Genomic DNA, 57671 nt, shown 5'->3' with positions numbered 1-57671 from the left:
GGCCTTAAATATTAATTAATCAACTAACTTAATTGGCCCGCTTATGGGCGGGTAACAAAACCTACCGCTTCATAAACTTTCTTCAATGTCACGGCTGCGCGAGCTGAGGCTTTTTCTGCACCTTGCTTCATCACTTGATCCATATAAGCACGATCAGCGCGAATACGGTGGTATTCAGCTTGAATCGGCTCAAGCATTGTCACCAAAGCTTCACCCACATCTTTCTTAAATGGGCCGTACATTTCTACGCCTTGGTACTTCGCTTCAATCTCTGCGAAACTCATACCTGTTGCAGCCGAGTACAGACTCATCAAGTTTGAGATACCCGCTTTGTTTTCCCAATCGCTGGCAATACGTGGTGGCGTTTCAGCATCGGTTTGCGCTTTGTTGATCTTCTTGATGATCGACTTAGGCTCTTCAAGCAGAGTAATAACGTTCTTACGGTTATCATCTGATTTTGACATTTTCTTGGTCGCATCTTGTAGGCTCATTACACGTGCATTCACTTGTGGAATGTACGGTTCTGGCACTTGGAAGATTGGTGCTTCAGGGCAGTAAATATTGTTAAAACGCGTCGCAATATCACGAGCCAACTCAAGATGTTGCTTTTGGTCGTTGCCCACTGGTACTTGATGCGCACCATACAAAAGAATGTCTGCAGCCATTAAGACTGGGTAACCAAATAGGCCAGCATTGACGTCGTTCGCGTAGCGCGCTGACTTATCTTTAAACTGAGTCATACGGCTCAGTTCGCCCATTTGGGTATAGCAGTTAAGAAGCCAACCAAGTTGAGCGTGCTCTGGTACATGTGACTGAACAAATAGCGTGCTCTTCTGTGGGTCAACACCAACAGCAAGACAGATTGCTAATGCGTCTAACGTTGCTTCATGCAGAGCTTTCGGATCTTGACGAACCGTAATCGCATGCAGGTCAACCACGCAGTATTGGCAATCGTAATCATCTTGCATCTGTTGCCATTGACGTAGAGCACCCAAGTAGTTACCGATACTTAGTTCACCTGATGGTTGAACGCCACTCAATACGATGGGCTTGCTCATGGATGGATTCCTTTGAATTCTTGATAGATAAAATAGAAAACCGCCCAGCCTTAAGCTGGACGGTTTTCTCAGTGTACTCATTGATAAGTATTTTGAAAGATCTTTTGTTGCGCTTAAGCAGAAACAGCGATCACTTCGAGTAATTCTGCGATGTTATCCGCGACAAAATCTGGCTCTGAGACTGAAATAGCTTCACCGTGGTTATAGCCGTAAGTCAGGCCAAACGAATGACAACCGGCGTTTTTCGCCGCTAAGATGTCGTTTTTCGAATCACCAACCATCAGCATTTCATTCGCCGTGCAACCATGTTTTTCCATCAGCCAGTTAAGCGCGACTGGGTTTGGTTTACGCTCTGGGAAAGCATCACCACCCAACACATCACTGAAGTATTTGGCGATGTCATGTTTGGCCAAGACATCGGGCACAAACTTAGACGGTTTATTGGTGACCAATGCTAAGGTAAAGCCTGCTTGTTGCAGTTGGGCCAAAGTCTCTTTTACCGCAGGGTAAAGATGGCTAAGCTTGTGGCCACTCTTATCATAAAAATCATCAAACAATACTCGGCCTTCAGCTAAAAGCTCTGGGCTAAGTTCTGGGTTAATGGTGAGGCTTTGACTCAAAGCTCGGCCAATTAAGATATCGGCACCATTACCTACATAGTCTCGTACTTGCTCTTCACTCACCGACGCAAAACCAAGCGCTTGTACCGCTTGATCGGCGGCAACGGCAAGATCTGGCACACTGTCTAATAAGGTGCCATCAAGATCAAAGGCGATCAGTTTTAACTCTTTCAATGCTCTATCCTACTGCTGGCTCAATTACTTTGCTTTGGCTAATTCTGCGCGCATTTCATCGATCACTTGCTTGTAATCTGGCTGGCTGAAAATTGCAGAACCAGCAACAAACATATCTGCGCCCGCTTCTGCGATCTCACGAATGTTGTCAACTTTCACGCCGCCATCGATCTCTAGACGAATATCGCGACCAGATTCATCGATCATTTTGCGCACAGCGCGCAGTTTGTCGAGAGTATTTGGAATGAAGGATTGGCCACCAAAGCCTGGATTTACTGACATCAATAAGATCATATCAACCTTATCCATGATGTATTCAAGGTGTGCTAGTGGCGTTGCAGGGTTTAGCACCACGCCAGCTTTACAGCCGTGCTCTTTGATCAATTGTAGGGTGCGATCAACGTGATCAGACGCTTCAATATGGAAAGTGATCATGCTCGCGCCTGCTTTAGCAAAGTCAGGTACGATGCTATCAACCGGTTTCACCATTAGGTGTACATCGATTGGTGCAGTAATGCCGTAGTCACGTAGCGCTTTACACACTGGAGCACCAAAAGTCAGGTTTGGCACATAGTGGTTGTCCATAACATCGAAGTGCACAACATCAGCGCCGGCTGCGAGAACTTTATCTACGTCTTCACCAAGACGAGCAAAATCTGCAGACAGAATCGACGGAGCGATAAGGAAATCTTTCATACCTGACCTCTATAATAATTAGCATCATTGCGTAAATTTGGCGCAATTCTACCGAAGCGATCAGGCAGATGATAGAGGTATTAAAAGAAATGTGTGGTCGGGCTTATTCGCCGCTGCTTTCCGTATCCAGTTCGATATGGTTCTCAGCACGAAACAGAGCCAATAACTCATCGACTTTATTACGCCCTGCACCATTACGACTAATAGTACGTTTTACTTTGACTACATTCAGCTCAGCACCATGATACAAGCGACGAGTTAAAGTGGTGTCATGGTTTGAGATCAGAACTGGAATCCCGCGCTGTTTTGCCGCCATTTCAGCCACGTTGGCCAAGGCCGCTTGATCATCTAACGAGAAGCCATTGCCGGCGTACGAAGTGAAGTTAGCCGTGGTTGAAAGTGGTGCATACGGAGGATCACAGTAAACGACGCTGCCTTTGCGCGCACGTTTAAAGGTCTCTTGGTAGCCTTCACAAACAAAAGTGGCTTTCTTGGCTTTTTCGGCGAAAAACTCCAGCTCTTTCTCTGGGAAATAAGGTTTTTTATACGAACCAAACGGCACGTTGAAGCCGCCTTTTTTGTTGTAACGGCATAAGCCATTAAAACCAAAACGGTTCATATATAAGAAGGCAAGTGAGCGATACATCACGTCATCAGTTTGGTTAAACTGCGCGCGGACATCTAAGTAAAATTCTTTGCGGTTATTATCAGCAATAAACCAACGTTTGGCTTCGTTGATATAATCTTCTGGATTTTCTTTAAGAAGATTGTAGAGATTAATCAAGTCTGGGTTGATGTCCGCCAGCAAATATTGGTCATAATCGGTGTTCAAGAATACTGAACCCGCACCAACAAACGGTTCTACCAACTTGCGTGCTTCAGGCAGATGACGCTGAATATCTTCAACTAATCCGTATTTTCCACCAGCCCATTTAAGGAAGGCACGCTGCTTTTTCATTGACTGCTCTATTTATCAACCACAAATTAAGGGTGCGGAATGTAACATATTTCACGCCATACCCAAAGCGATTGGCGTACTCAATTCGGCTGAGTGAGCAGAAAGCGACTCAGCCTCTCTCGAACTAGTTGCTACGAGCAATTTCACGCTGAACTTGATTGAGCGATTTCGCCCAAGGACTCAGTTTTTGTAGCGCTTCAGGGAGTTGCACCACAGCATCACGCGCTAACTGGATCGTCGGAAAGTTGTCGTACGTGATGATATACCACTCAACGCCACTGCGCAGTGCTGGGTAGACATAGACTTTGTCGTCGAGATCGTAACGATTTAAAAAGTTCTGTGCTTCGGCTAAGTTATTCACCGCCGCTAACTGCAAAGTATAGCTACGAGGTGAAAAACTATTGAGCTCTTCTTTGGCAAAAGAAAAGGAAATTGTCGCCGGTTGCGTCGCTTCACTGACGATTGGAACTTCAGCGCGTGAATCATCAACCACTTGTTCAATATCGGTCGTATCCGCTTGCTCTGGTTCGTTTTCCAATAAAGCATCCACGACTTCTGAAGTGATCACCACTCGTTGAGAGTTATCTTCAATCACCCCCACACTTTCTGGCGTATCGACAACTTCAGGTGGCAACGCAGCTGAATCATCTTCTGCACCAGCAAACGCAGGATCGGCATTAAGATCTTGATTGGCTTGTTGTGACTGATTATCAACACTGTCAGTGGCTTCGCTCACTGCCGGTTGAGGTTGCTGTAGCGTCGGAATGGCCGTTTGCTCAATTTGTCCGGTAATTTTTTCAGCGGTTTCCCCTGGAGTTGGCTGACTCATCATCCACCAATAACCACCAGAAATCAGCAACAACAAAACCAGCACAACTAAAGCAATATTGAACGGTGAACCTACAATCGAGCGAACAATAATCCGTTTTTCCACTTTCTGTTCCCCTAACGCCATAATCAATCCCGGACGACGCGCTACAGTGCGATACGCGTTGCGCACCCGTCTTTCCATGTCATCTTCAACAAATCGAATCACCAGTTGCTCAAAGAAACGCCCGGCCTCTTGTGTGGTAAGCGGATCAATGTCCAAATCAACCGGTTGAAATTCTTGGCCTCGGCTTAAGCGAGTTAACACCGCATCTAACCGATTTGGCTCAGAAAATAGAATAACATTGAGGTTCCAACGACTTTGGCGCTGAGCTTGCAATGCCAATAGCCACAATTCAGAAACCAAGGTTTCACTCAACAAATGTGCATCATCAACCACAATGACAACATCACACGGTTCATGCGCCATACAGCGAGTAAAACTTTCCGCCAAGTTATCAGCAGGGTTGAATAACGGTTCAGACAAAAGCTGAGTCAATATCGTCGTACGATGCTGCTCATCATTTTGATTCGGGTGACACATCAACAAGGCTTGGTTTTTTTCGTCAGCCCAAGCTTCTAGGTAACGTTGGGCTAACCAAGTTTTACCTGCGCCACTTACGCCAGAAACACTGACAAAATTAGAGTTAAAATGAGTCAGTAGCTGTAAACGCTCTAATAACTCAATTTGACTATCTAGCTCCAGAACTCTGGATTGATGTGTAAAACTCATACCCTACCTAAACCGTTAGATCGATACTACTTTGCAATATTCTTGGCTCGAAGAGCGCTTCATGATGTCAAATTAGAGATCACGACCAAAATCGATAGCTTGCTTAATAATGGCTTCAGGTACCCCTTTGACCACATCAGCAGTGCCGATACTGGTTGGTAGCACTAATCGAAGCTCACCTGCGAGGACTTTTTTATCACGCATCATATGTTTGATAAAGTCATCAAACGACATGCTTTCCGGTGTATGTACTGGCAATTTCGCTTGCTTTAGTAACGTGATGATTCGCTCTAACTGCGCTTGGCTGATCAGCCCTTGCAATTGCGCTGTTTTCGCCGCCATCACCGTGCCTGATGATACCGCTTCACCATGCAGCCAATTACCATACCCCAGTTCTGCTTCGATCGCATGACCAAAAGTATGACCTAGATTCAGCAACGCACGAATTCCAGATTCTTTCTCATCTTGCGCGACAACTTCAGCTTTGATTTGACAACAACGGGCAATCGCATAACTCAGCGCTTGCTCATCTAAGGCGTACAGTTTATCGAGGTTTTCTTCCAACCAAGTGAAAAACGCATCATCGTAAATAATGCCGTATTTGATCACTTCCGCCATACCCGCGGCAAATTCACGTGCGGGCAAGGTAGCTAAACAATCCGTATCAATCACCACAGCTTTTGGCTGGTAAAAGGCACCGATCATATTCTTGCCTAATGGGTGGTTGACTGCGGTTTTACCACCGACAGAAGAATCTACCTGTGAAAGTAAGGTGGTTGGAATTTGAATGAAATCCACGCCTCGCTGGTAACAAGAAGCCGCAAAGCCGACTAAGTCACCAATCACTCCACCACCTAATGCAACGATCACCACATCTCGGCTGTAATTCCCTTCCAGCAGATAGCTCATTACGGTGTTGAATGTATCGAGAGTTTTGTATTGCTCACCATCCGGCAATTCAAGCAAAGAAGCTTGGCAACCTTGTTGTTCGAGCAAAGAGAGGATTTTATTGGCGTATAGCGGCGCTACCGTGACATTACTGATCACGACGACTTTGGGTTTTACCGAGCTATTCGCGTTTGAAAGAAAAGAAAGGTGGGCCGGATCATTAAACAATCCGGCACCAATTGAGATTGGATAGCTACGTTCATCTAAGCTGACCGTAATCCGTTCCATGGGATGCTCCAATTTGAGTTAAGTGGTTCTTAACTCTCTTCTAGCATTTTTACGATCTGATTGGCTACCACTTTTGCACTTTGATCATCCGTACGTACAGTGTAATCCGCAATTTCATCGTATAGTGGGTTACGTTCACCAGCTAACGCTTCTAGCACCTCACGAGGGCTGTCCGTTTGTAGCAGAGGACGTTTCTTGTCACGGTTTGTACGTGCAAGTTGTTTTTCAATAGTTGTTTCTAGGTAAACAACGATACCGCGAGCAGAAAGACGGTTACGGTTTTCTTTACTCATGATTGAACCACCACCTGTTGCAAGTACGATGCCTTGCTCTTCGGTTAGGTCATTAATCACTTTCTCTTCACGATCGCGGAAGCCAGCTTCGCCTTCTACGTCGAATACCCATGCGATATCGGCACCAGTGCGTTCTTCAATAACAGTATCTGAATCAACAAACTCCATATGAAGTTGTTGAGCAAGGTGTCTACCAATTGTACTTTTGCCGGCGCCCATTGGGCCAACAAGGAAAATATTGCGTTTCTCAGCCATGTTTAGCAGTAATTTACAACGTTAATTCAATGACATCGCCACAAGAAGGGCCAGGAAGTTCCTGACATTGAAGATGCTTGTGGCACCGATTCCTCACCGATAATTCGTGATAAGACCCGAAATTATCAGGGTAAGGAGGATCTATTGCAAATTTATTTTTCCAATTACTGCATAACAACTTTAGGAGTGACGAAAATTAGTAGCTCACTTTTGCCCATTCGCTGGTAGCTACGACGAAATAAAGAGCCCAAATATGGGATATCACCAAGCAATGGAACCTTGTCTACCGTATCGGTCACACTGTGTTGATAAATCCCCCCTAATACAACCGTCTCCCCATTCTCAACTAATACTTGTGTTCCAATACGTTGAGTATTAATTGACACCGCTTCACCTGTGCCTATTTTGACCACTTCCCCTGGCCTATCTTGGGTAACACTTAAATCCAAAATAAGATGATTATCCGGTGTGATTTGTGGCGTCACCTTCAAACTCAGCACCGCTTTTCTAAAAGAAACACTGCTGGCGCCACTTGAGGTCGATTCGAGATAAGGAATTTCCGTGCCTTGTTCAATGTAGGCAGGCTTTTTGTTGGTGGTGATCAAACGTGGACTCGAAATGACTTCCGCTTTTGATTCTCGCTGAAGTGCCGACAGTTCTAAATCTAACAACGTTGAAGAGCCGAGCTTAGCGACTTGAAAAGCAATACCGGAGGCATGGCCTGCTGAAGCGGCTAAATTAACATTCAAAAAGTCGTCAATATCATCGCCTGGTGACAATACGCCATCAGCAACTCGCTGATTGAAGTTGCCCTCATGACTGGCGCCGATAGTGCCGTCGCTGGAATTTAAACTCCATCGCACTCCAAGCTCATCCAAATTCCCTTCGTTGACCGTGACAATTCGTGCTTCGATCTGCACTTGTTTTACTGGAATATCCAATGAAGCCACCATCGTCCGTACCATATCGACATTCTTGGCAAGATCACGAATCAACAAGGCATTCGTCCGCTCATCAACGGTAATTGAACCTCGTGATGACAACATGCTTATCGCCCCCGAACCGCCAATCATCGCCGCGATCTCCCCAGCATTGGCAAAATGGATTTTAATGATTTCAGAATGAAGCTCTGTTAATTGCTCAGCTATGCGCGCATTCTCTAACCGCTGCTTCTCTCGTTGCTCAAACTCCGCTTTCGGCGCCACTAGCACCACATTACCTTCTACCCGCTTATCCAGCCCCTTGACCTGCAAGATAATATCCAACACTTGTGGCCAAGGTACTCCCTCTAACCGCAAGGTGAGATTGCCACTGACGGCATCAGAAACCACCAAGTTAAAATCGTTATAGTCAGCGATTAACTGCAGAACATGCCGCACTGAGATGTCTTGGAAGTTAATCGAAATCTCATTGTCTGTGGATTGATTTAGCACGCTCAGCGCATTCTGTTCTTGGCTGTCGACGCCACTCACTAATAACTCTAAAATATTACCCTTGAGATCATGCTGATAACGAAAGCGACCTTTAATGTTAATGAGTAATCGAACACGGTCACCGAGTCGAAAAACTTCAATCGTCTGCACATTGGTAGCAAAGTCTTGAACATCAAATACCGACAACAACGACTCATCAACCTCAGTTGCAAATAACTCCATTACCAAGCCTTGCTCAGTGCTTTGGATATCCACTGCCAGTTGTTCGTGGCTCAGTTCTAATACCACCTTACCGCTCTGATTTTCGTCCATACGAAAATCTACCGCCAACAATTGATTGCTCACCGTCCCAGCAAGGCTTTGCGTACTCAATATCATGCAGAGCATGACCATCCACTTCAGCAAATTCCGCAAGGTGCTCTGTCTTCCTTTGATCATTCTATGCTCCCAATCTCTGCCGCAGCTGCGCTCAACGTAATTTTGATATCTCGCCGCTTCCAACAGCCCAATCCATCGGGCAACGTTTCTTCAATTTGAACGTATTCAGGTGTAACTTGCGTTACTCGCCCTTGATTCAAGCCGACAAAGTGGCCTTCCTCTACGCTCACAACCTGACCACTGGGAACTTGCAATAAAGCCGTATGCCGATTAGCACGGCTCATTACCCCTTTAACATTGAGATGATTTAATGGATAACGCTCAAGCGTTCCTTGCCCATTTCGCTGTTGTGGCTGCCAACAATCTTTTGTAACTAAAGATCCGGCATCGTTCACTGCAGCTGGCAAGGAAAAAGGACTGCGCAGGGATTGCGCGCGATAAATCTCAACCATAGGCAACCCCTCATTTTGCAGGATTATGTTTTTATCAGCGCTTTGCGCCTGAAGTTGAATAATGGGCAGTTCATATTCCAATGGTGTTTGCTCAGCTCGACACCCAAGCAGTACGCTACTAATTAGCAGAGATCGTAAGGGCAAATTAATCGTCATACGTCTCCTTTGATGGCAACTGATAGGTAAAGGCTCGTGCTTGAAAATGCAGGATTTGACTGGCGGGATTGATGCGTTGCCAACGCACATCGACCAAGTTAATCATTGGCGACAATGAGGCTATCGCCTGAGTAAAAGCACCGATATCATGAAAACGCCCGCTAAGCTCAATATTGAGCGGTAAACGATGAACGTGGTTTTGCGTCTCTTGTTGCCCCCAATCAATACGACTGAATGTTAGATTGTGCTTCAAGCCTTGCTCATTAACGGACGCGAGCAACATTGCCAATTCAGGTGCCGGTGACAGAGGAAGAGAAAGCTGCTGGTAGCGCCGCGACAAGCTATCTCGCTGAAACAGCACTTGTGATGAGTTCGCTAACTGACTGGTTTTAATTTGAATACTTTGTTTGATGCCCAGCTCTTGCTGCTTAAGTTGCTCTAACTGCCCCAACTCCGGCTTGAGATACCACCAATAACCGATTATTTGTAACAGCAACAATATCAGAGCCAACACGCGCAATTGAGCAAGCCAAGGCCACTGAGCTAACTCTTCAAGATTCCACTCGCGATATTCAATCATTGTGCCCTCCCGCGGTTGTCAGGACAGCATTGGGGTGAAAATAAAACGACAGATTAAAACGATGAAAAGTTTGACCAAACCTCGGCTTATCATGCTCGATAGAGTGCATCTCGACCTGACTCAATTCGCTCGCATGCTCTAATTTATCCAGCATGGTAGCCAATCGAGAAGTCGTAACGCCAATCCCTTGCAGGGCGACATGGCCGCGATTCATCGTCACCACATCAAGGTAGACACCTTGCGGAATCCAAATTGGCAGACGATTCATCAACTGCGTGGCTTTACTACGCTCAAGTTGTAACTGCTCAATCTCGGCTAATCGAGTCCGTAGCGATTGATTTTGCTCTTCAATACGTTGCCGCAGGCTCAATTGCGCATCCAATTGCTCGCTATGTGTATGCAGATAATCCACACGCGCTTGCTGCTCAAGTTGCTGGTTTTCAATCAAGAGACCCAATGAAGATTGAATCATGCCGGTGAAGATGGCACAGGCGACTAACAAAGCAATCAATCGCCAACGATGATAACGACGCTGCGCTTCACGCCATGGCAGAAGATTAATGCGATTAAGCATGCTCTTTCTCCAGCCAATCGCAGCCCAGTAGCGCTAACCCCAATGCAGCAGAAAAACGATCGCTTTCCAGAAGGGTCTCCTTCCCATCAGCCTGTTTATTTGATGAACGCCCCATTTCGATTAACTTAAATGGCTCCAGAGGCTGACACTTTACTTGCATGCGACGAGACAGCTCTAACGACAAAATAGGCAAGCTTGCACCACCTCCGGTCAGCCAAATACCCGCTAAATGGTCCAACCCCATGGATTCAAGCAGTGGTAAGTGACGCGCAATTCGCTCCGCCAAATCAGCGCTAAAAACCTTCATGGCGGCATTGTTGGCGTTCCCATTAGTAAGCTTACCTTGCGGCTTCTCTGTGGTGTTCACCAAGCCGATGGGGAGAACTTTGCTAAACGGCAACGCATTGGCAAAATCCATCACCATCAAACAGCGCTGATGTCCAACATCAAGCAACAACCAATTAGCGCGCTTTGTTTGTTGGGATGCCACTTGCCATAAACGCACTAAACTGTGGGAATGCAACTCAAACAACAGTGGACGAAACCCCGCCCCGCGACAGATCTGCATCCGGTTTTCAACCAGCTCTCTTTTTGTTGCGTACACTTGTATCAACCGCGAGGAATCAGATTGGTTTTCGTGAGCCAATTGGCAATAGTCGAGGGAGAGCTCGTCAAGTTCAAAAGGAGACTGATGAGAAAAGGCCTCGATGATGGCATAATCTCTTTCTTGAGGGGATAAACCGTTATCAATATGCAGTTGCTTAGCGATGACAGAATTGTCCGGCAGCGATAATGCAACTTTATGACTAAAAAGCGGTAAAGACTTCCTTAGTTGTTTTAGTTTATTTACAATTTCCTGATAACTTAACAGGTGGTTATCGGTGAAAATACTCTCCTCAACGATCAACTCTCTATATGCGGAGAGTGTGAGAGTACCTTTTACTGGCTTGAGAACGACGGCTTTTATGCTGTAGTGACCGATATCAATGCCAGTGATAAATGAAAAACTCATTTCGCTGTGCTCCAAGTGTCGGTTCAATTTGCGTAAACAGCATATGCACCGACACTTGGAGCACAAAATAAACGCAAGCTAAATAGTTAGCTAAGGTTACTAGGCAAAGGGCCTAGTTAGCCCAATCAATCAGGGAATATCCGGTGAAGTTCATAAAGCGATTGCTCATTTTCACATTGGTTTGCATGATTCTTGGAGTAGGAACAATTTTCGGTTTCTACCTTTACGTAAAGCCAGAGCTACCAGATGTAGCGACTTTACGAGATGTGAAACTGCAAACACCAATGCAAGTGTACAGTCAAGACGGCAAGCTGATTTCTCAGTTTGGTGAAAAACGTCGTATCCCTGTCAAATACGATGAGATCCCACCACATTTAGTTGAAGCGCTCATTGCAACCGAAGATAGCCGTTTTTACGACCATCCCGGCATTGACCCAATTGGTATTACTCGTGCGGCAATCGTCGTTGCGATATCAGGCTCAGCAAAACAAGGGGCGAGTACTATTACTCAGCAGCTTGCGCGTAACTTCTTCTTATCTAATGAGAAGAAAATCATGCGTAAGATTAAAGAAATCTTTATCGCGATTCACATTGAACAGCTCCTGAGCAAACAAGAAATCATGGAACTGTACGTAAACAAGATTTTCTTGGGCCACCGCTCATACGGTTTCGGTGCCGCTGCACGTGTTTATTTTGGTAAAGATCTGAAAGATCTTACCCTAAGTGAAATTGCCACGCTTGCAGGTATGCCAAAAGCGCCATCAACCATGAACCCAATTTATTCCGTTGAACGTGCCACCAACCGCCGAAATGTGGTTCTGATGCGTATGCTGGAAGAAAAATACATCACTCAGCAAGAGTATGACCAAGCACGCTCAGAAACGATCCTATCGCGCTATCATGGTGCTGAAATTGAGCTAAGCGCGCCTTACGTGGCCGAACTTGCCCGCGCTTGGATGGTTGAACGTTATGGTGAAGAGGCTTACACCTCGGGCATGAATGTCTACACCACTGTTAACTCAAAACTACAAAACGCCGCAAACCGCGCTGCGATCAACAACCTATTCTCTTACGATGAGCGTCACGGTTACCGTGGTGCCGAAAAAGTATTGTGGAAGGAAAATGCGGCCCCAATGTCATTGGCCGAGATTGAAAAAACACTGAAAAACGTACCAACCTACGGCGAGCTCATCCCTGCTGTAGTGACCAAAGTTGATGGCAAAACCGCTAACGTTATTATCAAACGTGAAGGCGAAGCCACTCTAACTTGGGATGGACTAAAGTGGGCACGTCAATTCCGCAATGATGAACGCCAAGGATCTGCGCCAAGTAAAGCCAGCGATATTCTGGCTGCGGGTGAACAGATTTGGGTACGTGAAATTTCAACCCAACAAGAAAAAGGCGATGTGATTTACCATTGGCAATTGAGCCAAGTACCTAACGCCAACACCGCTTTCATTGCCATGAACCCAGAAGATGGCGCAGTGCTGTCGCTAGTCGGTGGTTTTAACTTTGTGCATAACAAATTTAACCGCGCCACCATGTCAGTGCGCCAGGTTGGTTCAAGTATCAAACCATTCATCTATTCAGCGGCTATCGATAAAGGTCTAACCCTAGCAACGCTGATCAACGATGCACCAATCAACCAATGGGATAAGAGCCAAGGTACAGCATGGCGTCCAAAAAACTCGCCACCAACCTATGTTGGCCCAACTCGTCTGCGTGTTGGTTTAGCGCAATCGAAAAACGTTATGGCGGTACGTGTTCTACGTGAAGTTGGCTTAGATGAAACTCGCCAATACCTTACTCGCTTTGGCTTCGATATTAATGAAGTGCCACGTTCAGAAACCATCGCACTTGGCGCTGGCAGCTTGACGCCAATGAAAATGGCGCAAGGCTATTCCGTATTTGCCAATGGGGGTTACTACGTTGAACCCTTCTATATTGACCATATTGAAGGTCCATATGGCGACATGGAGTACCGCGCGACGCCAAAACAAATTTGTCAGCAAGATTGCCCATCGCTGGATAGCACAACGAATGATTTCAACGAGCAAGACATTGCGATTGAAACTGACGTAGATACAGCGAGCGATAGCGACCAATCACAAACACCGCAATACGCACCACAGGTGATCTCTGAGCAATCAGCCTTCCTTGTGCGTGAAATGATGTACAGCAACATTTGGGGTGGTGGTAACTGGCGTGAAGGTACTGGCTGGAACGGTACCGGTTGGCGAGGCCAAAAACTAGAACGTCGTGATATTGGTGGTAAAACCGGTACGACGAACGATTCAAAAGATGCATGGTATAACGGCTACGGTCCTGGTGTGGTAGCAGTGGCTTGGGTTGGCTTTGATGATCACAGCCGCAAACTAGGCCGTACCACTCGTAACAGTAACCTAGGTAAAGATCAGATCACTGGCGCAGAGGCTGGTGCTAAAACGGCGCAGCCAGCATGGATCGACTTTATGCGTACCGCTTTGTCACTCGCACCTGAAACAGAAAAAGCGATTCCAGAAGGGATTGTACGTATTCGTATTGACCGTGATTCAGGGTTGCTGACCAACAAGTTTGACGGCAGTTCAATGTTTGAATACTTCCGTGAAGGCCACCAGCCTACTGAGTATGTATCAGAAGAACTGACCGATACGATCTACACCAGTGAAGAAAGCGAAACCTTGTTTTAACCAAGGCTCCTTCTGTCAAAGGTAATAAAAAAGAGGCTAACGAAAATTCGTTAGCCTCTTTTTTTTATTCTTATTAGCCTATCGGCGACAACCAAGCACTCAGCACAGTTTGGCTTTAATCGTTTCAGCCAGCTGTTCAAAGCGGGCTCTAAACGGCGAACCAGCACGATAAGCAACGACAATACTACGTGTTGGTTCTGGATTCACTGCGCGCACATAACAGACACCATCTTTTTGTCTCTCTTTCGGAATGGCGAGTTGCGGCAATAAGGTAATCCCCCCACCTGCAGCCACCATATTGCGCAGCGTTTCTAGACTGGTTGCTTTAAAGCGCTCGTCATCTTTCGCGCCGGCGGCAAAACAGAAACCCAACGCTTGATCACGCAAGCAGTGCCCATCGCCAAGCGCTAACACTGTCCGTCCATTGAGCTCCAACATATCGACTTCATCAAGCTGTGCCCATTCATGGTCACATGGCACTGCCACACTTAATGGTTCATTATAGATTTCTATCTCTTTGAACTGGGCGGTTTCGGCCACCGAAGCCAACACCAAGCAATCAAGCTTGCCATCTTCCAGTTGATGAACCAGTTGCTGAGTTTGCGCTTCATATAGATAGAGTTCGAGTTCTGGGAACTGTTCTTTTAGAGTCGGAACAATGCGTGGCAGGATGTATGGCCCAACCGTCGGAATAAAACCAATATGCATCGGCCCTGTCATCGCGCCACTTTGATCGCTGGCCATATCACGAAATAATTTTATTTCACTGAGAATCTTTTTCGCTTGTTCAACCAATTGTAATCCCGCATCTGTGAACAATACACGGCGGCTGCTACGCTCAAGTAGGGTTGTACCTAACTCATCTTCTAACTTACGAATTTGGCCGCTTAACGTCGGCTGGCTTACATAACAAGCCTCTGCCGCCTTGCGAAAATGCTTGTGTTCAGCCAATGCAACAAGGTACTCAAAATCACGAATATTCATAGCCCAAATCCCAAATAAATATTTTCAATAGGAATTAACTATCAAAACCATAGCATCAAACGATTAGAGCTATCAAAATTTTTTTATAATAATGGGCTCAACAAAACGAAACAGAGCGGCAAAAAAGATTAAGCTCTGAACCGAATTATCCAATTATTAAGGAAACAATTATGTTTGCATCTAAAGAAGGTCAAGCGGTACCACAAGTTACTTTCCCAACTCGCCAAGGTGACGCATGGGTTAACGTAACCACTGACGAACTATTCAAAAACAAAACGGTAATCGTATTTAGCTTACCAGGTGCATTTACACCAACGTGTTCTTCAAGCCACTTACCTCGTTACAACGAGCTTTACTCTGTATTCAAAGACAACGGCGTAGATGACATTCTATGTGTATCAGTAAACGACACGTTTGTAATGAACGCATGGAAAGCAGACCAAGAAGCTGAAAACATCACTTTCATCCCAGATGGTAATGGCGATTTCACTGACGGCATGGGTATGCTAGTTGATAAAAATGACCTAGGTTTTGGTAAACGTTCATGGCGCTACAGCATGCTGGTTAAAAACGGCGTGGTAGAAAAAATGTTCATCGAAGAAGACGTACCAGGTGACCCGTTCAAGGTTTCTGATGCAGACACCATGCTGAACTACCTTGCTCCTGAGCACAAAGAACAAGAGTCAATCACAGTATTTACTAAACCTGGCTGTCCTTTCTGTATGAAAGCGAAACAGAACCTGATTGATAAAGGTCTGAACTATGAAGAAGTGGTACTGGGTAAAGATGCAACAACAGTAAGTCTACGTGCTATCTCTGGTCGCACAACGGTTCCTCAAGTCTTCATCGGTGGTAAACACATCGGTGGTAGCGAAGAGCTAGAAACATACCTAGGCTAATCTCTTAGTCTGATAGGCCAATCATCACCCGCGATGATTGGCCTATCATTATCCCAGACCTCAATGGTCTGGGATTTACTCCCAAAAAACCTGAATTCCAATCTAGATAAGTAGCAATCCTTATCGAAGGGTCTCTATTTATCTAGATTTTATGAAATAAATTTCTTTCTTATCGGTTCAACTATCGGTGAGGAACAAAAAGCGAGAATCCATTATGAAACAATTAATTGTTGATGTAGCCGTGATTGGTGGTGGTACTGCAGGCCTTGGCGCTTACCGCGCAGCAAAAGCGCATACTGACAGCGTAGTGATGATTGAAGGTGGTCCTTACGGTACAACTTGTGCACGCGTAGGCTGTATGCCATCAAAACTGCTGATTGCCGCAGCGGAAAGTGTACACCAAATTGAAAAAGCACCAGGTTTTGGTGTTCATCCTCAGGGTGAGATCGTCATCAATGGTCGTGAAGTAATGGATCGAGTAAAACGCGAGCGTGACCGCTTTGTTGGTTTTGTACTTGAAGGGGTAGATGAAATCCCTGCAGAAGATAAAGTCGCAGGCTTTGCTAAATTTATTGATAACAACACCTTGATCGTGGATGACCATACCACCATCAAAGCAGAGCGCATTGTGATCGCGACCGGCTCTCGCCCTGCCTATCCTGCCGTTTGGAATGAACTTGGCGATCGCCTAGTGATTAACGACGACGTATTTGATTGGGATGATCTGCCAGAATCAGTGGCGGTATTTGGCCCTGGCGTGATCGGTCTTGAACTGGGCCAAGCGCTGCACCGCTTAGGCGTAAAAGTGAAAGTATTTGGCCTTGGTGGCCAAGTCGGTCCTCTGACTGACCCAGAGGTAATGGCTTACGCAACTAAAGCGTTCCAAGAAGAATTCTATCTTGATCCTGACGTGAAAGTAGAAAGCATGAAGCGCATTGCTGCAACCAACGAAGGTGAAGTAGACAAGGTTGAAATTCAATTTATCAATCATGCTGGCGAGTTAGAAACCTTCATCGTTGACTATGTGTTGGCCGCAACCGGACGTCGTCCGAATGTGGATAAACTAGACATTGAAAATACCTCGCTTGAGTTAGATGCTCGTGGCGTACCGACCGCTGATTACTACACGCTGCAAACGTCAGTAAAGAGCATTTTTATTGCCGGTGACGCAAGCAACCAGATTCCGTTGCTGCATGAAGCTGCTGACCAAGCACGTATCGCTGGTGATAATGCCGGCCGCTTCCCTGATATGCGTGCAGGTCTGCGTCGCTCGGTGATTTCAGCGGTATTCTCTGACCCGCAAATTGCGATGGTTGGTGAAACACGTAAACAAATTGAAACTCGCTTAGGCACTTGTGGTTGTTTCGCTATTGGTGAAGTGTCATTTGAAAACCAAGGCCGCTCACGCGTTATGCTGCGTAACAAAGGTTTGCTGCATGTCTATGGTGAACAAGGTACTGGCCGCTTCCTTGGTGCTGAGATGATGGGACCAAATGCCGAGCACTTAGCGCACCTATTAGCTTGGGCGCACCAGAACAAAATGACGGTATCAGAAATGCTCGACATGCCTTTCTACCACCCAGTGATTGAAGAAGGGGTTCGTACTGCACTACGTGACCTCAACGCGAAACTAAACCTGGGTCCAGAAATGATCAAACACTGCCTAGATTGTGGACCTGGTTGTTAATCACCCCCGTTCACAACAGAATATCGGGAATAGAAAAAGCCTCGCAATTGCGAGGCTTTTTTTGATCTAACATCAATATTCGAAGATCAATGCATGGCATGCAAACTTGCTAGGACAATTGCCGTTGCCCCAATCACAAACCAACTTGAACCCATCACTAAGGCAGCTTTTAGCTCTGTACTCACTTTACTTCTCCTTACCTTGTCTCACCGAATAGCGAGCAAAGTTTGTTTTGATTATTTTTACAGCAGTAAAGGTACACTAATGACGTGCTACGAATTTCTCACCAAGATTACTTTTCATTTTTGATCATCACTGCATTGCATAAGCTGTGATTAGTCAAAAATGACAAGTTAGGATTACAATAGCGCACTCCCCTTTTGATTTCGTAGGCGCTCAACCTCTATGGCTTGCTCATACTGCCAACAAAACTGGTTTTGGAAAAAAATTGGCCGCTGCATGCGCTGTGTTTACCAATTAACAGGGCTGTCGATCATCGCTAGCGTAATCTGGTGGCTAGCATTTAGAGATACGCCCAAAAGCATCGAATCTATCGCGTTGCTTACCGCCATCGTTGCCTTTAGTGGTTTATTGATTCTGCATTTGTGGATGCGTTGGGTGGTCATTCCTTTGCAATCGAACAAAAGAAAATAGTCCCCCCAAAACTAATTGGAATCACAGCTAGGCAATCAAGTGAGAAAAGCCTCTGAGCATAGATCGACTATGTGATGAAGTTTTCGAATGCAGGTTAACAATGCAGATTAACAACGCTGTGGCTTCAATTAGGCAGGGGAGAAAGAAAAAAGCCCCGAAATCAATACTAGACTTCGGGGCTCTCTTAGATTCATCTAAGAAAAAGCAGTGGTATTCATATAGACCGAGCCTTTTCTAGATGGTTCAATTTTTTATCGATCTTTTTTGATCTTTTTTCCAATCAAAACAAAATCAATACTTTACATGATAAAACCTGTCGATTATTTCAAGCGTGCCTGCGCTTGCTCTACGGCAAAAGCTACTTGCTCTGGAGCGACACCGCCGAGCGCATTACGCTTCGCTAAACAAGACTCAATCGTCAGGATGGCGTAGACATCTTCTTCGATCACTGGAGAGAACGCTTTTAGCTCTGCCAAAGATAACTCTTCCAATGCGCTGCCTTTTTCAATCGCTCCCACTACAGCGACACCGACAATATGGTGCGCTTCACGGAAAGGAATGCCTTTGGCAACCAGGTAATCCGCCAATTCTGTTGCATTGGCATAACCTTGCTGTGCCGCCTCCAAGGTGCGCTCAGCATTTACTTTAATACCGTCAAAACACAGTGCTGCCATAACGGTGCAGTCAAACCAAGTATCGAGCGCATCAAACAGCCCTTCTTTGTCTTCTTGCATGTCTTTGTTGTAAGCCAGTGGCAACGCTTTAACGGTCATCATCATGCCTGCGAGAGAGCCATAGACACGACCCGTCTTACCGCGAATAAGCTCGAGTGCATCTGGATTTTTCTTTTGCGGCATTAACGATGAACCGGATGTCACGGTATCGGCTAATTCAATAAAGTTCGCTTCGCCAGAGTTATAGAAAATCATATCTTCGGCAAGGCGAGAAAGATGCAGCATCGAGATCGAAGCCACTGACATCAGTTCTAATACATGGTCACGATCAGAAACCGAATCTAACGAGTTACGGGTCGCACGGCTAAAACCAAGGTTATGTGCAATTTGCTCACGATCCATTGGGTAAGCCGTACCGGCAAGTGCGCCTGAACCCAGTGGACAAGTATTTAAACGTGCAGCGGCATCTTGAAGACGCGAATGGTCACGCTCAAACATTTCTACATACGCCAAACACCAATGTGCAAACGTCACCGGCTGAGCACGCTGCAGGTGTGTATAACCAGGCAGTACGGTACTTTGGTGTGCCTGCGCAACCTTAACCATTTGCTGTTGCAGCTGCTCTAGAGCACTGAGCAGTACTTCTGCTTGCTCACGGCACCAGAGTTTCAGATCAGTGGCGACCTGATCGTTACGCGAACGACCGGTATGCAATTTTTTCCCTAAGTCGCCCACTTTAGCAATCAGCTGCTGCTCCACCCATGAGTGAATATCTTCTGCATCTGAGGCTAAAATTTGTTTCGGGTTGTCTTCGACGCTCGCCTTAAGCTCAGTTAGAGCTTGTTCTAATTGCTGTTGTTCTTGCTGAGAAAGGACATTCACGGTTACCAGCGCTTTTGACCATGCGATAGAACCGACAATGTCTTGCACGGCTAAGCGGTAATCAAAACGAAGTGAATCGTTGAAATCTTTAAAACGGGTATCTGCTGCTTGGGTAAATCTACCGCCCCATAATGCCATTGCATCTCTCCTGATAGTCAAAGGATCTAACCAAAGCAATGGCTAGATCCAAATTAGGCAACTCGGACTCCGCCGAGCTTATGACAATCTGACGGTAAAGAGTTTACTCGTCAGATTGGTGATTACTCACTCTTATTTTTTGTTCGCCGCGTTTAGCGCTCTGATTCTGCTTGATAGCGAGTAGAGACGAATAAAGCCGCCAGCATGGCTTTGGTCGTAAACTTCATCGGCACCGAAGGTTGCAAACTCTTCATTGTAAAGACTGTTGTCTGAACGCTTCTGAGTCACAATCGCTTGGCCTTTATAAAGCTTCACCACCACTTCACCGTTTACGTCCTGCGCAAGCTCTTCTGCTGCGGCTAGAATCGATTTGCATAGCGGTGTAAACCAACGACCATCGTATACAAGATGCGATGCTTTTACACCCAATTCTTCACGGAATTCGAATGAGGTTTTGTCCAACACAAGTTGCTCTACCGCACGCAATGCTTCCATGATAATGGTGCCACCCGGAGTTTCGTAACAACCACGAGACTTCATACCTACTAGACGGTTTTCCACGATATCAATACGACCAACACCGTGTTTCGCGCCTTTATCGTTAAGGTAAACTAGCGCGTTGTATGGGGTCATGGCTTCGCCATCAACCGCAATCACTTCACCTTTTTCTACTTTCAAGCTGACGTATTCAGCTTCGTTCGGCGCTTGCTCAGGATCGGTTGTCCAAGCCCAGCAATCCTCATTAGTCGCGTTCCATGTGTCTTCTAATACACCGCCTTCGGTTGAAAGGTGCCATGCGTTAGCATCACGTGAATAAATCTTCGTGATTGAAGCAGAACAAGGGATGTTACGCGCTTCAAGGTAATCAAGACACTCTTCACGACTGACAAGATCCCACTCACGCCAAGGCGCAATCACAGCCAAATCTGGGGCAAGCGCAGCAAAGGCACCTTCAAAACGGATTTGGTCGTTACCTTTACCTGTACAACCGTGACACAAAGCGTCTGCGCCAACTTTACGTGCAATTTCAACCTGTGCTTTAGCGATAATTGGACGCGCCATTGACGTGCCTAACAGGTATTTACCTTCGTAGCAGGCACCTGTTTTTAGCGTTGGGTAGATGTAGTCAGCCACCATCTCTTCTTTGAGGTCAACCACGTAACACTCTGATGCACCTGACGCGATCGCTTTAGCTTCAATCCCTTCAAGCTCATAAAAGCCTTGGCCAACATCGGCGACAAAGGCCACCACTTCACAGTCATAATTTTCTTTTAGCCATGGGATGATCACCGAGGTATCTAGACCACCAGAATAGGCAACTACTACTTTATTTACGTTTACTTTGCTCATGTTCAACTCTCCAAGCCTAAGCAGCATCCTGTGCTTAAGCATTAATCCTTGTTATTTATGACTGCGGCAAAAATTGTGTGCCGATACTTGTGCCAGCAAAAAGCTCGGCTAATTTTTCTGGGTAACGCCAAGTGGCGACTTCAATTGGTCGTCCAAGATCATTCGCCGCTTCAAGCGCCGCTTTCACTTTGACGATCATGCCATCGGTAATTACTTGACCTTCAATCAGTTTATTGGCGGTTTGCTCATCCAAACTTGATAGCAAATGCCCTTTTCCATCTAATACACCACTGACATCTGACAACAACACCAATTCAGCATCAAGAGCACCAGCAACCGCCACGGCAGCTTGATCGGCATTGACGTTCATCATCTGGCCATCTTGAGTCAGACCAATCGAGCTAATAATTGGCAAGGCACCAGCAGCGAGAATTGCTTGCAATATCGTCGAATCACCTGGGCTTGCTTTACCAACCGCTCCTAGCTCTGGGTCCAATTCAACCACTTGGCACAGACCGCCGTCAGCGAGACATAACCCCACAGCTTGCAAACCATCTTTGATCGCTTGGCCTTGCAGTTGTTTATTGGCAGTGCCCGCAAGAGCCCCCGCAATCAATGGAATTTGATCGTAAGGCGTAACACGTAAGCCCTGTTTTTTAACCGTTTTTAGCTGCAGTTTCGCCATCAACTCATCGACCAAATAACCACCACCGTGAACAATCACGATTGGGCGCTGAGCTTGAGCTTGGTATTTGGCAATCGCACCAAACAGTTGGCTAAGTGTATCTGTGCAAGACAGCGCCGCACCGCCAAGTTTGACGACTAGTGGAGTTTGTTTGTTATCTGTCATAACCATTCCTTGCACTGTTAAATCAGCGCGGTTAACTCAGGGTATCCATAATGGATGTTCAAACATTGCATCGCTTGGCTAGATGCGCCTTTGAGTAAGTTATCAATCGCTGCGCAAGTGATAATGTGTTCGCCTTGTACTTTCCAGCCGATATCACAAAAAGGAGTAAACTGAACGTTTTGTAGCTTAGGCACACCCTCAACCAAACGTACTGCCGGTTTTTCTTGATAAGCGGCTTGATAGACTTGTGCAACTTGCTCGTCACTAACACCCGCTTTGAGCTTCATGGTAATGGTGGCAAAAATACCACGCTTAAAATTGCCCAGATGCGGCGTGAAGATCACATCACAGCCAAGGTGAGAGGCAATTTCTGGCTGATGACGATGAGAGAATACGCCATAAGCTTGTAAGCTCACTTCGCAGAAACTGTTATTAAGCGTCGCTTTACGCCCAGCCCCTGTCGCCCCACTGGTGGCATTAATTACTGGCCATTGATGGGTATCGATAAGACCGGCATCGAGTAGCGGTTTGATCGCCAATTGTGAAGCGGTTGGGTAACAGCCGGGAACGGCAATCAGTTGGCTTTGCTTGATCTCATCGACCGCCCACTCAGCAAGGCCATATGCGGCGCCATCAAGTAATTGCTCATATTGATGCTCGAAGCCGTAGAACTCTGGATAGAAGCCTTGTTTTTTGACGCGAAATGCACCGGATAAGTCAAACACCTGACAATCATGCTGGAGCAGCTCAGCGGCAAGGTCATGGCTCACTTCATGAGTAGTCGCTAGAAAGATCACATCGGATTGCTTGGCAACTTCAGCAACGTCGGTTAGTGGCTGAACTTTGTCATCCACCAAGCCGGCTAACTTGCCATGTAATGAAGAGATTGGTTTTCCTGCATCAGCACTATTGGCGGAAACATACAAACCTGCTAGCGTAAGCTCTGGGTGTTTATACACCATCAGTGCCAGTTCAGCTCCGGTATAACCTGTTGCACCTATGATGGTCGTTTTCAGCATTTCAAGACATCCACTTCTTTAATATTGGCCACCAAAGGTGACTAAAAAACTATTTCAAACGCTCGTTAATGATTTTTTATTCATTAAAAATGATTTAATATGTTTTTACCTTCTTAGTGCGATTCTGTCAACAGGGAAACGAAGATAAAATGCAATTACCGAGTTTTAAAGAGGTCTACAGCGGCCTAATTTCGACCTCCTCTATCAGCTCTTCGGACCCGAGTTGGGATGAAGGCAACCAACAAGTTATCGAAAAATTGGCGACATGGCTGAAAGATGTCGGCTTTGAGGTCGAGATGGTGGAAGCGGCAGCGGGGAAATTCAACCTCATCGCCAAAAAAGGAGAAGGTGAAGGCGGTCTACTGCTGGCGGGCCACAGTGATACCGTACCGTTTGATGAAGGGCGCTGGAATTTTGAACCCCATGCGCTGACCGAAGCCAATAACCGTTTTTATGGTTTAGGCACCGCGGACATGAAAGGTTTCTTCGCCTTTATTATCGAAGCAGTCAAAAAAATCGATTGGTGTAAGCAAACCAAACCGGTCTATATTTTGGCTACTTGCGATGAAGAAACCTCGATGCTAGGCGCGAAACACTTCACCGATAACGCTCCCTTTAAACCGGATTATTGCATTATTGGCGAGCCGACCAGCTTAGTGCCAATTCGTGGCCATAAAGGGCATGTCGCCAATGCGGTGCGCGTGACCGGCAAATCAGGCCACTCTTCTGATCCTGCGCTTGGGGTGAACGCGATTGAAATTATGCATGAAGTGCTGTTTGCTCTGATGCAATTGCGTGACAAGCTCATCAAAGAATATCACCACCCCGGGTTTGCCATCCCAAGTCCAACACTCAACCTTGGCCATATCCATGGCGGCGACAGTGCTAATCGCATCTGTGGTTGTTGCGAACTGCATTACGACGTACGTCCACTGCCTGGCATCAGCTTAGATGGGTTAGACAATATGTTGCGCGGCGCGCTAAAAGAAGTGCAAGCCAAATGGCCAGATCGTATTGCCGTGACACCTTTGCATGATGCGGTGCCGGGATTTGAATGCGAGCATAGCCATCCTTTCGTGGCTGGTATGGAGCAGCTTTGCCAAACCCCATCGGAAACCGTTAACTACTGCACCGAAGCGCCTTTTTTAAGTCAGCTCTGCCCAACACTGGTGTTAGGGCCGGGATCAATTGAACAAGCACACCAGCCCGATGAATTTCTGGCCTTTGAATTTATTGATCCAACCGTCAATATTCTTTCCAAAGCGATTCATCAATATTGCTTCGATTAGAATAACTTTTACTTAATATCAAAGGCGGGGGGCCTCCCCGCTTGTATCAGGATCAAAGAGCAAAAAAAAGCGACCAAAGCCGTATATTGCTGCTCATAACAAGTCTGTAAGCTACTTGGTAGGCTAATTCCGTAGGAGTATTTGTCGAGGGATGGCTATTTGTAATAAATTTTCAGTAATTTAGACCAAATTGTGCTCACTCCTTTTGTCTAATCCTATTACACAATTTTCGCAAACTTATGCTGTGGCAATTGACTCGGAACGATATTTTTAGCTAGATTGTCTACCTAACAGGGAACAATGGATGTAATTTTTTTACAAGGCAGGACGATAATGAACGAGAAATACTCTGCACTTCGAAGCAATGTGAGCATGTTAGGCCACTTGCTCGGCAATACGATCAAGGATGCACATGGAGAGGCTATTCTTGAGAAAGTAGAGACGATTCGTAAACTTTCCAAATCCGCTCGTGCAGGCAACCAAGCAGATCGTGATGGCTTGATTGAAGAAATTAAAAGCCTGCCTAATGAGCAACTAACACCCGTTGCTCGCGCATTTAACCAGTTCTTAAACCTCACCAATATGGCGGAACAGTACCACACGATTTCACGCCATTGTGACGAACACGTCTGTGAGCCTGATGCACTCAATGCTCTGTTCTCAAAACTGAGCCAAAATGACATCAGCAAATTAGACACTGCCCAAGCGGTACGTGATCTCAATATCGAACTGGTACTGACTGCGCACCCAACCGAAATTACCCGCCGCACCATGATCAACAAGTTGGTCAAAATCAATGAGTGCTTATCCAAGCTTGAGCTGGGTGATCTATCGGTAAAAGAACGTCATAAAACAGAACGTCGCCTTGAACAGTTAATAGCGCAAAGCTGGCACTCTGATGTCATTCGCCAACAACGCCCAACCCCACTTGATGAAGCCAAATGGGGCTATGCGGTGGTTGAAAATTCACTGTGGGAAGCGGTACCTGATTTTCTACGTGAAATGGATGAACGTCTAAAATCACACCTTGGTGAAGGCCTACCAATTGATGCACGCCCTGTTCACTTCTCATCTTGGATGGGTGGTGACCGCGACGGCAACCCATTTGTGACTCACACCATTACGCGTGAAGTGATGTTGCTATCTCGCTGGAAAGCGGCCGACCTTTACCTCAACGACATTAACGAGTTGGTTAGCGAATTATCCATGACTCGCAGCAACGACGATGTACGTGCGCTAGCGGGTGATGATGAGCATGAGCCATACCGCGCAGTGCTAAAAGGTTTACGTCAGCTACTCAACGATACTAAAGATATCTTAGACGCAAAAATTAACGGTCAAAAGCTTGCGGTAAAAGCTCCACTACAAAGTGCTGAGCAGTTATGGCAACCATTATTGGCATGTTATAAATCCCTCCACGAATGTGGTATGGGCGTGATTGCCGATGGCTCACTACTTGATACCCTACGTCGCGTTAAAGCGTTTGGGGTTCACCTAGTTCGCCTTGATATTCGCCAAGAAAGCACTCGCCATTCAGATGTTCTATCTGAACTGACCCGCTACCTAGGCATTGGTGATTACGATCACTGGAGCGAGCAAGATAAAGTCGCTTTCTTAACTCAAGAATTAAGCTCTAAGCGCCCATTACTTCCACGTGATTGGCAGCCGTCAGAAGCGGTTAAAGAAGTACTCGATACTTGTAAGATCATCGCAGCTCAACCACGCGATGCTTTCGGTGCTTACGTCATTTCAATGGCGCGCACAGCTTCAGATGTATTAGCCGTACACTTATTGCTACAAGAATCTGGCTGCCCTTACCGTATGGACGTATGTCCTTTGTTTGAAACGCTAGAAGATTTGAACAACGCCGAAGCGGTGATTAAGCAACTAATGGGTATCGATCTTTACCGTGGCTTTATTCAAAACCACCAAATGGTGATGATTGGTTACTCTGACTCAGCCAAAGATGCCGGCGTTATGGCTGCTGGTTGGGCGCAATACCATGCGATGGAGTCTTTGGTCAAAGTCACCGAAGAAGAAGGTGTTGAACTGACCCTGTTCCATGGCCGTGGCGGTACGATTGGTCGTGGCGGCGCGCCAGCGCATGCGGCGCTACTTTCTCAGCCACCAAAAAGCTTGAAAGGTGGCTTACGCGTAACAGAACAAGGTGAAATGATCCGCTTTAAGCTGGGTCTACCAGAAGTGGCGGTAAACAGCTTCAACATGTACGCCAGTGCAATACTTGAAGCAAATCTTCTGCCACCACCAGAGCCAAAACAAGAATGGCGCGATCTGATGAACGTGCTATCTGAAGTAAGCTGTGAAGCATACCGCAATGTGGTTCGTGGCGAAGCTGACTTTGTACCGTACTTCCGCCAAGCAACACCTGAATTGGAACTCGGCAAGCTACCACTGGGATCGCGCCCAGCAAAACGTAATCCAAATGGTGGAGTTGAGAGCTTACGTGCCATTCCATGGATCTTCTCATGGAGCCAAAACCGTCTGGTATTGCCTGCATGGTTAGGCGCAGGTGAAGCGATTCAATATTCAATTGATAAAGGCCACCAAGCGCTATTAGAAGAGATGTGCCGCGAATGGCCATTTTTCTCAACACGTTTGGGCATGCTAGAGATGGTTTACTCGAAATGTAATATCGGCATTTCACGCTATTACGATGAGCGCTTAGCGGATGAATCTTTACTGCCGCTCGGCGATCGCCTGCGAGCTCAACTACAGCAAGATATCAAAACGGTGCTGAATGTTGAAAACAACGAAAACTTGATGCAAAGCGACCCATGGGGCCAAGAATCCATCCGCTTACGCAACATTTACGTTGAGCCACTCAACATGCTTCAAGCCGAGCTACTCTATCGTACTCGTCAAACCGAGCAACCATTACCAGAGCTTGAAGAGGCCTTAATGGTCACCATTGCTGGTATTGCTGCTGGCATGCGTAATACGGGTTAAAATCAATAAGGCCGCTCAATGAGCGGCCTTTCTATATTCACCACAAAAATCACACATCTATCGACGCACATCACAACCAAAATCAAACCAGTGAAACTAAATATCAAAAAAGAGACAAAAAACACCACAATTCCAGAATAATATTCGGATTCGTTATTTTATTGAGCGTTTTGTCAGTTTTTTAGATGTTCTCGCTCATCTATTCCACTTTATGCTTATTATTTAGATATAATATCGCTCCTTTGCGATGCACTAAAATATTACATATCGCAACGTCGATAAGCGATTATCGAACTAGGTGAAAAACGGCTTTTAAGGTGACATGGCCAACATATTTGTTGGCGCTGCTCTCATCAACATAATACACGTGCCTCAAGAAGCACATCAAGATGTTGGCAGTTGATTTAAAGTTTATTGACCATTTCATGTCATTACCACACGTAATCCTCACAGTTCTTAGTACACGCGATGCTACTGGATACGACATCACTAAAGAATTTTCTGCGACGATCGGCTACTTCTGGAAAGCGAGCCACCAGCAGGTTTACCGCGAACTGAACAAAATGGCTCAAAACCAGCTTGTGACGTGCGTATTAGAACCACAAGAGGGCAAGCCAGACCGTAAGGTTTACTCCATCACTGACGCAGGCCGTATTGCTCTTGGTGAATGGTTTGACCAACCAACTGCACACCCAACGGTACGCGATGAGTTCTCAGCAAAACTGATGGCTTGTTCTGTACAACCTTCTGCACCATTCAAAGCGCAACTTGCTGAATTGGTTGAAGAGTCACGCAAACTAGTTACGCACTATCAAGAAATCGAAAACGCGTACTACTCAAACATTGCGGCTCTTGATAAATCACAACGCCTTGAGCGACTCACCTTGCGCCGCAACCTATTGTTGCGCCAAGCATGGATCGTATGGGCTGATGAAACGCTAGCTGAACTCGAAGCTATCGCTTAATCAAAAAAGCTTACTTACTGCTCATTCGTTGTGCGAATTGAGCAAAAAAAATGGGTTGGCACTGGCCAACCCATTTTTCGTTTAAGACTTTTTACCGAATAGCCACGAATGGCAATATCGATTAGATGCCATCACCATCAACAAAGTTTTGTGACTTACCATTAAACTGCTGATCCATATCCAATGAAGGCATATCCGATTTTGGTCGGCCGACAATCTTGGCCGGAACGCCAGCTGCCGTGGTATGCGGCGGAACAGGCTGTAATACCACTGAACAAGAAGCAATTTTTGCCCCAACGCCCACTTCAATATTACCCAGTACTTTCGCCCCTGCACCAATCATCACCCCTTCGCGAATCTTAGGATGGCGATCACCGCTCTCTTTACCCGTACCACCCAAGGTTACGTCTTGCAAAATGGAAACATCGTTCTCTACGACAGCGGTTTCACCAATCACAATACCCGTTGCGTGATCGAGCATGATACCGCGACCGATTGTTGCCGCAGGGTGAATATCCACTTGGCAAGCGACTGAGATTTGATTTTGCAAATAAGTCGCTAACGCGATACGTCCTTGCTTCCATAGCCAGTTAGCCACTCGATAACCTTGCAGTGCGTGGTAGCCTTTAAGGTATAGCAATGGAATGGAATACATTGCAACAGCAGGGTCACGATTGACCGTGGCACAAATATCACAAGCAGCCGCTTCAATAATACTTGGGTCCGAAGCAAAAGCTTCTTCAACCACTTCACGTACCGCCATCGCTGGCATTGAAGCGGTATTGAGCTTATTAGCTAAAATGTAGCTCAGTGCCGCACAGAGGCTATCGTGCTTAATAATGGTGGCATGGTAGAAACTGGCCAGCATCGGTTCTTGTTCAGATTGCTGCCTTGCTTCTTGAACAATGGTCTGCCACACCTGTTTTTTTTCGCAATGCTTCATGTTGTAACCTTCTTGGCAGCATCGTACTGCCGCCGAATTATGCTTCTGCTTTTTTATCACGCGCTAACAAATCCTTTGCCGCTTCTCGTGCATCTTTATCTTGATACAGTACTTGATAGATTTGGTCAACTATTGGCATTTCCACACCCATACGTTGCGCCAACATCCAGACTTCTTTGGTATTGCGATAACCTTCAACCACTTGGCCAATCTCTGCTTGAGCGGTATCGACATCTTTACCTTCACCAAGAGCTAAACCAAAGCGGCGGTTACGTGATTGGTTATCAGTACAAGTTAATACCAGATCACCCAAACCTGCCATACCCATAAAGGTTTCTTTTTGCGCGCCTAGCGCAGCACCCAAACGGCACATTTCCGCCAGACCACGGGTAATCAATGCCGTACGAGCATTAGCGCCAAAGCCAATTCCATCCGACATGCCCGCGCCAATCGCAATCACGTTCTTCACCGCACCACCCAATTGCATACCAGTAAAGTCGCTATTGGCATAGACACGGAATGTTTTGCTGCAGTGAATTTTCTCTTGTAGATCCGCGACAAATTGCGCATCAGGAGACGCCACTGAAATTGCGGTAGGGAGACCCATCGCCAGTTCTTTAGCAAAAGTCGGCCCTGATAGCACCGCCAATGAATAGCCTTCGCCTAGTGCATCATGCGCAACATCTTTAAGTAGACGACCGGTTTCAGGCTCAAGCCCTTTGGTTGCCCAACAGATACGTGAATCACTGCGCAAGAAAGGCTTTACGCTTTTCAGTACGATACCAAACACATGACTTGGCACCACAACCAACAAATCACGCGTGGCAGAAACGGCTTTTTCTAAATCTGACTCAACGATCAGTGACTCAGGGAAATCAACCCCTGGTAAAAATTCGTGGTTAGCACGCTCAGCTTGCAACTTTGCCATGTGCTCAGGCTCATGCCCCCAAATCACCACATTGGCGCCATTACGAGCCAGAGAAATCGCCAGAGAGGTGCCGTAAGAGCCTGCGCCCAATACGGTCATTGCGATCTCTTTGCCGTAGGCATTATTGATGTTTGAATTTGTCATTGTTCCGCCTGTTGACTGATAAACAAGTTGCTATACCTAAAGAGTTTAACGCGTGTTAAACCACTTTGGTATCAACCACTCTGCTATAAACGAAAAATGCACAATGCATTCGCTTTACGATGCCTTGTGCATTTCAAATAGTATTAACGAATAAGACGTTAATTAAGCCTCTGCTTGGCCTTCACCTTGCTGAGCTTGCTGTTGTAGGTAATTCATAAACAATGCATCAAAGTTAACTGGAGCAAGGTTTAGTTGTGGGAATGTACCTTTAACGACTAGGCTTGAAATCGTTTCACGTGCGTATGGGAATAGCACGTTTGGACAGAATGCACCTAGGCAATGTGCCAATTGGCCCGCTTCCATGTTTTCAGCAGAGAAAATACCGCCTTGCTGAACTTCACATAGGAAAGCTGTGTCTTCTGCGTTTTTCACGGTAACCGTTAAACGTAGAACCACTTCGTAAACACCAGCACCTAGTTCACGGCTTTGCGTGTCTAGATCTAACTTCACTTCTGGGTTCCATTCTTTTTGGAACATATCTGGTGAGTTAGGCGCTTCAAAAGAAACGTCTTTTAGGAAGATACGTTGAATTGCGAAGTTCTGTGCTTCTTGTGTTGGTGCTGCTTCAGCCATTATTGAATCCTTTATGCCTTAAATATCAAAGTTTGCTTGAGACTAACTGAGAGATGCGACTAACACTAACCTTGCCATCAAATTCGTGGCAATCTTCACATCTCTCATTGCCAAACGCTGCTTAATTCACCAGCGTTGCTCGCCGTGATTACTTCTTGCCGCGTACTAGCGGTAGGTTAGCTTCACTCCAAGCAATCAAACCACTCTTCAGCACGTATACTTTTTCAAAGCCCGCTTTTGCTAGAAGATTTGCACTCTCTTGTGCAGTTTGACCGGTTTTACATACCACGATAATTGGGTCTGATTTGCTGTTTTCAAGGCTACCGAAGTTACCTGCTTTGATATCCGAAGGTAAAATGTGAAGTGCTTCGGTAATATGACCTTTTTTGAATTCGTCTTTCGCGCGAATATCAATCACCACACCGTTCTCACGGTTGATAAGTTGAGTGGTCTCAGCAACGCTGATCTCTTTGTAAGCCGCTGTTGATGTTTTTACGATATTCATGATTAGGGCAACAAGTAGGCCAACCCAAACCACAGACATGATCATATTTTCTTGGAAAAACGCGATGTACTCTTGCATATCCTGTGCTCTTGTATAGATAGTAGGGCCGACTATCAGCCCTAGTTTTAAATCAGATTGGGAGTATAACGGGCTTGTTAGTTCTAGGCGAGTCCAGAACCGAAAGAATCAGCGATCCTGACCACGCTTTATCGGATTACTTGCCACAATTCCAACTCAGTAGTCTATGCAATCGGAAATGGAAACGCCGTGACTTGATCAATATGATCTTGGCCAAGCGCCAACATAATTAAACGATCAATCCCTAGCGCTACACCGGCACACTCTGGCAACCCCGCTTCTAATGCCGCGATTAAGTGATAATCAATTGGTTGTGCGGTTAAGCCCATCTCAATACGCTTGGCATTATCTTGCTCAAAACGTGCTAACTGCTCGGCAGGGTTATCAAGCTCGTGGAAGCCATTCGCCAGCTCAATCCCTTTGAAATAGACCTCGAAGCGATCCGCCACGCGATCATCGTTTAGGTTGATCTTGGCAAGAGCCGCTTGTGAGGCTGGAAAATCATAGACAAAAGCAGGCACTTCTTGGCCAATCTTCACTTCCACCCCAACACTGAACAACAACTGCAGCAAGGTATCACGATCTTGTTCCGGCTCGGCAATATCGCTTAAGCCTAGTGTTGCCGCCGCTTGTTTCAGCTCTGCCATTGAGCCTTCCAATGGACAGACACCCAATACGCTCACAAAGGCCTGTTGGTAAGTCATGCGCTGTGCCGCACCGCATTTGATGGTGAGTTGCAATAAGTCATCCATCTCATCCATTAGCTTGTGATGATCAAAACCAACGCGATACCATTCCAACATGGTAAATTCAGGGTTGTGATAACGACCATTCTCTTCGTTACGAAAGGCTTTATTAATTTGATAAATGCAACCACTGCCCGCAGCTAAAAGACGCTTCATATGAAATTCAGGGCTAGTCATCAAATAAAGATGGCTGCCATCGGCATAGCCTGGGCCAACAAATTGGGTTTGAAAGGTTTGTAGATGTACGTCGGTCACCGTGGCGTGACTCATTGCTGGTGTATCCACTTCCAATACATTGCGCTGTGCAAAAAACTGACGAATTTGCCCGAGTAATTCAGCGCGCTGTTTGAGTAATTCGATGGATGCGGTCGGTTGCCAATTCATTTTTTGCTTTCTCTATTTTTGCTCTTGTTTCGAAGAAGCGAACATATCACTTTTCATCTTAGACGCAAGTGCTGCCCGCAGGTGCCCTTATGTAGCACTAAAATTAGCCTCTACGAAACACCCTCGCTAACGTGCTACAAATAATTTCCAACAGGTCCGTAACACTATTTACATCAAGCTTTGCGAGCAAATACGCCATGCCGTGACAGCTCTCACATATCCTGCATTTTCTATGCTCTCTTTTGCATTAGCGAAACAAAATCCGGAATACATCAATTTTTACACTTTGCCCCTCTCTTACACTGAGTTGTACCACTTTTGAGTTACGTGTAGCACGTCATCTTCAGGTCAGATAACACTATCTGTAGTCAATATCTGCACGCGCTCTCTTACTATAACAAGCGGGATTGACCGCACTTACACACTGGAGGATAACTGTGCAAACTATCATCACAGATATCGCAGTCATCGGCGCTGGCGGCGCTGGTCTTCGTACTGCTATTGCAGCGGCTGAAGCAAACCCTGACTTAGAAGTTGCTTTGATTTCTAAAGTTTACCCAATGCGCTCCCACACGGTTGCTGCCGAGGGTGGCTCAGCAGCAGTTATCAAGGAAGAAGATAGCTTAGACAATCACTTCAACGATACCGTTGGTGGTGGTGACTGGCTATGTGAACAGGATGTCGTTGAATACTTCGTGGCGAATTCAACCCGCGAAATGATTCAGATGGAACAGTGGGGCTGCCCATGGAGCCGTAAAGAAAATGGTGAAGTTAACGTTCGCCGTTTCGGTGGTATGAAGGTTGAGCGTACTTGGTTCGCAGCCGATAAAACTGGCTTCCACATGCTTCACACCCTTTTCCAAACTTCAATGAAGTACCCAAATATCAATCGTTTTGATGAGTACTTTGTGGTTGACCTATTGGTTGACGAAGGTGAAGTGCAAGGTCTGATTGCTATCCATATGGCGGAAGGCGAACTTGTTACGATCAAAGCAAAATCGGTTGTGCTAGCAACGGGTGGCGCGGGTCGTGTTTACCACTGTAATACCAACGGTGGTATCGTAACAGGCGACGGCATGGCAATGGCTTACCGTCACGGCGTGCCTCTACGCGATATGGAATTCGTCCAATACCACCCAACCGGTCTACCTGGTACAGGTATCCTGATGACCGAAGGTTGTCGTGGTGAAGGCGGTATCATCGTCAATAAAAACGGTTACCGTTACCTACAAGATTACGGCATGGGCCCGGAAACTCCGGTTGGCCAACCGAAAAACAAATACATGGAACTGGGTCCACGAGACAAAGTTTCTCAAGCGTTCTGGCACGAACAGCAAAAAGGCAACACCATCCAACACCCTCTGGGTGACGTGGTGCACCTAGACCTTCGCCACCTAGGTGAAGAGTACCTGCAAGAGCGTTTACCGTTCATCTGTGAGCTAGCAAAAGCTTATGTGAACGTTGATCCTGCCAAAGAGCCAATTCCAATTCGCCCTACCGTGCACTACACCATGGGTGGCATTGAAACCAACGGCCAATGTGAAACGCGCATCAAAGGTCTATTCGCTGTGGGCGAATGTGCTTCTGTTGGTCTGCACGGCGCAAACCGTTTGGGTTCTAACTCACTAGCAGAATTTGTGGTGTTTGGCCGTGTTGCAGGCGAACAAGCCGTTGCACGCGCAGCGGAATTTAAAGGCTGGAATGACGAATCTATTGCCGAGCAAGTAAAAGCGGTTGAAGCACGCATTGCAGCGCTACTTGATCAAGAAGGTGATGAAAACTGGGCCGACATCCGTACTGAAATGGGTCACTCCATGGAAGCTGGCTGTGGTATCTACCGCCAAGAAGACTTGATGCAAGCGACGATTGATAAGATCACAGAGCTTAAAGCGCGCTACAAAAACATCAGCATCAAAGATAAAGGCAAAGTGTTCAACACTGACCTTCTTTACGCGATTGAGATCGGTTACGGCCTTGAAGTGGCAGAAGCGATGGTTCACTCTGCGATTCTACGCAAAGAATCTCGTGGTGCGCACCAACGTCTTGATGACAACTGCACCGAGCGTGACGATGTTAACTTCCTTAAGCATACTCTTGCTTTCTACCAACCAGATGCCGCACCGAGCATTGAGTACAGTAATGTAACCATTACTAAATCTCAGCCAAAAGCGCGTCTATACGGTGAAGCAGCAGAGAAAGCCGCTGCCGCTGAAGCCGCAGCACAAGCTGAAGAGAAGAAAGTAGAGGAGCAAGCATAATGTCAGCACATCGTATTCAAAAAGTAGACGTTCTACGTTACGACCCAGCGCATGATGCTGAACCTCGCGTACAAACGTTTGAAGTGCCATTTGATGACACCATGTCAGTGCTTGACGCACTGGGGTACATCAAAGATAACCTAGACAAAGACCTTTCTTATCGTTGGTCTTGTCGTATGGCGATCTGTGGCTCTTGCGGCATCATGGTTAATGGCGTGCCAAAACTGGCATGTAAGTGCTTCCTTCGTGATTACCCAGATGGCGTGAAAATTGAGCCTCTAGCAAACTTCCCTATCGAAAAAGATTTGATTGTTGATATGACGCCGTTCATCGAGCGCCTTGAAGCGATCAAACCTTACATCATCGGTAACGATCGTAAACCTGAAGACGGTACTAACCTACAAACGCCAGAGCAAATGGCAAAATACAAGCAATTTGCTGGCTGTATCAACTGTGGTCTTTGCTACGCAGCATGTCCTCAGTTTGGTCTAAACCCTGAGTTTATTGGCCCTGCGGCACTCACCATGGCGCACCGTTACAACTTGGATAGCCGTGATAACGGTAAATCTGAGCGTATGGCGCTGATCAACGGTAAAAACGGCGCTTGGGGCTGTACTTTTGTTGGCTACTGCTCTGAAGTTTGTCCGAAAAACGTCGACCCTGCGGCGGCCGTAAACCAAGGTAAAATTGAATCATCAATGGACTTTGTGATTGCGATGCTAAAGCCTGATGGTAAACCAGTGAAAGAGGAGGCTTAGGATGAGTAATCGTAAACCTTACGTTCGTGAAATGAAACGTACGTGGTGGCAAAGCAGCCCGTTCTACCGCTTCTACATGATGCGTGAAGCAACGGTACTACCTTTGATTCTATTCACAGTGTTCCTAACCATTGGTTTGGGCTCGCTCGTGAAAGGACCAGAGGCATGGCAAGCTTGGCTTGAGTTTATGGCCAACCCACTGGTGGTAGCGATCAATATCGTGGCACTCGCGGGCAGCTTGTTACACGCGCAAACCTTCTTCAGCATGATGCCGCAAGTGATGCCAATCCGCATCAAAGGCAAACCAGTCGACAAGAAATTGATCGTCCTTGCTCAATGGGCAGCGGTTGCGTTTATTTCTCTTGTTGTTCTGATCGTTGTTTAAGGAGCGATGTTATGACCCCAAATTACAAAGTTGATCACTCACCACGTCGTTCAGATGAGCCAATCTGGTGGAGCCTATTTGGCGCCGGCGGTACATGGTTTGCCATGATTACGCCAATCACAATCTTGGTGCTTGGTATCCTGGCACCATTAGGCATCATCGATGCTGAAGCATTGAGCTACGAACGTGCCTCTGAGTTTGCTACCAGCATCATCGGTGCGCTGTTTATCATCGGCAGCCTTGCGCTACCAATGTGGCATGCGATGCACCGTGTACACCACGGTATGCACGATCTTAAATTCCACACCGGTGTGGCAGGCAAGATCGCTTGTTACGCATTCGCAGGCTTGATCTCTGCGCTGGCGGTAATTTTTGTATTTATGATCTAATCTCTTCTCCATAGATACTGTCATACGACAGTAGCGATTAGAAACATAAGCCAAGAGGAGGATGCCATGCGTCCTCCTCTTTTTTATTGCTCGCACATTAGTAGCCAAAAATGCCAAGCAATAAAAAAGCCGACCGTAGTCGACTCTTTCAATTATGTTTTTACTGGTATTGATTACAGAATAAAACGGCTTAGGTCTTCATCTTCAACAAATTCGCCAAGACGTTTTTGCACGTAATCGGCATCAATCGTCATGCTGCTGCCTGGCTTCTCTGTCGCTTCAAATGAAATCTCATCCATTAGACGTTCCATCACCGTATGCAGACGACGCGCACCAATGTTCTCGGTGGTTTCGTTAACTGTCCACGCCGCTTCAGCGATTTGAGTAATGCCGTCTTCTGTAAAGTTGATGTTCACATCTTCGGTCTTTAACAGCGCAATATACTGCTCTGTCAGCGACGCTTTCGGCTCAGTCAAAATACGTTTAAAGTCATTGCTTGATAGTGCTTCAAGTTCAACACGGATCGGTAGGCGACCTTGCAACTCAGGAATAAGATCCGATGGCTTAGCTACTTGGAATGCGCCTGATGCGATAAACAGAATGTGGTCGGTTTTCACCATGCCGTGCTTAGTAGAAACCGTGCTGCCTTCAATCAATGGCAATAGATCACGCTGAACACCTTCACGAGACACATCAGGGCCTGAGCTTTCACCACGCTTACAGATCTTGTCGATCTCATCAATGAAGACAATGCCGTTGTTTTCAACGTTGAAGATCGCCTGCTCTTTCAGATCTTCTGCGTTAACCAGTTTCGCCGCTTCTTCTTCAACCAGCGCTTTCATCGCTTCTTTGATTTTCATCTTGCGCTTTTTCTTGGTGTCGCCAGCAAGATTAGAGAACATGCTTTGCAGCTGGTTGGTCATCTCTTCCATGCCCGGAGGCGCCATGATCTCAACGCCCATTTGCGGCGCAGCAACATCAATCTCAATCTCTTTATCGTCTAGCTGACCTTCACGTAGCTTTTTACGGAAGATTTGACGAGTATTCGACTGACGTTCTTCATCTTGTTGTGGCTGCTCGTTTTGGCCCCAAGCGTCACGCGCAGGCGGTAGCAGAGCATCAAGAATGCGCTCTTCCGCTTGCTCTTCAGCGCGGAATTTCACTTTTTCCATCTCTTGCTGATGGGTCATCTTAATCGCCGCATCGGTCAGATCACGGATAATGGTTTCGACTTCTTTACCGACATAACCCACTTCGGTGAATTTCGTCGCTTCCACTTTGATAAAGGGTGCATTGGCGAGCTTTGCTAAACGACGAGCGATTTCGGTTTTACCCACACCGGTTGGGCCAATCATCAAAATATTCTTTGGTGAGACTTCTACGCGCAAGCTTTCTTCAAGCTGCATACGACGCCAGCGGTTGCGCAGTGCAATCGCCACTGAGCGTTTAGCGTTATCTTGGCCAATGATATGGCGATTCAGTTCATGAACAATCTCACGAGGGGTCATCTCAGACATAATCAGATTCCTTAAATTCTTATTTCACTATCGCTATTTTTTATTATTCAGCACTTGGTTGAGCTGGGATTTCTAGTTCGTCGATAGTGTGGTGATGGTTGGTGAAAACACAGATATCACCCGCGATGGTTAATGCTTTTTCAGCAATTTCACGTGCACTTAAATCAGTATTTTCTAATAGGGCAATCGCTGCGGCTTGTGCATAGTTACCACCAGAGCCAATCGCAATCAGATCGTGCTCAGGCTGCACCACATCACCATTACCGGTAATGATCAATGATGCGGTTTCATCGGCAACCACCAGCAGCGCTTCTAGCTTGCGTAGCGCGCGATCGCTGCGCCAATCTTTCGCCAGCTCTACCGCCGCTTTGGTTAGATGACCTTGGTGCATTTGCAGCTTGCTTTCAAAGCGCTCAAACAGAGTAAATGCATCGGCAGTGCCGCCAGCAAAACCCGCCAATACTTTACCGTTATATAGGCGGCGAACTTTGCGCGCATTGCCTTTCATTACGGTATTGCCTAGTGATACTTGTCCGTCACCCGCGATGACAACTTTGTTATTTCGACGTACTGAAACGATGGTAGTCACGTGTAGGGCCTCATAGTTATTTTAATCTCAGTCTAAAGATTATATGAGGTTCGCGGAAAAAGAATTCAAGGGGAGAAAGGCGGATGCGAGATGCGAGATGCGAGATGCGAGAATATTTTATCTTGCCGGGATTACATCGTGTCAATCGGATTATCATGACGAACAAGAATGACTAGTCGAAAAAACGGACTCACTTGGAGTCCGCTTCTTTTGATATCTGTTTACTGTGTCTCTTTCCAAATTGCACAAGGCTCAATTTTGGCCCGTTGCAATTTGTGTTTATCTCGCTCAGCATCACGCTTGAGCGCGTAAGGACCTAGAACCACGCGATACCAAGAGCTGCCATCTTTTTTACGAATTTCACTTTTGATACCTTGGAAGGCTACATCCAATTTACGAGCATCCGCTTGCGCCTCGGTTTTGTAAGCGCCACATTGCATGATGTAAGGGATATCAGAAATCACCTGCTCTTTAGCTTTTACTTCGACTTCGCGACTTGGCAAGCTGTCAACGTAATCCCACTGCTCTTCTGGCGGTGGTGGTAGCGCTTTTTCTGCCTTAGGCTTCGTTTTAGCCGGCGCTTGTACTACGGGTGCTGGCGGCTCAGGATCTTGGCTCAATAAATAAAGGCCAGAACCAAATACGCCAACCACGAGCAATGCCAAAAGCCCACTGCGCCATGGTTTGCGCTTGGGTGCTGCTTTCTTTTTCGCGGGCTTCTTACTCGCGCCACGCTTTACATAGTCTCTATTTGCCACGGTAGTACATCAAGTCAATTATTACTGTCGATATGTTAATCTAGATTGCCATTAGATAACAATGCATTGCCTTAGTTAGTGTGGAGTAAACAATAAAATTCTGACACAAGATAACACTGGCCTGACGTAATCACTGCATCAATAAAAAACGACGCTCAGATTGGCGTCGTTTTTCATGTAAATTAATTACGGTGTGAAATTAAATGCTTCTTGGTGGCGCCGCACTCTTACGCACCACTAATTGCGTTTCGAGCAAACGTGATCCCGCGCGAACATCATGACCACGCAGTAGTTCCAGCATCATCAACATCGCTTGACGACCAATCTCATAACGAGGTTGCGAGATAGTCGTCAATGGTGGATCGCAATATTGGGCGAACTGAATATCATCAAAACCAACCACAGACAGATCTTGCGGCACACGTAAACCAAGACGTTTCGCTTCTTGGATTGCGCCAATCGCCATCGCATCATTGTGACAGAAAATTGCGGTTGGCGGCTCAGGCAGCGCCAGTAATTGTCTTACCGCTTTTGCGCCCGCCTCAAAAGTGAATTCACCAAATGTGCTGTAAGTCGGGTTCATGGTAATACCCGCACGACGCAATGCTTGCTGATAGCCTTGCTGGCGGAATTGACACAAGGTCGCCGTTTCCGGGCCTGAAATCTGAGCGATACGCTTATGACCCAATTGAGTCAGGTAGTTAACCACTTCAAATGCGGACGTGAGGTTATCAATGTGCACCGTTGGCAATTCTAGCTCTGGAGCAAACTCACACGCCATGACCATTGGCGGTAGGTTTTTCTGCTCAGGCTTGCTGACATCAAACGGTAAGTCCGTTCCCAGCAATAGCATGCCATCGGCTTGCTTGGTGAACACCAAGTTCACAAATGAGTTCTCGCGTCTTTTCTGTTGACCGCTATCACCTAGCAAAACTATATAGCCATGCTCCATTGCCGCATCTTCAATACCGCGGATGATCTCCGTGTAATAAGGATCGCAAATGTCAGGGATAATCGCGATGATGGTTTTTGATTCGTTGCGACGTAAATTACGCGCTAAAGAATTTGGGGAATAGCCAGCTTCTAACACAGCGTCTTCAACGCGCTTACGCGTGGCAGAAGAGACTTTTTCAGGATTCATCAGCGCCCTCGATACCGTCGCTGTTGAAACTCCCGCGAGCTGGGCAACATCCTTCATTGTCGCCATAAATGTAACCCTCTTAGTTAGTTCCTTTGGCGGTAGCGTCTTGGCCACCTAAACCGTATGAAAATCTTGATGAGTTTAAACCCATTCTTTGATTTATTGTTCATTGCCACTGACGATGCGCAATCGTTTACCTTTTTATTCACTAAGGTGCGTAAAGCGTCAGCTACTAGTTTATTTATTTCACGCTATAAAGTTACGGGAGATTTAACAAAACCCAACCCGAGATAGAGATTTACGTCACAAAATTACGTTCTCATTCAACGTACGTGACATTGTAAACTGACCGCTAGCTTAAATCTTGTGGTTCTATGTCTAGCGACCAACGTACTTTTTTGCTATCAGGCAATAACTCAATAGCCGGTTTCGCACTCATCAATAATCGCTGCATTAACGGCCGAGTTTGCGTTTGCAACAATAGCTGCCAGCGATACTTACCCGCTTTCTTTGCTAATGGTGCAGGTGTTGGCCCTAATACTTGGCAAGTGTCATCAAATAAAGGATGTGCTTCCAAGGTATAGCGAACTTGCCTTAAAAAGGATTCCACCACCTGACTGTTATTGGCTTCAGCGCGCAGCAAGGTTAAATAGGTATAAGGCGGCAACATCGCCATTTTACGCTCTTGCAATGCAGTTTGAGCAAAGTGCCCATAGCTTTGATTAAGCAATGCTTGCAACAAAGTATGCTCAGGATGATGGGTTTGCAAAATAACCTCACCCGGTTTACTTGCTCGTCCTGCTCGCCCTGCCACCTGAATAAACAATTGCGCCAAACGTTCCGATGCGCGGAAGTCACTACTGTACAGTGAACCATCAACATCAAGCAATGCCACCAAAGTAACATCAGGGAAATGGTGACCTTTAGCCAGCATCTGCGTACCAATCAAAATTTGATATTCGCCTTTACGAATCGCAGTTAAGGCGCTTTCTAAACTGCCTTTACGTCGAGTGCTATCACGATCAATACGAATCGCTTTGTAATCAGGAAACAACTGACTGAGCTGCCCTTCTAACTGCTCAGTACCTACCCCAACGGTAACTAAATTGGTCGAGCCACAACCTTGGCACTGATGAATAATCGGTTGTTGCGAGCCACAGTGATGGCAACGGATTTCATTGCTGTATTGGTGGTAGGTATAGTAGGCATCACAACGTTTACATTCTGCAATCCAGCCACACTCATGGCACATCAAAGCAGGAGAAAAACCGCGGCGGTTAAGAAACAGCATCACCTGATTACCGGCCGAAAGGTGCTTACGCATCTCTGCAATCAACGGCGCAGACAAGCCACTTTCCAAATAAAGTCCTTTTACATCGAGCACTTTGTTGGTAGTCGGTTTCGCATTACCAGCACGCTGCGTTAATTGCAGATAATGATACTTACCCGTCAACGCATTGTGTAAGGTCTCTAATGCCGGCGTTGCCGAGCCCAGTACAATCGGGATCTGCGCTTTGTTGGCGCGCATCACCGCTACATCTCGGGCATGATAACGCAGGCTATCTTGCTGTTTATAAGAAGAGTCATGCTCTTCATCGACAATAATGATGCCGAGGTCAGCGAAGGGGGTCAGCAGCGCAGAACGTGTACCAATCACAATTCCCGCCGCTTTATCACGTGCCGATAACCACGCATTGAGACGCTCAGTTTCATTCAAACCAGAATGGATAACTTCCACCGGCACATTAAAACGCTTACGAAAACGGTTGATAGTTTGTGGTGTTAAGCCTATTTCAGGTACCAAAACCAGGGCTTGCTTGCCCGCTTCCAGTACCGGTTTGATTAGGTTGAGATAGACCTCGGTTTTGCCAGAACCTGTCACCCCTTCTAGCAAATAACAACCAAAACCATCAGCACTATTGACCGTCGCAATGGCCACCGCTTGCTCTTGGTTTAATTTCGGTTTATCAACCGCAGCTTCGATATCACTAGGCCAAGCGTGAATGGTCGGTTTTTTCTCAATCGATTCCACCCAACCTTTTTCTACTAAGTTTTTCAGTACCGTACTGTTGATATCTTGCTCAAGCAATTGTTGATGAGAAACCGCGCCGTATTGCAAAGCGCGCATTGCTTGCTCTTGCTTTACCGCTCGACCGAAGCCAAGCATCAGCTGATTCTTACCTTGCTCCGTTAACTGCCATTCCACCAGCGTCGAAAAATCGGCCGCTTTACCTTTGCGCAGTGCCGAAGGCATCGCGTTAGCCAAGGTGTCACCCAATGGGTGTTGGTAAAACTGACTACACCATTTAAGCAACTGATAAAGCGATTCTGGCCACACGGGTTGCTGATCGAGCACTTGCTTGATTGGCTTAAGTTGGCTGTGACTAAACTCAGATTGATTGGTCAATTCAGTCACAATCCCAATCAATGACTGGCGACCAAATGGCACAGAAACACGCCCACCGATAATAGGAAATAGGTGGCTAGGGATCAGGTAATCGAATTGCTTATCCAGTGGAACAGGCAAGGCCACTCGAGCAATAGTTGGGCGCATATAGATTTGGCAGCATGAGTTAGGAGTACACGCCAAACAGTCTAAAGCAAAACCCGCAGCGATTCTATTTTAAGCCCACAGCATGCCAACTCACGGCAAATAGCAGCGTGAACGTTTAACCACTCGCTACTGGTGAAAAAAGTAGCGATTATTTGGGTAAATCAGTTGATCCTCACCCGAGGATTCATTACTATACTGCGCCTTAGCACTATGGCTGATGATTCGTTCATTCGGCGGTAGAGCGAAATTTTTTTATTAACTACGTGTGGTGTCCGGCTTAGATTCGGATAGCGACACGGCCTATTTGAGGTTCTCCCATGAAAGCTGGTATCCACCCAGAATACAAAGCAGTAAGCGCTACTTGTTCTTGCGGTAACTCTTTTGAGTTCAACTCAACTCTAACTAAAGAGTCTATCCACCTAGACGTATGTGACAAATGTCACCCATTCTACACTGGTAAGCAACGTATCGTAGATACAGGCGGCCGTGTTGATCGCTTCAACAAGCGCTTCGGTGCACTATCAAGCAAGAAGTAATTTCTGCTTTGATACTAAATTGAAAAAAGGACGCTTAGGCGTCCTTTTTTATTGCCTGTCATTTCCCTTTCTTCTCACCCCTTCTATTCCATTTTGTGAGCTATCTGGTCTTATCAGCTGACAATCGGCCTACAATGGCAATATCAATCGCAATCCTCGCTATGCAGCTTGACTTGCTTCCTCTAGAATAACTTTTGCTTAACAATTACTACAAAAGAATCAATTATAAGAGAGCCTAGCCTTATGTCAGATGACCACTCCCAAGAATTAACCGCTGAAGAAAAGTTCCGCCAACAAGCACTGGATTACCACGCCCTTCCAACGGCGGGTAAGATTGCGGTTGAGCTGACCAAACCTGCTGAAACTGCATTAGATCTGGCGCTGGCATACAGCCCAGGCGTTGCTGAGCCTGTACGTGAGATCGCGCAGAACCCAGATAACGTTTATAAGTACACGGCAAAAGGTAACATGGTCGCGGTGATCTCAAATGGTACGGCGATTCTTGGTTTAGGTAATCTTGGTCCTTTGGCATCAAAGCCTGTTATGGAAGGTAAAGCACTGCTCTTCAAACGCTTTGCTGGCTTAAACTCGATTGATATTGAAGTCAAACACCGCACTATCGAAGAGTTTGTCGATACGGTAGCCAATATTGCCGACACCTTTGGTGGTATCAATTTAGAAGACATCAAAGCACCAGACTGTTTTGAAATTGAAAAACAATTGATTGAGCGTTGTGATGTACCAGTCTTCCATGATGATCAGCACGGTACGGCAATTGTTACCGCGGCGGGCATGCTCAACGCTGTCGAGCTACAAGGTAAAAAGCTCGAAGATGCGACCATTGTTTGTCTCGGTGCAGGCGCAGCAGCCGTGGCGTGTATGGAGCTGCTGATCAAATGTGGCGCCATGCGTGAGAAAATCTACATGCTGGACCGCAAAGGCGTGATCCACACTCGTCGCGATGATTTGAATGAATACAAAAAGCTGTTCGCCAACAACACCGATAAACGCACGTTAGAAGATGTGATTGAAGGTGCCGATCTGTTCCTTGGCGTATCAGGGCCAAACCTGTTGCCACCAGAAGCGCTAAAACTGATGGCAGATAAGCCAATTGTATTTGCCTGCTCTAACCCTGATCCGGAAATCAAACCGGAACTGGCGCATCAAGTGCGTGATGATTTAATAATGGGTACGGGCCGTAGTGACTACCCGAACCAAGTTAACAACGTACTGTGCTTCCCGTTTATTTTCCGTGGTGCGCTCGATGTACGTGCCAGTGAAATTAATGATGAGATGAAATTAGCCGCGGTCGAGGCGATTCGCCAGTTGGCAAAAGAGCCTGTACCGGTTGAAGTATTGCAAGCTGCTGGAGTGGAATCATTACAATTTAGCTCTAACTACATTATTCCAAAACCAATGGACCCTCGCCTACTGCCACGAGTGGCGAAAGCGGTGGCTCAAGCGGCGGTTGATTCAGGTGTCGCACGTATTGAAATGCCTGAAGGGTATATGAGCTAGAGAAGCGAGAAGCGAGAAGCGAGAAGCGAGAAGGCTAAAGGTAATGATCTCGATTCTCAAATCCTTTTCATTAAAAACAAAAAACCGCAGCCATCGCTGCGGTTTTTTATATCAGGTTGGAATGGTGCTCGCTCCAACAAGAACAATATTAGTCATCAAAAGCTTCAAATTCGATGCCCATCGCGGTCATCAATTGCTTCGCTTCTGTTGGAATATCATCAGGACGATCTTTACGTAAGTCTTCATCCGTTGGCAGCGGCTGGCCTGTGTAAGCATGAAGAAATGCTTCGCAAAGTAGCTCACTGTTTGTTGCATGGCGTAGGTTATTAATCTGACGGCGAGTTCGCTCATCGGTTAATACCTTCAATACTTTTAATGGAATTGAAACGGTAATTTTTTTTACTTGTTCGCTTTTCTTTCCATGTTCAGCGTATGGACTTATGTATTCGCCATTCCAGTCTGCCATTGCGCACCTTCACATTGTAGTTAGATATAATTTTTCTAGAGGTTAATTTTAGCGGCTTTTAAGGCTACAAGCAAAGACATATAGACGTCTGGATGTATTGACGTCTTAAAAAATGAGAAGTAAAGTAGAGTGAATGGATTGTGAATACGTTGTATCAGGCAATAACTCGAGTAAAAAGAGCGTTGCTGATTGGTCAGCCTATTCGTACTGACAAGTTACTATTGTTCGGAAGGAAACACTTATGAGCACCCGCAAACCTGCCACTATCGCTGTTCGCACAGGCATTGAGTCCGACACCCAACACCACGCTGTAGTTCCACCTATCTACTTGTCGACCAACTATGGTTTCCCAGCTTTTGGTGATGTCCCTAAGTACGATTATACCCGTTCTGGTAATCCAAATCGCGGTTTATTAGAACAAACTTTGTTCGAGCTTGAATCCGGCAAGGGTGCAGTGGTGACCAACTGTGGTACTTCTGCTTTAAATTTGTGGGTCACAACCTTTCTTGGCCCTGACGATTTGATTGTCGCACCGCATGATTGCTATGGCGGCACCTACCGACTATTTAATACTCGATCGCAAAAAGGCGACTTTAAAGTGTTATTTGTCGACCAATCCGATCCGCAAGCGCTAACAGAAGCGTTAGCACAAAAGCCAAAACTTTTGCTGATCGAAACACCGTCTAACCCATTGGTGCGCGTGGTCGATATTGCTCAAGTGTGCCAACTAGCTCATCAGGTCGATACCTTAGTCGCGGTCGACAATACCTTTTTGACACCGGTGTACCAAAAGCCTCTCGAACTCGGCGCTGACTTTGTTATTCACTCCACTACCAAATTTATCAATGGTCACTCCGATGTGATTGGGGGCGTGGTGATCACCAAAACAGAGCAACATGCCACCGATCTGGCTTGGTGGGGCAACTGCATTGGCGCAACCGGCACACCATTCGATAGCTATATGACTTTGCGCGGTATTCGCACGCTAGGTGCTCGTATGCGCAGCCATGAAGAAGGCGCGGCGCAGATTCTCGATTATCTAAAAACGCATTCGCTGATTGAACGCATTTATCACCCAAGTTTACCTGAACATCCAGGCCATGAGATTGCGCTTAAACAGCAAACCGGTTTTGGCTCCATGCTCAGCTTCGAATTTGGTGGCAGCTTTGAGCAACTGAAAACCTTCGTCGGCGCATTAAAGCTCTTCTCACTCGCCGAGTCACTAGGAGGTGTGGAAAGTCTAATTTGCCACCCAGCGTCCATGACTCACCGTGCAATGGGCGAAGCTGCCCTTGCCGAAGCTGGCGTCTCTCAGCAGCTACTGCGCCTATCTGTTGGTCTTGAAGATCCACAAGATTTGATTGAAGACTTACAACAAGCCTTTAATGTTATTCTGGAGGGCAATTAAATGAGCGTAGAACGCCAACTGCATAAATTTGGTGGTAGTAGCTTAGCGGACCCAGAGTGTTATCGACGTGTGGTTGATATTCTAAAAGAGTACTCGTCCACAGAAGACTTGGTGGTGGTGTCTGCAGCGGGCAAAACCACCAACCGTCTGATTGAGTTTTTAGAAGGCTTAAATAAAGATGGTCGTTTAGCCCATGAAGCACTGCAAAACCTCAAACAATTTCAAACCAATCTTATTGATGAACTGATTAGCGATGAGATAAAGCCATCGCTACTGGCGCAACTCAATGATGAGATCAGCACCCTTGGCGAATTAACCGCGCCGCTAAATGAAGCCGCACAAGCTGCAGTACTTGGCCATGGTGAGGTTTGGTCGTCGCGCTTATTGGCCGCGCTGCTCAATCAACAAAATCTCCCTGCTCGCGCCCAAGATGCGCGCGCATTTTTACGCGCAGAAGCCGGCACCCAACCAGAAGTCGATCGCGGCGCATCCTACCCTCTGCTTAAAGAAGTACTGGCACAACACGCGCATCATCGCATCGTAATTACTGGCTTTATGGCGCAAGATCATCAAGGCGATACCGTACTACTTGGTCGCAATGGTTCAGACTATTCAGCCACCGTGATTGGCGCATTGGCGCAAGTCTCTCGCGTCACGATTTGGAGTGACGTGGCCGGTATGTACAGCGCCGATCCGCGCTTGATTGCGGATGCCTGTTTATTACCACTACTGCGCTTAGATGAAGCCAGCGAGTTAGCCCGCCTAGCAGCGCCTGTACTGCATAGCCGCACCCTACAGCCTGTAGCGCAAAGCGCGATGGATTGTCATCTGCGTTGCAGCTATCAGCCAGAATCTGGATCTACACGCATAGAACGAGTGCTCGCCTCTGGCCGTGGGGCTAAAATTATCTCCTCACTTGATGATGTGATGTTAATACAGCTTAACTTCGCCTCTGGTCATGATTTTACTCGCCTCTATAAAGAGACCTTAGCCAGCCTTAAGCGCGCACAACTTGAGCCATTAGCGTTTGAAGCACAAGATGATCAGCACAGCCTATTTTTAGCCTATACCGCTGAAATTGCTGGCGGTGCACTACGTCATCTGCAAGATGTCGCAACCGAGGCAGAAATAAAACTCAAAGAAGGCTTCTCGATGGTGGCCGCGGTCGGTGCGGGTGTAACCAAGAACGCTAATCACTGCTACGGCTTCTACCAACAGTTAAAAAATGCGCCGGTTGAATTTATTTGTGAATCGACTTCAGGTCTTAGCTTGGTAGCGATATTACGCAAAACCACCACCGAAGATTTAGTGCAAGGCATTCACAAGCAGCTTTTCCAAGCGCAAAAACGCATTGCCATTGCTCTATGTGGTAAAGGCAATATTGGCAGTCGTTGGCTGGATCTGTTTGCCGAACAAAAGACTGAACTCGAAAAGCGTCGTGGCATGAGCTTTGAACTGGTTGCGGTGATCGACAGCCAAACCTATTGGTTCAATCCACAAGGTATCGATGCGGCGAGCGCAAACAAGCGCTTTGATGACGAATCAGTCCCTTATCAAGGTGGTGAGTGGATTGCACAACTAGGCGCGATTCAAGGCTATGATGACGCAGTGGTACTGGATGTCACCGCCAGCCAAGAGCTGGCCGAGCGTTATGTTGAAATTGCCGAGCAAGGCATGCACCTTATCTCTGCCAACAAGGTAGCGGGTTCTGCTTCCAGCGAATACTACCATCAAGTACAAGATGCCTTTGCCAAGATTAACCGCCACTGGCTCTACAATGCCACGGTAGGTGCTGGCCTACCAATCAACCACACTGTGCGTGATTTACGTGAAAGTGGTGATGAAATCATTGCGCTCTCCGGAATTTTCTCCGGCACACTCTCTTGGCTATTCCAACAATACGATGGCCAAGTACCATTTGCTGAATTGGTTGATCTCGCGTGGCAACAAGGCCTGACTGAGCCTGACCCGCGCCATGATCTCGATGGTTCGGATGTGATGCGAAAATTGGTGATTCTCGCGCGTGAGTCTGGTCTGTCTCTAGAACCTGAAGCTGTCAAAGTGGAAAGCCTAGTGCCAGAGGAGCTCGCTGAGCTGCCACTGGATGACTTTCTCGATAAAGGCCAATTGCTTAGCGAGCGCTTAGCCGAAAGGTTAGAGAAGGCGCAACGTGAAGATAAGGTATTACGCTACGTCGCGCGTTTAGAAAAAAATGGCAAAGCCACCGTTGGCGTTGAAGCGCTGGCCAAAGAGCATGCTTTAGCTAACTTGCTGCCGTGTGACAACATCTTTGCCATAGAGAGTAAATGGTACAAAGACAATCCGTTGGTGATTCGAGGCCCTGGCGCCGGGCGAGAAGTAACGGCTGGTGCTATTCAATCGGATTTGAATTTATTGTCTAGCCAACTGTAATCAATATGGCGCCGCAGGCTTTCTCCGGCGCCATCATTTTCTATTTTGACCTATGCCTCTGTTAACTTTCTGCTTTTACTGCTTCTTTTTGTCATCAGCTTTTTATTCCTCAGCGCTCGTCAATTCACGTTATCTTTGTTAAGTTGAAGATGTCTACTTGTGAAGTTGAAAAAATTCATACTCAGTTTGTTGACATTAACTTACATTCAATTCATTCTGTGGACATATAGACGTCTAAACGTCAAAAATGGATTTTATTTAGAGGGTGGCAATGGTAGCCACAGGGAGAGCAAGATGGGATACACGCACGCCAGTCATATCGACGCTTTGAATCAGAATGTCGCTGAACTATCTGACAACATCAATGTGTCCTTTGAGTTTTTTCCACCAAGCAGTGAAAAGATGGAAGAAACCTTGTGGAACTCTGTACACCGTCTGAAAAACCTCAAGCCTAAATTTGTCTCGGTAACCTATGGTGCTAACTCAGGTGAGCGCGACCGTACTCACTCAATCATCAAAGAGATCAAAGCAGAAACAGACTTAGTCGCAGCCCCTCACCTCACTTGTATTGATGCTTCACGCCAAGAGCTTATCCAAATCGCGGATGATTACTGGGCAAATGGTATTGAAAGTATCGTCGCGCTACGTGGTGATATTCCCCCTGGCGGCGGCGCTCCTGATATGTATGCCTCAGACTTAGTCGAACTGCTTAAATCTCGTCACGACTTTGATATTTCAGTCGCGGCTTTCCCAGAAGTTCATCCTGAAGCCAAAAGCGCACAAGCGGATCTGCTGAATTTAAAACGCAAAGTGGATGCGGGTGCCAGCCGAGCAATCACTCAGTTTTTCTTCGATGTCGAAAGCTACCTACGTTTTCGTGATCGTTGTGTCGCTGCAGGTATTGATGTGGAGATTGTACCGGGCATCTTGCCAGTTTCTAACTTCAATCAAGCATCGCGCTTTGCTGCGCAAAACCATGTCAAAGTACCGGGTTGGATGGCAAAACAATTTGAAGGTTTAGATGATGACCCAACCACACGCCAATTGGTTGGTGCTAGCCAAGCGCTTGATATGGTGCGTATCCTAAGCCGCGAAGGAGTGAAAGATTTCCACTTCTACACACTCAACCGTGCGGAAATGACCTACGCAATGTGCCATACCTTAGGTGTGCGACCAAAAGTGTCATAGTTGGTTTGCATCATTTTGATGTAAAAAAGGCAGCCTCAAATGGGCTGCCTTTTCGCTCGTATCTGGTTGGTAACAACGCAAGATTAAATTATCTTGGTGATTACTCTACGTCATCCATTTTACCTAGTAGGTTACGGATGCGATCTTGCCATGCTGAATGCTCTTGTTGCATAGCGGCTGCTTTTTGCTCTAGCTCTTCACGGTTAGCGCGTAGTTCACTTGCTTCTGAAGCCAATTGTTCTTTTTCTTCTTTAAGCTCTTCTACTTCCATTTGAAGAAGTGAAATTGTATCTACTGCAGTTTGAATTTTTGCTTCTAGTTGTTCTAGTACTTCAAAAGACATCTTAGCCTACCTTTGTTTGTTCGATTGAGGTGAAGCTCGCTTCACGTATTGCCTTCATTCTACTCAGCACTGGATGGATAAACACGCGCTATATTTGATATTTTGCGTCATTCGCTCAACATTTGACCACATATTGACATTTACCTAACGTTAACCGCTCGGTAACGCAATTTCTCCTGCTCTGGCTTCACTTTACCGTGCTTTATTGATCGAGTTCAATCCCGACAAAGCAAAAAAGCAAACGTTTACTTTTGGTTGTGATAAAATCGCGCCGAAATTAAATCATCCTTCCTTCTTACTAATTGGAGTCATCATGAAACGCGATTTAGCAATGGCATTTTCTCGAGTCACTGAAGGGGCAGCTTTAGCTGGCTACAAATGGCTAGGCCGTGGCGATAAAAACGCAGCCGACGGTGCAGCGGTTGAGGTCATGCGCATCCTACTGAACAAAACTGAAATCAGTGGTGAGATCGTGATTGGCGAAGGCGAGATTGATGATGCGCCGATGCTCTACATTGGTGAACAAGTGGGTGTGGGTGGTGATGCGGTTGATATCGCGGTTGACCCAATTGAAGGTACACGTATGACGGCAATGGGCCAGTCGAACGCACTCGCGGTACTTGCTGCGGGTGAAAAAGGCAGCTTCTTAAAAGCGCCTGATATGTACATGGAAAAACTGGTGGTTGGCCCTGGCGCTAAAGGTTGTATTGACCTAAATAAACCACTCAAAGAAAACCTTGAGAACATCGCCAAAGCACTCAACAAGCCTCTAAATACTCTTGTGGTTACGACACTAGCCAAACCTCGCCACGACGCCGTTATTGCAGAAATGCAAGCAATGGGTGTGCGCGTATTCGCGGTGCCAGATGGTGATGTTGCCGCATCAATTCTAACTTGTATGCCAGATAGCGAAGTGGATGCGATGTACTGTATTGGTGGCGCACCGGAAGGTGTGGTTTCTGCGGCAGTAATTCGTGCACTTGATGGCGATATGAACGGCCGCTTACTGGCTCGTCATGATGTAAAAGGTGATAGCGAAGAAAACCGCATCTACGGTGCAGCAGAGCTTGCTCGCTGTAAAGAGATGGGCGTTGAAGCGGGTATCGTATTGAAGATGGAAGATATGGCACGTAGCGACAATGTGATTTTTGCTGCCACCGGTATCACCAAGGGTGACCTGCTTGAAGGTATCTCACGCCAAGGTAACATTGCCACCACTGAGACACTGCTGATCCGTGGCCGCTGCCGTACCATTCGTCGCATTAAATCTACGCACTACCTAGAGCGTAAAGATCCTGAAGTACGCGATATCATTTTATAATCACTGCTCGGATATAAAATCGTAAAAGGATGGCTTCAGCCATCCTTTTCTATTTGTCGCGATATCAATCGAGTTAACAGCCTAGCCCAACAAACACACGGTTTTTTCCAGCGAGCTTCGCTTGGTAAAGCAAAGTATCTGCTTGGCGAATGCCTTTCTCTTGCCACAACCATTCCAGACTTTCGATGCAGTCACGAGCATAAACCACGGCACCACCCGTCGCAGTGACGGACACATGCTTGCCATCAGATAAGCCGATTGTCGTGCTGATCTCGCGCTGTACTCGCTCCACCACTGATTGTATCTGTTCATGGGATTCGCCGGTAATCGCAATTACGAACTCCTCACCACCAAAACGCGCGATAAGATCGGTCTGTCGTAAGCTAGCACTGAGTAATGCGGAAATTGCGCAGATCACTTCATCTCCAGCCTCATGACCTAAGCTGTCATTGATCGCTTTAAAGTCATCAATATCAAATACCGCTAAAGCAATAAACTCTTGTAGTTCGACATCTTTCAGGTAGAACTCAAAACCACGACGGTTAAGCATGTTGGTCATAGGATCGCACATCGCTAAAGATCGTAAACGTGTTTGCGTTGAACGTGTATCGCGAAACCAAATCAAGCAAATACACAGCATGTAACCGATAAATAGGCTAATAAACTGTTTTTGCTCCGCTTGGAAAATCAACTTTAAGTGTGTTCGCTTCGATTCTTTGACGGTGAGATAAAGGCCCGTCTCTTGGTTATTCACCATCACAGGATTGGAACAAGTAAAATCAAACGCGGTTGAATTATTTTCCATCTGCTTAGGGGTTAGCCGATAACTGGAATGTCGATCTGCCACTAAATCATCCAGATAGCTGTCGATGGCTAATACACCTCTAAATTCACCATCAACATAAATTGCACGTGTCAGCGTAATCACACGTCGACCGGTCATATAATCTTGATAGTCTCCGGTATACACCACTTTATCGTGCTGCAGACGCTGCATGGTATTAATCCAGTAAGGACGAGTACTGACAACCGCATCAAAGGCATCACCTTCAATCGATTCGGCAAATGTTTTTGGTGATGAGATGATAAATTTATCTTTGGATATAAAGTAGATGGCCGAGATATGGCTGATGGTTTTAGAAAAATAAGCCATCGAAGGAGCGACAAACATACGTTTATAAGCGAGCGAATAGAGCTCTGAGTTGGTATCACACATCTCGGCAGGACCAGAAAACATAAAGTCGTAATCTTGTCCTTGGTGAGATTGGCCACCAAAGTTGCAGGTTATTCCATTTAACTGAATGGTATGCGGTAGAACATATCGCTCGTTCTGCAGCGGATATAGCGCCGTAATGCTGTACTCTAATGCGTTGATAACTTGAGTAGTATCTTCCAATAGCCGCTCAACGCGTTGTTGTTCATTACCGTATCTTGCTCTGACTTCATCTTCTGAATCAAATACCAGAAACATGAATATCAGCAAAAATAGTGTTGTGATCCCTACAAGCTGTCGTTTAATCCCTAATTCACCGGACACATTCACTTATTTATCACCCAGTATGACTGAATTGGAATATCACTTTATAACTCGTTGTTTAAATTGAGTTACTGCTATTTAAGGCCAAATATAGCCTCAATTGCGTGCTACAAGCACTAAAAAAAGCCGGAGCGATTGCTCCGGCTTTTTTATAAATCTGCACTGAAATAGTCACTTTCAGTTGAAGGCGTGGAGTGTATGCGTATCTCCGATCACCTTCAACCGTTTTATCAAAGTCACTATCAAGTAGTGAGAAGCAATGATTACATCATACCGCCCAAATCGCACTTAAATCCTACAAGTAGCGGTATACCTAACTTTGTGGCATCATAATTGTCTACATTAATGACTACAAAGCTGGCTACATGGCATCTTCTGACACAAAACACTTGAAGCTACGAGGCAACGTCTGGTGGTATCAAAGACGCATTCCAAAAGCTCTCCTAGAGCAATTTGGCGATCAAACCACGGTATCAGAGAGCCTTGGAACAGGTGATATCAGGGAAGCTAGGCGTAAAAGAGATATCCTCAATGGCAAGTTTGAAGAAAGACGATTTAATGCCCCCAATGCAGATAGACACCGCTTCCTTGAACTCATTAAAAACATGAGTGAAGACAAGGAACGCTTCCCTGCGTCATGGGATGAGCACTACGACCTAGACAAGGTACAGCGTGACAACGATGATGTTTTTATTCACGCATACACGACTGTTAATGGCCGAAAAGACCATCGTTCAAGATATCGCATCACATTGAAGGAAGCGTTGAATAACTGGGTGAAGAAGTTTCAGGCCAGCCAAACTAAAGACAACGTTCGCAAAGTCAAACAAGCCGCTGATAAGTTCCTGAAATACCTTGGGCTATACGACATCCAGCTTGAGGATATAACCAAACAACAAGTGAATGAATACATCGAGCATCTACAGGTCAAGTACAAGAAGAGCACTGTTCAAGGAATTATCAGCCGATTGCGTTCAATCTGGAACTATGCCGATTCTCTTGGGGAAATCACAGCTCGAAGCCCTTTCGAAAAAAACATCTATGCTACTGGTGATAAAGTCGAGAAAAAACAACCGTTCACAGCAGATGAAATGACTTGGATTAAAGAAAACGTTGCAACTGATGAACCAGATAAACGCTTGCTAGTAGAGCTAGCCGTGTTTACTGGATGTCGAATATCAGAGCTATGCAATCTACAAGCTAAGCATGTAATCGTAGAAGAAGATATCACCGCCATATACATCGCTACAGGTAAAACAGAAGCAGCGGAGCGAGTTATTCCGCTAACTGATCACCTTGGCTCGAGAGTTAGAGCAATGGCAGATAGCAAGCAAGGCGATGAATTACTGCTTGGTTTCGACAATAGCTCTGATATGAGCCGCTGGTTCTCTCGCATCAAAACAGATAACGTATCAACAGACTCTGCCAAGTGCTTCCACTCATTCAGAGTGATGTTTTCAACCGCGATGCAACAAGCTGGCGTGGATGAACTAAAAGCAGCAGCTATTCTTGGGCATAAACGAGGCAACACCATGACATATGGTTATTACTCACGAGGCTATGAATTACAGCAGCTAAAAGAAGCCTATGACCGATGTGTTGAGCGAATTATCTGGTAAGAGTATTCCCAATAGGGTCTGACCCTTTGAGAAAACCTTGTCAAAACAATAAAACCCATCCTAAAGACATGCTCTGGGATGGGTTTTCTGTTTGTCACAAGGGTATAATCATTTGCTTCATTCAAAGATATACATTAATTATTCATAAGGAATTATTTGTGAGCAGTACGACTGGCAATAAAATAGCTAGAGATGATTACCCGACACCAATCGTTACAGTTGAAGCTTTATTGGACAAATTGAATTTAAAGCCAGACGATACATTCTTGGAGCCGTGTCGAGGTACTCGAAATATTTTTGACAGAGTAGATTTACCAGATAAGCAAAAATTTTGGGCTGAAATCAATGAAGGCGTTGATTACTTAACAACCTCGTTCCCCCAGCAAGATGTAATTATTACGAATCCACCTTTTAGTTTAACTATTGAGTTCTTGAAAAAATCACTATCTGAATTAGCCCCAGACGGAACCCTTGCCTATCTCCAAAGAGTAAACTTTCTTGGTTCAAAATGTAGAGTTAATTTTTGGGCTGAAATTGGCTTCCCAAACAAAACTCCAGTAATTATACCAAGACCAAGGTTCGTCAATGGTGGTTCAGATAGTTGCGAATATATGTGGATGATATGGGATAAAGGGAATCGGTTTAGTGATATACCCAATGGAATTAGCCACATTATTAGCAAGTAATAAATATCTGACAAACAATTATGCAGTTAAGGTCAGCCCCTACTGATGAAGCTGACCTTAAAGCTTATAAGTTCCGACACAAAACCCCATTAACATAATTTACAGAAGGAACTCCCCTAGCTAATGAGCGGCATTCAATGCAGTAGCTCTGATGACCATGAGGGTTTCTAGCTGTAACTCGTGCAGGAGTGAAACCAAACTCAGAAGGATACCTATGGAAAACATGCTCTGAGCCATTGGCAGCACTGCAGTGAGGGCAAGATTTGTATCTCGCTCCTGTGGTCTGATCTACTTTGATTATCATGCCGCTATTTAGCGGTGCAGGACAGCAATTACATGGCATAAAAAAACCTCTATTCTCGACGTTGCTCAAAGTTGAAATTGTACACTAAACATACAGTTAGAACAATTAAATAATCAACTTGATGCTTAGCCACTTCTCACTATTCGGTACACGCTAGCCAAGCTTATTCCAACACGTTTAGATACACTTTTCTTCGAGATTCCATCTTCAATCAATTGTCTCACTACTTCTACTTTTTCCATCGATATCGGTTTTCGACCTTTGTATTTCCCCTTACTTTTAGCAACAGCAATTCCTTCAGCTTGCCGCTCCAGTAGTAATTGGCGCTCAAAACTAGCAACTGCACCTATCATAGTAAGCATCAAACGACCTGTTGGTGATTTCGTATCGATACCAAGGTTAAGAACCACCAGCGATACACCTTTCTGCTCAAGATACTCGACTATTTCCAACAAATGTTTTGTGTTTCTTGCCAACCGACAAAGTTTAGTCACCGTTACTGTGTCTCCATCTCGCACATAATCAAGCATTGTCGTGAGCTGGGGACGCTCCGCCTTTGCTCCTGACTCCTTTTCTTTAAACACCTTGTCACATACCTTCAACGCCTCTAATTGCGCCTCTAAGCTCTGTCCTGACGTACTTACTCGTGCATACCCTATGTTAGCCATAATTACGCATCCTCTTTCTGTGTAGCTTCAAGAAGCAGTGACAGGACAGTTACGAGCACGGTTAAGACTAGTTTTAATGATATTTTCATGGTTATTACTCCGTTGTTCCATTCTGAATTACTTATAACAATGGGCGGAGTGAATGTTGATTTAGGTGTGCAAGAAAGTTCTTTTTAGTTCGCTTCTGTTCAAACAGATTAAAATCTAGGTACGAATCATTAAACTTTGGAGCAAACAAGCTTACTAATCGAGTTACTCGCAATAAACGAGAAAAAATAATCAGGCTGAGAGATGCCAACCTCACCCATAATGCTATTGCTGAAAGGGTGGGATGTCATCGCAATACTGTTGGCAAGGTATTAAAAGAAGCAGGTTTGAGATAGATAAAATCGAAAAACAGGACAGTTGTCCATCACCAATTCATCGAAAACCCGCAGTTTTGCTGAGCTAAATCAGTAATTACCCAAACTTCCCCCACTCTACCTTTCTATA

At 46.1% G+C, this 57671-nt stretch carries 49 protein-coding genes and 1 pseudogene; 19 read left to right on the top strand and 31 right to left on the bottom strand.

The features are described 5' to 3' along the window. Window positions 1-41 precede the first annotated feature (41 nt). The 12 genes from trpS to pilM all read right to left on the bottom strand — a co-directional run bounded on the left by trpS (window position 42) and on the right by pilM (window position 11415). Window positions 42-1058, bottom strand: a complete 1017-nt coding sequence (trpS, locus tag RH85_RS21245) for a tryptophan--tRNA ligase (protein ID WP_006714797.1) — start codon at window positions 1056-1058, stop codon at window positions 42-44. Window positions 1059-1171: 113 nt separating this feature from the next. Beyond that, complete coding sequence (locus RH85_RS21240; protein ID WP_006714796.1) at window positions 1172-1852, bottom strand: phosphoglycolate phosphatase; 681 nt, start codon at window positions 1850-1852, stop codon at window positions 1172-1174. Window positions 1853-1876: 24 nt separating this feature from the next. Then, window positions 1877-2548 (bottom strand): ribulose-phosphate 3-epimerase, encoded by a 672-nt coding sequence (gene rpe / locus RH85_RS21235; protein WP_006714795.1) that lies wholly within the window; start codon window positions 2546-2548, stop codon window positions 1877-1879. Window positions 2549-2651: 103 nt separating this feature from the next. Beyond that, entirely contained in the window at window positions 2652-3506 is an 855-nt protein-coding gene (locus RH85_RS21230; protein WP_006714794.1) for a Dam family site-specific DNA-(adenine-N6)-methyltransferase, read from the bottom strand. Window positions 3507-3630: 124 nt separating this feature from the next. Then, window positions 3631-5106: an SPOR domain-containing protein gene (locus RH85_RS21225; protein WP_006714793.1), complete on the bottom strand. Its 1476-nt coding sequence runs from the start codon at window positions 5104-5106 to the stop codon at window positions 3631-3633. A gap of 72 nt (window positions 5107-5178) precedes the next feature. Next, complete coding sequence (aroB, locus tag RH85_RS21220; protein ID WP_006714792.1) at window positions 5179-6282, bottom strand: 3-dehydroquinate synthase; 1104 nt, start codon at window positions 6280-6282, stop codon at window positions 5179-5181. Between the two features lie 29 nt (window positions 6283-6311). Beyond that, the gene (gene aroK / locus RH85_RS21215) at window positions 6312-6830 is read right to left on the bottom strand and encodes a shikimate kinase AroK (RefSeq protein WP_005597180.1); all 519 of its coding nucleotides are present in this window, start codon (window positions 6828-6830) and stop codon (window positions 6312-6314) included. A gap of 164 nt (window positions 6831-6994) precedes the next feature. Next, window positions 6995-8701, bottom strand: a complete 1707-nt coding sequence (locus RH85_RS21210; RefSeq protein ID WP_006714791.1) for a type IV pilus secretin PilQ — start codon at window positions 8699-8701, stop codon at window positions 6995-6997. After that, window positions 8698-9249, bottom strand: coding sequence for a pilus assembly protein PilP (locus RH85_RS21205; protein ID WP_006714790.1), 552 nt, complete (start codon window positions 9247-9249; stop codon window positions 8698-8700). Before RH85_RS21205 ends, RH85_RS21210 begins: the two co-directional genes overlap by 4 nt. Further along, window positions 9239-9829 (bottom strand): type IV pilus inner membrane component PilO, encoded by a 591-nt coding sequence (locus RH85_RS21200; protein WP_006714789.1) that lies wholly within the window; start codon window positions 9827-9829, stop codon window positions 9239-9241. Before RH85_RS21200 ends, RH85_RS21205 begins: the two co-directional genes overlap by 11 nt. Continuing rightward, complete coding sequence (locus RH85_RS21195) at window positions 9822-10403, bottom strand: PilN domain-containing protein (protein ID WP_006714788.1); 582 nt, start codon at window positions 10401-10403, stop codon at window positions 9822-9824. Before RH85_RS21195 ends, RH85_RS21200 begins: the two co-directional genes overlap by 8 nt. Beyond that, complete coding sequence (gene pilM / locus RH85_RS21190) at window positions 10396-11415, bottom strand: type IV pilus assembly protein PilM (protein WP_006714787.1); 1020 nt, start codon at window positions 11413-11415, stop codon at window positions 10396-10398. Before pilM ends, RH85_RS21195 begins: the two co-directional genes overlap by 8 nt. A gap of 143 nt (window positions 11416-11558) precedes the next feature. Between pilM and RH85_RS21185 the strand changes: the two genes are divergently transcribed. After that, a complete protein-coding gene (locus RH85_RS21185) occupies window positions 11559-14105 on the top strand; it encodes a penicillin-binding protein 1A (RefSeq protein ID WP_006714786.1) in 2547 nt (848 codons plus the stop codon). 99 nt (window positions 14106-14204) lie between these two features. Here RH85_RS21185 and oxyR read toward each other — a convergent pair whose 3' ends face one another. After that, on the bottom strand, window positions 14205-15089 hold the full coding sequence (gene oxyR / locus RH85_RS21180; RefSeq protein ID WP_006714785.1) for a DNA-binding transcriptional regulator OxyR: 885 nt from the start codon (window positions 15087-15089) through the stop codon (window positions 14205-14207). 170 nt (window positions 15090-15259) lie between these two features. Between oxyR and RH85_RS21175 the strand changes: the two genes are divergently transcribed. The 3 genes from RH85_RS21175 to RH85_RS21165 all read left to right on the top strand — a co-directional run bounded on the left by RH85_RS21175 (window position 15260) and on the right by RH85_RS21165 (window position 18329). Further along, window positions 15260-15988, top strand: coding sequence for a redoxin family protein (locus RH85_RS21175; RefSeq protein WP_006714784.1), 729 nt, complete (start codon window positions 15260-15262; stop codon window positions 15986-15988). Between the two features lie 214 nt (window positions 15989-16202). Then, on the top strand, window positions 16203-17675 hold the full coding sequence (locus tag RH85_RS21170) for a dihydrolipoyl dehydrogenase (protein WP_006714783.1): 1473 nt from the start codon (window positions 16203-16205) through the stop codon (window positions 17673-17675). A gap of 405 nt (window positions 17676-18080) precedes the next feature. Continuing rightward, window positions 18081-18329 (top strand): DUF3624 domain-containing protein, encoded by a 249-nt coding sequence (locus RH85_RS21165; RefSeq protein WP_006714781.1) that lies wholly within the window; start codon window positions 18081-18083, stop codon window positions 18327-18329. 326 nt (window positions 18330-18655) lie between these two features. Here the strand turns inward: RH85_RS21165 and argH are convergent. From argH to argC, 4 genes and pseudogenes are all read right to left on the bottom strand, one after another. After that, window positions 18656-20023: pseudogene (argH, locus tag RH85_RS21160) on the bottom strand (argininosuccinate lyase); the annotation flags it as partial. A gap of 132 nt (window positions 20024-20155) precedes the next feature. Further along, complete coding sequence (locus RH85_RS21155) at window positions 20156-21373, bottom strand: argininosuccinate synthase (RefSeq protein WP_006714779.1); 1218 nt, start codon at window positions 21371-21373, stop codon at window positions 20156-20158. Between the two features lie 55 nt (window positions 21374-21428). Beyond that, the gene (gene argB, locus RH85_RS21150) at window positions 21429-22223 is read right to left on the bottom strand and encodes an acetylglutamate kinase (protein WP_006714778.1); all 795 of its coding nucleotides are present in this window, start codon (window positions 22221-22223) and stop codon (window positions 21429-21431) included. 17 nt (window positions 22224-22240) lie between these two features. Further along, the gene (gene argC, locus RH85_RS21145) at window positions 22241-23242 is read right to left on the bottom strand and encodes an N-acetyl-gamma-glutamyl-phosphate reductase (RefSeq protein ID WP_006714777.1); all 1002 of its coding nucleotides are present in this window, start codon (window positions 23240-23242) and stop codon (window positions 22241-22243) included. 149 nt (window positions 23243-23391) lie between these two features. Here argC and argE point away from each other — a divergent pair, with 149 nt between their 5' ends. The 3 genes from argE to RH85_RS21130 all read left to right on the top strand — a co-directional run bounded on the left by argE (window position 23392) and on the right by RH85_RS21130 (window position 28463). After that, complete coding sequence (gene argE, locus RH85_RS21140) at window positions 23392-24531, top strand: acetylornithine deacetylase (protein ID WP_006714776.1); 1140 nt, start codon at window positions 23392-23394, stop codon at window positions 24529-24531. A gap of 333 nt (window positions 24532-24864) precedes the next feature. After that, window positions 24865-27498, top strand: a complete 2634-nt coding sequence (ppc, locus tag RH85_RS21135; protein WP_006714775.1) for a phosphoenolpyruvate carboxylase — start codon at window positions 24865-24867, stop codon at window positions 27496-27498. A gap of 425 nt (window positions 27499-27923) precedes the next feature. Further along, window positions 27924-28463 carry a PadR family transcriptional regulator gene (locus RH85_RS21130; protein WP_006714774.1) on the top strand — a complete coding sequence of 180 codons (540 nt, stop codon included), beginning with the start codon at window positions 27924-27926 and terminating at the stop codon, window positions 28461-28463. A gap of 121 nt (window positions 28464-28584) precedes the next feature. Here RH85_RS21130 and cysE read toward each other — a convergent pair whose 3' ends face one another. The 5 genes from cysE to epmA all read right to left on the bottom strand — a co-directional run bounded on the left by cysE (window position 28585) and on the right by epmA (window position 32824). Continuing rightward, entirely contained in the window at window positions 28585-29406 is an 822-nt protein-coding gene (cysE, locus tag RH85_RS21125) for a serine O-acetyltransferase (RefSeq protein ID WP_006714773.1), read from the bottom strand. 37 nt (window positions 29407-29443) lie between these two features. Beyond that, window positions 29444-30478: an NAD(P)H-dependent glycerol-3-phosphate dehydrogenase gene (gene gpsA, locus RH85_RS21120; RefSeq protein WP_006714772.1), complete on the bottom strand. Its 1035-nt coding sequence runs from the start codon at window positions 30476-30478 to the stop codon at window positions 29444-29446. A gap of 162 nt (window positions 30479-30640) precedes the next feature. Next, on the bottom strand, window positions 30641-31111 hold the full coding sequence (gene secB, locus RH85_RS21115) for a protein-export chaperone SecB (protein ID WP_006714771.1): 471 nt from the start codon (window positions 31109-31111) through the stop codon (window positions 30641-30643). 148 nt (window positions 31112-31259) lie between these two features. After that, the gene (locus RH85_RS21110) at window positions 31260-31694 is read right to left on the bottom strand and encodes a rhodanese-like domain-containing protein (protein ID WP_005593663.1); all 435 of its coding nucleotides are present in this window, start codon (window positions 31692-31694) and stop codon (window positions 31260-31262) included. Between the two features lie 164 nt (window positions 31695-31858). Continuing rightward, entirely contained in the window at window positions 31859-32824 is a 966-nt protein-coding gene (gene epmA, locus RH85_RS21105) for an elongation factor P--(R)-beta-lysine ligase (protein WP_006714770.1), read from the bottom strand. A gap of 437 nt (window positions 32825-33261) precedes the next feature. On the opposite strand from epmA, the gene frdA reads away from it, so the two are divergent. The 4 genes from frdA to frdD are packed head-to-tail and all read left to right on the top strand — an operon-like array spanning window position 33262 to window position 36614. After that, window positions 33262-35082, top strand: a complete 1821-nt coding sequence (gene frdA, locus RH85_RS21100; RefSeq protein ID WP_006714769.1) for a fumarate reductase (quinol) flavoprotein subunit — start codon at window positions 33262-33264, stop codon at window positions 35080-35082. After that, a complete protein-coding gene (locus RH85_RS21095; protein ID WP_006714768.1) occupies window positions 35082-35840 on the top strand; it encodes a succinate dehydrogenase/fumarate reductase iron-sulfur subunit in 759 nt (252 codons plus the stop codon). The genes frdA and RH85_RS21095 overlap by 1 nt, the downstream gene beginning before the upstream one ends. A gap of 1 nt (window position 35841) precedes the next feature. Further along, on the top strand, window positions 35842-36225 hold the full coding sequence (gene frdC, locus RH85_RS21090; protein WP_006714767.1) for a fumarate reductase subunit FrdC: 384 nt from the start codon (window positions 35842-35844) through the stop codon (window positions 36223-36225). Between the two features lie 11 nt (window positions 36226-36236). Then, window positions 36237-36614, top strand: coding sequence for a fumarate reductase subunit FrdD (frdD, locus tag RH85_RS21085; protein WP_006714766.1), 378 nt, complete (start codon window positions 36237-36239; stop codon window positions 36612-36614). Between the two features lie 173 nt (window positions 36615-36787). Here frdD and hslU read toward each other — a convergent pair whose 3' ends face one another. From hslU to priA, 5 genes are all read right to left on the bottom strand, one after another. Then, window positions 36788-38131: an HslU--HslV peptidase ATPase subunit gene (hslU, locus tag RH85_RS21080; protein ID WP_006714765.1), complete on the bottom strand. Its 1344-nt coding sequence runs from the start codon at window positions 38129-38131 to the stop codon at window positions 36788-36790. Between the two features lie 43 nt (window positions 38132-38174). After that, a complete protein-coding gene (gene hslV / locus RH85_RS21075; RefSeq protein WP_006714764.1) occupies window positions 38175-38720 on the bottom strand; it encodes an ATP-dependent protease subunit HslV in 546 nt (181 codons plus the stop codon). A 221-nt stretch (window positions 38721-38941) separates the two neighbouring features. After that, window positions 38942-39478 carry an SPOR domain-containing protein gene (locus tag RH85_RS21070; protein ID WP_006714763.1) on the bottom strand — a complete coding sequence of 179 codons (537 nt, stop codon included), beginning with the start codon at window positions 39476-39478 and terminating at the stop codon, window positions 38942-38944. A gap of 199 nt (window positions 39479-39677) precedes the next feature. Continuing rightward, window positions 39678-40733, bottom strand: coding sequence for a DNA-binding transcriptional regulator CytR (cytR, locus tag RH85_RS21065; protein WP_277422406.1), 1056 nt, complete (start codon window positions 40731-40733; stop codon window positions 39678-39680). A gap of 238 nt (window positions 40734-40971) precedes the next feature. Beyond that, the gene (gene priA / locus RH85_RS21060) at window positions 40972-43173 is read right to left on the bottom strand and encodes a primosomal protein N' (protein ID WP_006714761.1); all 2202 of its coding nucleotides are present in this window, start codon (window positions 43171-43173) and stop codon (window positions 40972-40974) included. A gap of 317 nt (window positions 43174-43490) precedes the next feature. Between priA and rpmE the strand changes: the two genes are divergently transcribed. Further along, complete coding sequence (rpmE, locus tag RH85_RS21055; RefSeq protein WP_006714760.1) at window positions 43491-43709, top strand: 50S ribosomal protein L31; 219 nt, start codon at window positions 43491-43493, stop codon at window positions 43707-43709. Between the two features lie 243 nt (window positions 43710-43952). Next, window positions 43953-45227, top strand: a complete 1275-nt coding sequence (locus tag RH85_RS21050) for a malic enzyme-like NAD(P)-binding protein (protein WP_006714759.1) — start codon at window positions 43953-43955, stop codon at window positions 45225-45227. Between the two features lie 148 nt (window positions 45228-45375). Here the strand turns inward: RH85_RS21050 and metJ are convergent, their stop codons facing one another. Further along, window positions 45376-45693: a met regulon transcriptional regulator MetJ gene (metJ, locus tag RH85_RS21045; protein WP_005593642.1), complete on the bottom strand. Its 318-nt coding sequence runs from the start codon at window positions 45691-45693 to the stop codon at window positions 45376-45378. 241 nt (window positions 45694-45934) lie between these two features. Between metJ and RH85_RS21040 the strand changes: the two genes are divergently transcribed. The 3 genes from RH85_RS21040 to metF all read left to right on the top strand — a co-directional run bounded on the left by RH85_RS21040 (window position 45935) and on the right by metF (window position 50701). Further along, window positions 45935-47101 (top strand): O-succinylhomoserine (thiol)-lyase, encoded by a 1167-nt coding sequence (locus tag RH85_RS21040; protein WP_006714758.1) that lies wholly within the window; start codon window positions 45935-45937, stop codon window positions 47099-47101. Next, a complete protein-coding gene (locus tag RH85_RS21035; protein WP_006714757.1) occupies window positions 47102-49513 on the top strand; it encodes a bifunctional aspartate kinase/homoserine dehydrogenase II in 2412 nt (803 codons plus the stop codon). Between the two features lie 294 nt (window positions 49514-49807). Further along, the gene (gene metF / locus RH85_RS21030) at window positions 49808-50701 is read left to right on the top strand and encodes a methylenetetrahydrofolate reductase (RefSeq protein ID WP_006714756.1); all 894 of its coding nucleotides are present in this window, start codon (window positions 49808-49810) and stop codon (window positions 50699-50701) included. Window positions 50702-50801: 100 nt separating this feature from the next. On the opposite strand, the gene zapB is transcribed toward metF, so the two are convergent. After that, a complete protein-coding gene (gene zapB, locus RH85_RS21025) occupies window positions 50802-51044 on the bottom strand; it encodes a cell division protein ZapB (protein ID WP_005593637.1) in 243 nt (80 codons plus the stop codon). A 313-nt stretch (window positions 51045-51357) separates the two neighbouring features. Between zapB and glpX the strand changes: the two genes are divergently transcribed. After that, the gene (gene glpX, locus RH85_RS21020; protein ID WP_006714755.1) at window positions 51358-52365 is read left to right on the top strand and encodes a class II fructose-bisphosphatase; all 1008 of its coding nucleotides are present in this window, start codon (window positions 51358-51360) and stop codon (window positions 52363-52365) included. Window positions 52366-52438: 73 nt separating this feature from the next. Here glpX and RH85_RS21015 read toward each other — a convergent pair whose 3' ends face one another. Continuing rightward, window positions 52439-53836, bottom strand: a complete 1398-nt coding sequence (locus RH85_RS21015; protein WP_241210441.1) for a sensor domain-containing diguanylate cyclase — start codon at window positions 53834-53836, stop codon at window positions 52439-52441. A gap of 431 nt (window positions 53837-54267) precedes the next feature. Between RH85_RS21015 and RH85_RS21010 the strand changes: the two genes are divergently transcribed. Both RH85_RS21010 and RH85_RS21005 read left to right on the top strand, forming a co-directional pair. After that, on the top strand, window positions 54268-55521 hold the full coding sequence (locus tag RH85_RS21010) for a tyrosine-type recombinase/integrase (RefSeq protein ID WP_006714753.1): 1254 nt from the start codon (window positions 54268-54270) through the stop codon (window positions 55519-55521). A 158-nt stretch (window positions 55522-55679) separates the two neighbouring features. Continuing rightward, window positions 55680-56207: a hypothetical protein gene (locus RH85_RS21005; RefSeq protein WP_006714752.1), complete on the top strand. Its 528-nt coding sequence runs from the start codon at window positions 55680-55682 to the stop codon at window positions 56205-56207. A gap of 429 nt (window positions 56208-56636) precedes the next feature. Here RH85_RS21005 and RH85_RS21000 read toward each other — a convergent pair whose 3' ends face one another. Then, complete coding sequence (locus RH85_RS21000) at window positions 56637-57179, bottom strand: recombinase family protein (protein WP_006714751.1); 543 nt, start codon at window positions 57177-57179, stop codon at window positions 56637-56639. Window positions 57180-57671 lie beyond the last annotated feature (492 nt).

The organism is Vibrio ichthyoenteri ATCC 700023 (assembly GCF_000222605.1).
In the GTDB taxonomy this organism is placed as follows: Bacteria; Pseudomonadota; Gammaproteobacteria; order Enterobacterales; family Vibrionaceae; genus Vibrio; species Vibrio ichthyoenteri.
The sequence above is the reverse complement of the archived record's forward strand: the minus strand, read 5'-3'. Positions and strand labels throughout refer to the sequence as shown.

What these genes read in the sequence shown, in the direction of transcription:
- trpS (WP_006714797.1), bottom strand. Translation starts at nt 1,058, where the DNA reads ATGAGCAAGCCCATCGTATTGAGTGGCGTTCAACCATCAGGTGAACTA.
- rpe (WP_006714795.1), bottom strand. Translation starts at nt 2,548, where the DNA reads ATGAAAGATTTCCTTATCGCTCCGTCGATTCTGTCTGCAGATTTTGCT.
- RH85_RS21230 (WP_006714794.1), bottom strand. Translation starts at nt 3,506, where the DNA reads ATGAAAAAGCAGCGTGCCTTCCTTAAATGGGCTGGTGGAAAATACGGA.
- RH85_RS21225 (WP_006714793.1), bottom strand. Translation starts at nt 5,106, where the DNA reads ATGAGTTTTACACATCAATCCAGAGTTCTGGAGCTAGATAGTCAAATT.
- aroB (WP_006714792.1), bottom strand. Translation starts at nt 6,282, where the DNA reads ATGGAACGGATTACGGTCAGCTTAGATGAACGTAGCTATCCAATCTCA.
- aroK (WP_005597180.1), bottom strand. Translation starts at nt 6,830, where the DNA reads ATGGCTGAGAAACGCAATATTTTCCTTGTTGGCCCAATGGGCGCCGGC.
- RH85_RS21210 (WP_006714791.1), bottom strand. Translation starts at nt 8,701, where the DNA reads ATGATCAAAGGAAGACAGAGCACCTTGCGGAATTTGCTGAAGTGGATG.
- RH85_RS21205 (WP_006714790.1), bottom strand. Translation starts at nt 9,249, where the DNA reads ATGACGATTAATTTGCCCTTACGATCTCTGCTAATTAGTAGCGTACTG.
- RH85_RS21200 (WP_006714789.1), bottom strand. Translation starts at nt 9,829, where the DNA reads ATGATTGAATATCGCGAGTGGAATCTTGAAGAGTTAGCTCAGTGGCCT.
- RH85_RS21195 (WP_006714788.1), bottom strand. Translation starts at nt 10,403, where the DNA reads ATGCTTAATCGCATTAATCTTCTGCCATGGCGTGAAGCGCAGCGTCGT.
- pilM (WP_006714787.1), bottom strand. Translation starts at nt 11,415, where the DNA reads ATGAGTTTTTCATTTATCACTGGCATTGATATCGGTCACTACAGCATA.
- oxyR (WP_006714785.1), bottom strand. Translation starts at nt 15,089, where the DNA reads ATGAATATTCGTGATTTTGAGTACCTTGTTGCATTGGCTGAACACAAG.
- RH85_RS21175 (WP_006714784.1), top strand. Translation starts at nt 15,260, where the DNA reads ATGTTTGCATCTAAAGAAGGTCAAGCGGTACCACAAGTTACTTTCCCA.
- RH85_RS21170 (WP_006714783.1), top strand. Translation starts at nt 16,203, where the DNA reads ATGAAACAATTAATTGTTGATGTAGCCGTGATTGGTGGTGGTACTGCA.
- RH85_RS21165 (WP_006714781.1), top strand. Translation starts at nt 18,081, where the DNA reads ATGGCTTGCTCATACTGCCAACAAAACTGGTTTTGGAAAAAAATTGGC.
- RH85_RS21155 (WP_006714779.1), bottom strand. Translation starts at nt 21,373, where the DNA reads ATGAGCAAAGTAAACGTAAATAAAGTAGTAGTTGCCTATTCTGGTGGT.
- argB (WP_006714778.1), bottom strand. Translation starts at nt 22,223, where the DNA reads ATGACAGATAACAAACAAACTCCACTAGTCGTCAAACTTGGCGGTGCG.
- argC (WP_006714777.1), bottom strand. Translation starts at nt 23,242, where the DNA reads ATGCTGAAAACGACCATCATAGGTGCAACAGGTTATACCGGAGCTGAA.
- argE (WP_006714776.1), top strand. Translation starts at nt 23,392, where the DNA reads ATGCAATTACCGAGTTTTAAAGAGGTCTACAGCGGCCTAATTTCGACC.
- ppc (WP_006714775.1), top strand. Translation starts at nt 24,865, where the DNA reads ATGAACGAGAAATACTCTGCACTTCGAAGCAATGTGAGCATGTTAGGC.
- RH85_RS21130 (WP_006714774.1), top strand. Translation starts at nt 27,924, where the DNA reads ATGTCATTACCACACGTAATCCTCACAGTTCTTAGTACACGCGATGCT.
- cysE (WP_006714773.1), bottom strand. Translation starts at nt 29,406, where the DNA reads ATGAAGCATTGCGAAAAAAAACAGGTGTGGCAGACCATTGTTCAAGAA.
- gpsA (WP_006714772.1), bottom strand. Translation starts at nt 30,478, where the DNA reads ATGACAAATTCAAACATCAATAATGCCTACGGCAAAGAGATCGCAATG.
- secB (WP_006714771.1), bottom strand. Translation starts at nt 31,111, where the DNA reads ATGGCTGAAGCAGCACCAACACAAGAAGCACAGAACTTCGCAATTCAA.
- RH85_RS21110 (WP_005593663.1), bottom strand. Translation starts at nt 31,694, where the DNA reads ATGCAAGAGTACATCGCGTTTTTCCAAGAAAATATGATCATGTCTGTG.
- epmA (WP_006714770.1), bottom strand. Translation starts at nt 32,824, where the DNA reads ATGAATTGGCAACCGACCGCATCCATCGAATTACTCAAACAGCGCGCT.
- RH85_RS21095 (WP_006714768.1), top strand. Translation starts at nt 35,082, where the DNA reads ATGTCAGCACATCGTATTCAAAAAGTAGACGTTCTACGTTACGACCCA.
- frdC (WP_006714767.1), top strand. Translation starts at nt 35,842, where the DNA reads ATGAGTAATCGTAAACCTTACGTTCGTGAAATGAAACGTACGTGGTGG.
- frdD (WP_006714766.1), top strand. Translation starts at nt 36,237, where the DNA reads ATGACCCCAAATTACAAAGTTGATCACTCACCACGTCGTTCAGATGAG.
- hslU (WP_006714765.1), bottom strand. Translation starts at nt 38,131, where the DNA reads ATGTCTGAGATGACCCCTCGTGAGATTGTTCATGAACTGAATCGCCAT.
- priA (WP_006714761.1), bottom strand. Translation starts at nt 43,173, where the DNA reads ATGCGCCCAACTATTGCTCGAGTGGCCTTGCCTGTTCCACTGGATAAG.
- rpmE (WP_006714760.1), top strand. Translation starts at nt 43,491, where the DNA reads ATGAAAGCTGGTATCCACCCAGAATACAAAGCAGTAAGCGCTACTTGT.
- RH85_RS21050 (WP_006714759.1), top strand. Translation starts at nt 43,953, where the DNA reads ATGTCAGATGACCACTCCCAAGAATTAACCGCTGAAGAAAAGTTCCGC.
- metJ (WP_005593642.1), bottom strand. Translation starts at nt 45,693, where the DNA reads ATGGCAGACTGGAATGGCGAATACATAAGTCCATACGCTGAACATGGA.
- RH85_RS21040 (WP_006714758.1), top strand. Translation starts at nt 45,935, where the DNA reads ATGAGCACCCGCAAACCTGCCACTATCGCTGTTCGCACAGGCATTGAG.
- RH85_RS21035 (WP_006714757.1), top strand. Translation starts at nt 47,102, where the DNA reads ATGAGCGTAGAACGCCAACTGCATAAATTTGGTGGTAGTAGCTTAGCG.
- metF (WP_006714756.1), top strand. Translation starts at nt 49,808, where the DNA reads ATGGGATACACGCACGCCAGTCATATCGACGCTTTGAATCAGAATGTC.
- zapB (WP_005593637.1), bottom strand. Translation starts at nt 51,044, where the DNA reads ATGTCTTTTGAAGTACTAGAACAACTAGAAGCAAAAATTCAAACTGCA.
- glpX (WP_006714755.1), top strand. Translation starts at nt 51,358, where the DNA reads ATGAAACGCGATTTAGCAATGGCATTTTCTCGAGTCACTGAAGGGGCA.
- RH85_RS21015 (WP_241210441.1), bottom strand. Translation starts at nt 53,836, where the DNA reads ATGTTTCTGGTATTTGATTCAGAAGATGAAGTCAGAGCAAGATACGGT.
- RH85_RS21010 (WP_006714753.1), top strand. Translation starts at nt 54,268, where the DNA reads ATGGCATCTTCTGACACAAAACACTTGAAGCTACGAGGCAACGTCTGG.
- RH85_RS21000 (WP_006714751.1), bottom strand. Translation starts at nt 57,179, where the DNA reads ATGGCTAACATAGGGTATGCACGAGTAAGTACGTCAGGACAGAGCTTA.